The 57,671-nt window shown below is 41.2% G+C and carries 53 protein-coding genes (2 of these 53 cut by a window edge); 28 read left to right on the top strand and 25 right to left on the bottom strand.

Annotated features, from left to right (window positions below; translation table 11 throughout):
* A protein-coding gene (gene trxB / locus WAE57_RS02835) for a thioredoxin-disulfide reductase (RefSeq protein ID WP_337708023.1) crosses the window boundary here: on the bottom strand, positions 1-925 show its 5' portion. 32 nt of this gene lie to the left of the window's left edge; the window shows 925 of its 957 coding nt (coding positions 1-925); the start codon lies at positions 923-925; its stop codon lies beyond the left edge, outside the window.
* A 287-nt stretch (positions 926-1,212) separates the two neighbouring features.
* On the opposite strand from trxB, the gene WAE57_RS02830 reads away from it, so the two are divergent.
* Both WAE57_RS02830 and WAE57_RS02825 read left to right on the top strand, forming a co-directional pair.
* Positions 1,213-4,284 carry a DNA translocase FtsK 4TM domain-containing protein gene (locus WAE57_RS02830; protein ID WP_337708021.1) on the top strand — a complete coding sequence of 1,024 codons (3,072 nt, stop codon included), beginning with the start codon at positions 1,213-1,215 and terminating at the stop codon, positions 4,282-4,284.
* A 148-nt stretch (positions 4,285-4,432) separates the two neighbouring features.
* On the top strand, positions 4,433-5,338 hold the full coding sequence (locus WAE57_RS02825) for an AEC family transporter (protein ID WP_337708054.1): 906 nt from the start codon (positions 4,433-4,435) through the stop codon (positions 5,336-5,338).
* A gap of 73 nt (positions 5,339-5,411) precedes the next feature.
* Here WAE57_RS02825 and WAE57_RS02820 read toward each other — a convergent pair whose 3' ends face one another.
* The 7 genes from WAE57_RS02820 to WAE57_RS02790 form a co-directional block, all read right to left on the bottom strand.
* On the bottom strand, positions 5,412-6,092 hold the full coding sequence (locus tag WAE57_RS02820; protein ID WP_337708019.1) for a hypothetical protein: 681 nt from the start codon (positions 6,090-6,092) through the stop codon (positions 5,412-5,414).
* 79 nt (positions 6,093-6,171) lie between these two features.
* Positions 6,172-6,459 (bottom strand): PA4642 family protein, encoded by a 288-nt coding sequence (locus WAE57_RS02815; protein ID WP_337708017.1) that lies wholly within the window; start codon positions 6,457-6,459, stop codon positions 6,172-6,174.
* A gap of 131 nt (positions 6,460-6,590) precedes the next feature.
* Complete coding sequence (gene minE / locus WAE57_RS02810; protein ID WP_237786611.1) at positions 6,591-6,863, bottom strand: cell division topological specificity factor MinE; 273 nt, start codon at positions 6,861-6,863, stop codon at positions 6,591-6,593.
* Positions 6,864-6,866: 3 nt separating this feature from the next.
* Positions 6,867-7,679, bottom strand: a complete 813-nt coding sequence (gene minD, locus WAE57_RS02805) for a septum site-determining protein MinD (protein ID WP_086175179.1) — start codon at positions 7,677-7,679, stop codon at positions 6,867-6,869.
* A gap of 66 nt (positions 7,680-7,745) precedes the next feature.
* A complete protein-coding gene (gene minC / locus WAE57_RS02800; protein WP_337708014.1) occupies positions 7,746-8,477 on the bottom strand; it encodes a septum site-determining protein MinC in 732 nt (243 codons plus the stop codon).
* A 122-nt stretch (positions 8,478-8,599) separates the two neighbouring features.
* Positions 8,600-9,652, bottom strand: a complete 1,053-nt coding sequence (locus WAE57_RS02795) for a preprotein translocase subunit SecA (protein ID WP_337708012.1) — start codon at positions 9,650-9,652, stop codon at positions 8,600-8,602.
* Positions 9,653-9,670: 18 nt separating this feature from the next.
* A complete protein-coding gene (locus WAE57_RS02790; protein WP_337708010.1) occupies positions 9,671-10,594 on the bottom strand; it encodes an acyltransferase in 924 nt (307 codons plus the stop codon).
* Positions 10,595-10,844: 250 nt separating this feature from the next.
* Between WAE57_RS02790 and WAE57_RS02785 the strand changes: the two genes are divergently transcribed.
* The 9 genes from WAE57_RS02785 to WAE57_RS02745 all read left to right on the top strand — a co-directional run bounded on the left by WAE57_RS02785 (position 10,845) and on the right by WAE57_RS02745 (position 20,426).
* On the top strand, positions 10,845-11,498 hold the full coding sequence (locus tag WAE57_RS02785; RefSeq protein WP_086175183.1) for an OmpA family protein: 654 nt from the start codon (positions 10,845-10,847) through the stop codon (positions 11,496-11,498).
* A 127-nt stretch (positions 11,499-11,625) separates the two neighbouring features.
* Entirely contained in the window at positions 11,626-13,665 is a 2,040-nt protein-coding gene (locus tag WAE57_RS02780; RefSeq protein ID WP_337708005.1) for a UvrD-helicase domain-containing protein, read from the top strand.
* 51 nt (positions 13,666-13,716) lie between these two features.
* Entirely contained in the window at positions 13,717-14,169 is a 453-nt protein-coding gene (dut, locus tag WAE57_RS02775) for a dUTP diphosphatase (protein WP_237786616.1), read from the top strand.
* 445 nt (positions 14,170-14,614) lie between these two features.
* Positions 14,615-16,039: a phosphomannomutase/phosphoglucomutase gene (locus tag WAE57_RS02770; RefSeq protein ID WP_337708003.1), complete on the top strand. Its 1,425-nt coding sequence runs from the start codon at positions 14,615-14,617 to the stop codon at positions 16,037-16,039.
* Positions 16,040-16,049: 10 nt separating this feature from the next.
* Positions 16,050-16,949, top strand: a complete 900-nt coding sequence (gene argB / locus WAE57_RS02765; protein ID WP_237786618.1) for an acetylglutamate kinase — start codon at positions 16,050-16,052, stop codon at positions 16,947-16,949.
* Positions 16,950-17,153: 204 nt separating this feature from the next.
* The gene (locus tag WAE57_RS02760; protein WP_337708001.1) at positions 17,154-18,002 is read left to right on the top strand and encodes a class II glutamine amidotransferase; all 849 of its coding nucleotides are present in this window, start codon (positions 17,154-17,156) and stop codon (positions 18,000-18,002) included.
* Between the two features lie 423 nt (positions 18,003-18,425).
* Positions 18,426-18,881: a bacteriohemerythrin gene (locus WAE57_RS02755; RefSeq protein ID WP_237786620.1), complete on the top strand. Its 456-nt coding sequence runs from the start codon at positions 18,426-18,428 to the stop codon at positions 18,879-18,881.
* A gap of 139 nt (positions 18,882-19,020) precedes the next feature.
* Positions 19,021-20,103, top strand: coding sequence for a hypothetical protein (locus WAE57_RS02750; protein ID WP_337707998.1), 1,083 nt, complete (start codon positions 19,021-19,023; stop codon positions 20,101-20,103).
* Positions 20,103-20,426 carry an RnfH family protein gene (locus tag WAE57_RS02745; RefSeq protein WP_337707997.1) on the top strand — a complete coding sequence of 108 codons (324 nt, stop codon included), beginning with the start codon at positions 20,103-20,105 and terminating at the stop codon, positions 20,424-20,426. Before WAE57_RS02750 ends, WAE57_RS02745 begins: the two co-directional genes overlap by 1 nt.
* Positions 20,427-20,471: 45 nt before the next feature.
* On the opposite strand, the gene bamE is transcribed toward WAE57_RS02745, so the two are convergent.
* A complete protein-coding gene (bamE, locus tag WAE57_RS02740; RefSeq protein WP_166171149.1) occupies positions 20,472-20,870 on the bottom strand; it encodes an outer membrane protein assembly factor BamE in 399 nt (132 codons plus the stop codon).
* A gap of 112 nt (positions 20,871-20,982) precedes the next feature.
* Here bamE and fur point away from each other — a divergent pair, with 112 nt between their 5' ends.
* On the top strand, positions 20,983-21,420 hold the full coding sequence (fur, locus tag WAE57_RS02735; RefSeq protein WP_337707991.1) for a ferric iron uptake transcriptional regulator: 438 nt from the start codon (positions 20,983-20,985) through the stop codon (positions 21,418-21,420).
* A 69-nt stretch (positions 21,421-21,489) separates the two neighbouring features.
* Here fur and WAE57_RS02730 read toward each other — a convergent pair whose 3' ends face one another.
* Both WAE57_RS02730 and WAE57_RS02725 read right to left on the bottom strand, forming a co-directional pair.
* The gene (locus WAE57_RS02730; RefSeq protein ID WP_337707989.1) at positions 21,490-22,611 is read right to left on the bottom strand and encodes a PilT/PilU family type 4a pilus ATPase; all 1,122 of its coding nucleotides are present in this window, start codon (positions 22,609-22,611) and stop codon (positions 21,490-21,492) included.
* A 26-nt stretch (positions 22,612-22,637) separates the two neighbouring features.
* Entirely contained in the window at positions 22,638-23,675 is a 1,038-nt protein-coding gene (locus WAE57_RS02725; protein WP_237786626.1) for a type IV pilus twitching motility protein PilT, read from the bottom strand.
* 123 nt (positions 23,676-23,798) lie between these two features.
* Here WAE57_RS02725 and WAE57_RS02720 point away from each other — a divergent pair, with 123 nt between their 5' ends.
* Both WAE57_RS02720 and WAE57_RS02715 read left to right on the top strand, forming a co-directional pair.
* Complete coding sequence (locus tag WAE57_RS02720; RefSeq protein WP_237786627.1) at positions 23,799-24,485, top strand: YggS family pyridoxal phosphate-dependent enzyme; 687 nt, start codon at positions 23,799-23,801, stop codon at positions 24,483-24,485.
* A 162-nt stretch (positions 24,486-24,647) separates the two neighbouring features.
* Positions 24,648-25,445 (top strand): thioesterase family protein, encoded by a 798-nt coding sequence (locus WAE57_RS02715; RefSeq protein WP_337707986.1) that lies wholly within the window; start codon positions 24,648-24,650, stop codon positions 25,443-25,445.
* 74 nt (positions 25,446-25,519) lie between these two features.
* On the opposite strand, the gene WAE57_RS02710 is transcribed toward WAE57_RS02715, so the two are convergent.
* The 3 genes from WAE57_RS02710 to WAE57_RS02700 form a co-directional block, all read right to left on the bottom strand.
* On the bottom strand, positions 25,520-29,116 hold the full coding sequence (locus tag WAE57_RS02710; protein ID WP_337707984.1) for an SbcC/MukB-like Walker B domain-containing protein: 3,597 nt from the start codon (positions 29,114-29,116) through the stop codon (positions 25,520-25,522).
* A gap of 9 nt (positions 29,117-29,125) precedes the next feature.
* On the bottom strand, positions 29,126-30,379 hold the full coding sequence (locus tag WAE57_RS02705; RefSeq protein WP_337707982.1) for an exonuclease SbcCD subunit D C-terminal domain-containing protein: 1,254 nt from the start codon (positions 30,377-30,379) through the stop codon (positions 29,126-29,128).
* Positions 30,380-30,503: 124 nt separating this feature from the next.
* The gene (locus WAE57_RS02700; protein WP_237786808.1) at positions 30,504-30,881 is read right to left on the bottom strand and encodes a VOC family protein; all 378 of its coding nucleotides are present in this window, start codon (positions 30,879-30,881) and stop codon (positions 30,504-30,506) included.
* Between the two features lie 303 nt (positions 30,882-31,184).
* Here WAE57_RS02700 and WAE57_RS02695 point away from each other — a divergent pair, with 303 nt between their 5' ends.
* Positions 31,185-32,147, top strand: a complete 963-nt coding sequence (locus WAE57_RS02695; RefSeq protein ID WP_337707980.1) for a diguanylate cyclase — start codon at positions 31,185-31,187, stop codon at positions 32,145-32,147.
* A gap of 63 nt (positions 32,148-32,210) precedes the next feature.
* On the opposite strand, the gene WAE57_RS02690 is transcribed toward WAE57_RS02695, so the two are convergent.
* Positions 32,211-33,182: an MBL fold metallo-hydrolase gene (locus tag WAE57_RS02690; RefSeq protein ID WP_337707978.1), complete on the bottom strand. Its 972-nt coding sequence runs from the start codon at positions 33,180-33,182 to the stop codon at positions 32,211-32,213.
* Positions 33,183-33,299: 117 nt separating this feature from the next.
* Between WAE57_RS02690 and WAE57_RS02685 the strand changes: the two genes are divergently transcribed.
* Entirely contained in the window at positions 33,300-34,337 is a 1,038-nt protein-coding gene (locus WAE57_RS02685; RefSeq protein ID WP_237786633.1) for a hypothetical protein, read from the top strand.
* 272 nt (positions 34,338-34,609) lie between these two features.
* Here WAE57_RS02685 and metG read toward each other — a convergent pair whose 3' ends face one another.
* Positions 34,610-36,667, bottom strand: coding sequence for a methionine--tRNA ligase (gene metG, locus WAE57_RS02680; RefSeq protein WP_337707976.1), 2,058 nt, complete (start codon positions 36,665-36,667; stop codon positions 34,610-34,612).
* A 310-nt stretch (positions 36,668-36,977) separates the two neighbouring features.
* Here metG and WAE57_RS02675 point away from each other — a divergent pair, with 310 nt between their 5' ends.
* Together WAE57_RS02675 and WAE57_RS02670 are read left to right on the top strand one after the other, a co-directional pair.
* A complete protein-coding gene (locus tag WAE57_RS02675) occupies positions 36,978-37,784 on the top strand; it encodes a hypothetical protein (protein ID WP_337707973.1) in 807 nt (268 codons plus the stop codon).
* Between the two features lie 271 nt (positions 37,785-38,055).
* Positions 38,056-38,856: a hypothetical protein gene (locus WAE57_RS02670; RefSeq protein WP_337707971.1), complete on the top strand. Its 801-nt coding sequence runs from the start codon at positions 38,056-38,058 to the stop codon at positions 38,854-38,856.
* Between the two features lie 327 nt (positions 38,857-39,183).
* Here WAE57_RS02670 and WAE57_RS02665 read toward each other — a convergent pair whose 3' ends face one another.
* Positions 39,184-39,378, bottom strand: a complete 195-nt coding sequence (locus WAE57_RS02665; RefSeq protein ID WP_301435112.1) for a hypothetical protein — start codon at positions 39,376-39,378, stop codon at positions 39,184-39,186.
* A gap of 616 nt (positions 39,379-39,994) precedes the next feature.
* On the opposite strand from WAE57_RS02665, the gene sbmA reads away from it, so the two are divergent.
* Together sbmA and WAE57_RS02655 are read left to right on the top strand one after the other, a co-directional pair.
* A complete protein-coding gene (gene sbmA / locus WAE57_RS02660) occupies positions 39,995-41,191 on the top strand; it encodes a peptide antibiotic transporter SbmA (RefSeq protein ID WP_337707968.1) in 1,197 nt (398 codons plus the stop codon).
* 422 nt (positions 41,192-41,613) lie between these two features.
* On the top strand, positions 41,614-42,609 hold the full coding sequence (locus tag WAE57_RS02655) for a hypothetical protein (RefSeq protein WP_337707966.1): 996 nt from the start codon (positions 41,614-41,616) through the stop codon (positions 42,607-42,609).
* A 94-nt stretch (positions 42,610-42,703) separates the two neighbouring features.
* On the opposite strand, the gene WAE57_RS02650 is transcribed toward WAE57_RS02655, so the two are convergent.
* Entirely contained in the window at positions 42,704-43,282 is a 579-nt protein-coding gene (locus WAE57_RS02650; RefSeq protein ID WP_337707964.1) for a DJ-1/PfpI family protein, read from the bottom strand.
* Positions 43,283-43,515: 233 nt separating this feature from the next.
* On the opposite strand from WAE57_RS02650, the gene WAE57_RS02645 reads away from it, so the two are divergent.
* Complete coding sequence (locus WAE57_RS02645) at positions 43,516-44,034, top strand: hypothetical protein (RefSeq protein WP_337707962.1); 519 nt, start codon at positions 43,516-43,518, stop codon at positions 44,032-44,034.
* A 203-nt stretch (positions 44,035-44,237) separates the two neighbouring features.
* Here WAE57_RS02645 and WAE57_RS02640 read toward each other — a convergent pair whose 3' ends face one another.
* The 4 genes from WAE57_RS02640 to gatC form a co-directional block, all read right to left on the bottom strand.
* The gene (locus WAE57_RS02640; RefSeq protein ID WP_337707960.1) at positions 44,238-45,524 is read right to left on the bottom strand and encodes a hypothetical protein; all 1,287 of its coding nucleotides are present in this window, start codon (positions 45,522-45,524) and stop codon (positions 44,238-44,240) included.
* A 68-nt stretch (positions 45,525-45,592) separates the two neighbouring features.
* Positions 45,593-47,074, bottom strand: a complete 1,482-nt coding sequence (gene gatB, locus WAE57_RS02635; RefSeq protein WP_337707958.1) for an Asp-tRNA(Asn)/Glu-tRNA(Gln) amidotransferase subunit GatB — start codon at positions 47,072-47,074, stop codon at positions 45,593-45,595.
* Positions 47,074-48,552, bottom strand: coding sequence for an Asp-tRNA(Asn)/Glu-tRNA(Gln) amidotransferase subunit GatA (gene gatA, locus WAE57_RS02630; protein ID WP_337707956.1), 1,479 nt, complete (start codon positions 48,550-48,552; stop codon positions 47,074-47,076). Before gatA ends, gatB begins: the two co-directional genes overlap by 1 nt.
* A gap of 52 nt (positions 48,553-48,604) precedes the next feature.
* On the bottom strand, positions 48,605-48,919 hold the full coding sequence (gene gatC, locus WAE57_RS02625) for an Asp-tRNA(Asn)/Glu-tRNA(Gln) amidotransferase subunit GatC (RefSeq protein WP_086200346.1): 315 nt from the start codon (positions 48,917-48,919) through the stop codon (positions 48,605-48,607).
* Positions 48,920-49,051: 132 nt separating this feature from the next.
* Between gatC and WAE57_RS02620 the strand changes: the two genes are divergently transcribed.
* From WAE57_RS02620 to WAE57_RS02595, 6 genes are all read left to right on the top strand, one after another.
* Positions 49,052-50,098 (top strand): rod shape-determining protein, encoded by a 1,047-nt coding sequence (locus WAE57_RS02620; protein WP_086174771.1) that lies wholly within the window; start codon positions 49,052-49,054, stop codon positions 50,096-50,098.
* A gap of 15 nt (positions 50,099-50,113) precedes the next feature.
* Complete coding sequence (mreC, locus tag WAE57_RS02615; protein WP_086174770.1) at positions 50,114-50,971, top strand: rod shape-determining protein MreC; 858 nt, start codon at positions 50,114-50,116, stop codon at positions 50,969-50,971.
* Positions 50,958-51,449, top strand: a complete 492-nt coding sequence (gene mreD / locus WAE57_RS02610; RefSeq protein WP_337707949.1) for a rod shape-determining protein MreD — start codon at positions 50,958-50,960, stop codon at positions 51,447-51,449. The genes mreC and mreD overlap by 14 nt, the downstream gene beginning before the upstream one ends.
* Positions 51,437-52,003, top strand: coding sequence for a Maf-like protein (locus WAE57_RS02605; protein ID WP_337707947.1), 567 nt, complete (start codon positions 51,437-51,439; stop codon positions 52,001-52,003). The genes mreD and WAE57_RS02605 overlap by 13 nt, the downstream gene beginning before the upstream one ends.
* Positions 52,004-52,044: 41 nt before the next feature.
* Complete coding sequence (gene rng, locus WAE57_RS02600) at positions 52,045-53,499, top strand: ribonuclease G (protein ID WP_337707944.1); 1,455 nt, start codon at positions 52,045-52,047, stop codon at positions 53,497-53,499.
* A 134-nt stretch (positions 53,500-53,633) separates the two neighbouring features.
* A complete protein-coding gene (locus WAE57_RS02595; protein ID WP_337707942.1) occupies positions 53,634-53,804 on the top strand; it encodes a PA1571 family protein in 171 nt (56 codons plus the stop codon).
* A gap of 77 nt (positions 53,805-53,881) precedes the next feature.
* Here WAE57_RS02595 and WAE57_RS02590 read toward each other — a convergent pair whose 3' ends face one another.
* On the bottom strand, positions 53,882-55,267 hold the full coding sequence (locus WAE57_RS02590; protein WP_337707940.1) for a wax ester/triacylglycerol synthase family O-acyltransferase: 1,386 nt from the start codon (positions 55,265-55,267) through the stop codon (positions 53,882-53,884).
* Positions 55,268-55,431: 164 nt separating this feature from the next.
* A complete protein-coding gene (locus WAE57_RS02585; protein ID WP_086174764.1) occupies positions 55,432-56,163 on the bottom strand; it encodes a phosphoadenylyl-sulfate reductase in 732 nt (243 codons plus the stop codon).
* Between the two features lie 199 nt (positions 56,164-56,362).
* Here WAE57_RS02585 and thrH point away from each other — a divergent pair, with 199 nt between their 5' ends.
* Positions 56,363-56,980 carry a bifunctional phosphoserine phosphatase/homoserine phosphotransferase ThrH gene (gene thrH / locus WAE57_RS02580; protein WP_086174763.1) on the top strand — a complete coding sequence of 206 codons (618 nt, stop codon included), beginning with the start codon at positions 56,363-56,365 and terminating at the stop codon, positions 56,978-56,980.
* Positions 56,981-57,053: 73 nt separating this feature from the next.
* Here thrH and WAE57_RS02575 read toward each other — a convergent pair whose 3' ends face one another.
* Positions 57,054-57,671 carry the 3' portion of an outer membrane protein transport protein gene (locus tag WAE57_RS02575; protein WP_337707937.1) on the bottom strand. Its footprint extends 525 nt past the window's final position, so only the last 618 of its 1,143 coding nucleotides appear in the window; its start codon lies beyond the right edge, outside the window; its stop codon occupies positions 57,054-57,056.

The following is a 57,671-nucleotide window of genomic DNA, read 5'->3' as shown; positions in this document are numbered from 1 at the left end:
CATCCAGTGCAGCCATACAGCCTGAACCTGCCGAAGTAATGGCTTGACGGTAAACACTGTCAGCAATATCACCCGCAGCAAATACACCCGCTACAGAGGCAGCAGTGGCATTACCTGCAGTACCGCTTTGTACTTGAATATAACCATCACGCAGGTTCAATTGACCTTCGAACATGCTGCTATTGGGTTTATGACCAATGGCAACAAATAAGCCAGTAACTTCTACATCTTGTTTAGAGCCATCTTGAGTAGACTGCAGACGAACTGAAGTTACACCTGACTTGCTGTCACCCAGAACTTCATCGACCTGGTGATTCCAGATGATGCTGATTTTGCCTTCTTTCTCTTTTTCGAACAGATGATCTTGCAAGATTTTTTCTGAACGTAATGAATCACGACGGTGAACCAGAGTCACATGCGAAGCAATATTGGAAAGATACAGTGCTTCTTCAACCGCTGTGTTACCACCACCCACAACCATGACTTTCTGGTTTTTGTAGAAGAAACCATCACAGGTTGCACATGCACTTACGCCTTGGCCCATGAATGCAGCTTCGGATTCAAGACCTAAGTACTGAGCTGTTGCACCAGTTGCAATGATTAAAGCATCACAGGTGAACTCTTCCATATCGCCTTTCAGCACAAATGGGCGAATGCTTAAATCAACTTCGTTGATATGGTCATAGACAATGTCGGTGCCAAAACGTTCCGCATGCGCTTGCATACGTTCCATCAGGGCAGGGCCGGTTAGACCTTCCGGATCACCTGGCCAGTTATCAACTTCAGTTGTGGTGGTCAATTGACCACCGAGCTGTAAACCGGCAATCAGGGTTGGCTTCAAGTTGGCACGTGCAGCATAAACTGCTGCGCTATAACCCGCAGGGCCTGAACCTAGAATAATCAAGCGTGAGTGACGAGCGCTCATTCGCAGCATCCTTTTTTTATTTAGAAATTTGTGGAATTATACGTGAAACTCTATAACAGTTGTGTGAGTTCGATGTCGATATTATTGATCATTCAAATCGATTTGAGCTATATACAACAACGGCGCTGTACTAGATACTCAATCCAGCGGATTTGTTAGCAGCAGCCACTACATAATATTGCATCTTTTTTCTTTTAAGAGGTGCATAATACCGAGTTTATTGTGAAACTATTTTGTCTTAGTTTCTTACAAAAAACATGAATGAAAAATTGGTTACAGGACAGTATATGACTGCGGTGTCGAGTGTTTATGCACAGCGCTTAATAAAGACATTATTTTTAGTCTCATTTGGAATTTATTTATTCCTTGCAACAGTGACCTATACGCCTTTTGATCCGGGCTGGATGCACATTTCCAGTGATACCCAGCAGGTATCAAATGCCAGCGGAGTTGCAGGGGCGTGGATCGCAGATTTGCTGTTCGGTTTTCTAGGCTGGGCCAGCTTGCTCATCCCGATTTTTCTATTCGTGGAAGCCATTCAGGTATGGTGGCCTTATAGTTTTCTAAATAAGCCATTTCGCTATGCTGCACAATTCTTTATTTTGCTCGCGACAGCAAGTTTGCTGTATCTGTACTGGCAAGTGCCAGCAGATACCCTAGATAATTCATCTGGCGGTATTATTGGTTATGAATTGGGGCAAAGCCTTTCGCAAATTTTAACCATTTATGGTGCAACCATTTTTCTGCTACTGTTCTGGTTCGTTTTATTCACATTCGCGTTTGGCGTGAAGTGGAACAAAACCTGGGACACACTCAAAGCAACACCTGCTTATTTACAAGACTTATTTTATAAGAATGTGCCTGAAACCGAGTCTGCATTTGATCGCACCACGCCTGAAGTTAAAAAATCACTTGTCGGTAGCAAACTAAAACCAGCTGCAGAAAAACTCAGCCCGGTCTCCGAACATAAACAAGTAGAATTGTCGCCTATCGTTCGTGATCCGGCAGCAGAACGCCTGTTTGATGATATGGTTGAAAAAGAACTATATGCGCAGCAACAGTTGGTGGATGATCAAGACGAGGCAGAATTCGAACAGGTTTTAGAAAAAGCCCATCGTCTGGAACAGAATACCCAGCGTGTAGTGGCAACAGGTGAAGTCTGGCGTGCACTCAACTCAGATGACAATCAGAACCATAATCAAGATATTGATGCCTTGCTCAAAGCGGCTGAAGAGTCTGAAAAACAGACACCGCATGAACATTTTCAGGCATTTGTTGATGAGCAGCCACCAACATCGACTCCCCAGACGGCTAAACAAAATCTGGATTGGGATGATGATGAAATTTTTGATGAATTGCTTGCCGCTGTGCCGAGTGGAAAAATCGCCACGGATGTGCATACCCCATTTAATTATGTCGATCCGGAACCTGCTGTAGTAAGCATCCCTGAAGAAAAGATCGTGACGGCGGCATCTGCGAGTATGGCTGCATCACCGCTGCTCAACACTACACCCAAAAATACTGCGTTGGATGACGAGTTTGACGAGCTGGATGATTTGCTGGTAGATGAGTTATTGGTAGAGGACATTGAGCCTGCTGCACCAGTACGTAGCACCAGCAGTTATGCCCAATCCTCGGCATTTGTACGTGCAGAAATTAATAGCCAGTTGCAGCAACAACCCAGCATTTCAGACGATGAAAAGGCGTTGATCGCGTCAAATAAAGATGTATTCCGTGAAGTTTGGCAGGAAACAGCAGGCAAGCCAGTTGCTGAAGTTGAGCTTGATGAAGATGATTTTGATCTGGATGCGCCTTTAACCGATGCCATGGGACGACCGATGTCACGTGCCATGCAAGTGGTACAAAAACGCCGTGACTTACCTACTTTACCCGGACTGGAACTGCTGGATAAGGTGGATCCTAACAAGAAAGTGAATTTCACTGCTGAACAGCTGGCACGTTTATCCGAGTTACTTGAAATTAAGCTGCAAGAATTTAATGTCAAAGCGCAAGTGGTTGAAGCACAACCGGGGCCTGTGGTGACTCGTTTTGAACTTGATTTGGCGCCGGGTGTGAAAGCATCAAAGGTGACTAACATTTCCCGAGATTTGGCCCGTTCGATGTCGATGGCATCGGTACGTGTGGTTGAGGTTATTCCGGGCAAGCCCTATATCGGCATTGAAGTACCGAATAGTGCTCGTGAAATGGTGCGTCTGATCGAGTTATTGACCATTCCTGCTTTTACCGATCCAAACAGTATTCTCTCTATGGCAATGGGTAAGGATATTTCGGGGAATCCCGTGATTGCAGATTTGGGTAAAGCACCGCATATGCTGGTTGCAGGTACAACTGGTTCAGGTAAATCGGTTGCGGTAAACTCAATGATTCTATCGATGCTGTTGAAATATACTCCCGATCAATTGCGTTTAATCTTAATTGACCCGAAACAGCTGGAACTGGCCAATTATAATGATATTCCACATTTGCTTACCCCAGTCGTGACAGACATGAAAGATGCAGTCAATGCATTGAACTGGTGTGTAAATGAAATGGAACGCCGCTATAAGCTGATGTCTTATTTAAAGATTCGTAAACTCAGTGACTATAACCGCAAGGTCGAAGAAGCTATAGCCAATGGTGAGGACCTGATTGATCCAACCTGGAAAGCCAGCGATTCAGTGGTAGGAGAGCGTGCACCACGTTTAACGCCTTTACCATCCATTGTGATTGTGGCTGACGAATTTGCCGACATGATTATGCAGGTGGGTAAAAAAGCTGAAGAAATGATTACCCGTTTAGCACAAAAATCACGTGCTGCCGGTATTCACTTGTTGCTTGCGACCCAACGTCCATCGGTAGATGTGATTACCGGTTTGATTAAAGCCAATATTCCAACCCGTGTGGCTTTACGGGTTAACAGTAAAATTGACTCGCGTACCATTTTGGATGCAGGCGGGGCAGAAGACCTGTTGGGTCATGGTGATATGCTGTTCCTTGGGCCTGGCAAGATTGAGCCTGAACGTGTGCATGGCGCATTTATTTCCGATGATGAAGTAAACAATATCTGTGATGCTTGGCGCGAACGTGGTGAGCCTAACTACGTGGATGAAATCCTGACACCTTATGATGAAGAACCCACTTCGCGTGGCTTTGAAGATGGTGATGGCGGCTCAGACCGCGATGCGTTATATGACCAATGTGTGTCCTTTGTTCTGGAAACACGTAAGGCTTCAACCTCGTCGTTACAGCGTAAATTTAGCCTCGGTTATAATCGTGCTGCACGTATCATTGACCAGATGGAAGAAAATGGGATTGTCAGTGGCATGGGTGCCAACGGTAAACGTGACATTTTAGTCTAAATGTTCATACTGAGATCAAGGCCTGCTTATGCAGGCCTTTTTCTTGGAGTTAAAAAGTTATACTTTTAACGTTACATGAATATTCATTGAAAATGATAAAGATGATTCACATCATGCAGTGGAAATAAAATTTAGGGATGAAGGGTAAATAATGAATGTTGTGATGGCTTTGTTTCCATTAATTATTTTAATTGCCATGGGGTATATCTTTAAACGGACACAGTTTTTATCGGATGAATTTTGGCGTGGCGCGGAAAAACTGAATTATTTGATTTTATTTCCGGTATTACTTTTTAATAATCTTGCTTATATCAAGTTGGAACTTGCAACGATTACTCAGGTGTTATTGTCCCTATTTATCATCATAATAATAAGTGCTCTCACGCTGTGGGTGGCGAGGCTGTTTTTTCATATCCCGATCGCGCGTTTTGGCGTGTATGTACAAAGCCAAATTCGCTTTAATACCTATATTGGTTTATCCATTATGTCCTTGCTGTTTGGCGCTCAAGGCATGCAAATGTTTGCCATGATGATTGCACTGGCAATTCCTTTGGTGAATGTGATTTCAGTGCTGGCTTTTTCACAAGGGCAGGGTTTAAAACCTACCCAGATTCTATTTTCTTTGATAAAAAATCCGTTAATTTTGGGCTGTGTGGTTGGAATTATATTTAATTTTCTGCAACTTTCATTGTTTTCTGGGGTGGAACAACTGTTTAAAATTTTAGCCAGTATGAGTCTGCCATTGGGACTGATTTGTGTCGGAGCAGCTTTGCAGTTTGCAGAACTTAAACATGATTATTCAAGATTATTGTTGAATACTTTAGGGCGTTTAATCGTCATGCCAAGTTTGGCTTATTTGATTTGTTATGTGCTGAATTTGAATCAGTTTGAAAAGATTATTTTGGTGGTGTTCTTTGCTTTGCCAACGGCATCGGCATCCTATATTTTAACGCGCTATTTTAATGGCGATAGCCAACTGATGGCGGGAGTGATTAGTTTGCAAATGCTATGCTTTGCAGTGACTTTTCCTGTATTGATGATATTGCTTTCTTAATATACCGATATAATTTTGTCATAAAAAAAGCCTGACGAATGTCATGCTTTTTTTATTCAAGGGGGGAATAAAGTTATAGTTCAATTTTACTCAATTGTATTCGTGCATCATTCTCAAATGCTCTAAAAGTTTTATCGTCAATATCTAAATTTAGTTTTACTGATTGGATCGCTTTCTCTAATTTTTGATTCCCTAAAATATGTTCTTCAATAAAGCTATTATAGTCTTGAAGGTATATTTCAAATTTTTTAACTAGCAGTTCATTAAATATTTTTTTAAATTCGGTACTTGAGTCGCCTTGAGATTCGTGTCCTGTAAATGGATCTAAATACTTTGGTATATAAGCAATATTCCAAGGAGAAGTAAATAATAGAGGATTCTTTGTACGACCAAATAAATGTGAAACTTGGTAATTCATAATTCTGAGTTTTGGCCCATTTAAACGAGTAGTTTTCTTGCAATACGGTGTTAAGTCCTTAAGCAATTTTGTTGGGGTTTGATTATTCGTTTTGTCAATATGAATAGAATGATGATTAAAGAGAACCCTATAAAGTTCTTGAAAGAGTTTGGAATTACGTCCATTACGACCATAGCTACGAATTGTCATAGGATCATTATTGAGTAAATCTTTTTTCAACATTTCCCATTTTGATTCGATTTTTGAATCTTCAATATAAATAATATTTTCTATACTTTTTTTAAAGAATGTTTCTTTATCGATAAGCTCAAATAGTTTTTGATAAGCATCTAACATGTTGTGATTCTTAAATTTGGATTGAGGTAAGGAAATAAAAAGCCTGCAACAAGCAGGCTTTTTAATTAAATCGACTGCATTAAGCAAACTTGGCAAGAACGTCCAGGAAGCCTTCGCTTTGACGCGGGTACTGTGTAATCACGTCATGAATGCGTTGACCTTCAGGATTGGTTGCATTGACATCTCGGCCATCGGCAACAAATTGAGTCAATAAACGCTCATAATCATTGGGACGCATATGTTTGAATGCATGATAAAGCACGTGAAAATCAGCATTTACACCTGCAGGAGGAAGCTGGGTTAAGTAGGCAAATACACGCTCATCTGACCATTCTTCATTGAACGTTGCTGGCTGAGATAATGCCATCGCAATCTCCTTGATATACTGATTAAAAATAAAAAAGGCAAAATATTTTACGGCAGGGAAAAAGCAATGCTTTTCCTAAACTGCCGCATATTTTGCCTTGATTCAATTTGCTTGACTAATCAAAATTCAGATTATCGCTCTTCAGGCAAATTGATATTCATCTCTAACATTTCAATATTGGCTTCAGAACGTACCGACATTTGAATATGTTGTTCATCAACACCGCGGACATAACGGTTAACCACTTGCATGATTTCTTTTTTCATGAGGTCAATTTTGTCCTGGCTTAAGCGTTTACCTAAACCTTGTTCAGAAGCAACAATTACTTTTAAGCGGTCTTTAGCAGTTTGTGCGCTTGAAGGTTTATCCTCGTTGCTGAATAATTTACTCCAGAATCCTGCCATTTGTTACGCTCCAAATAATCGTGCTAACCAGCCCTTAGGTTTTACCGCGATGTGACGGTAAGGACGTTCTTCACCCAGGAAGCGCGCGACAAGGTCATCATAAGCCTGACCAGCTGACTCTTCAGTAAACAGAATCACAGGTTTACCTTCATTTGATGCTTGCAATACGCTTGGACACTCAGGAATAACACCTAGTGTAGGTACACGTAAAATATCTTTAGAAATATCGTCAATCGTTAACATTTCCTGTTTATCAGCACGTTCTGGATTGAAGCGTGTAATACACAAATGTTTACGGATACGACCTTCGTTTTGTTCTACTTTTTTGGTTTTGCTGTCGAGCATTCCAATAATACGGTCAGAGTCACGTACAGAAGAAATTTCCGGATTGGTCACAATGATTGCTTCATCTGCATGATACATCGCCATGATTGCACCACGTTCGATCCCCGCAGGCGAGTCACAAATAATGTAATCGAATTCTTGCGAAAGTTCATCCATTACACGTGCAACACCTTCATCGGTCAAGGCATCTTTATCACGGGTTTGTGAAGCAGGCAAAATATATAGGTTTTCAATATCTTTATCACGAATGAGCGCTTGTTGAAGACGCGCTTCGTTATTCAATACATTCACAAAATCATAAACAACGCGACGTTCACAACCCATAATTAAATCTAGGTTACGTAAACCCACGTCAAAATCGATCACAACAGTTTTGTGACCGCGAAGGGCTAAACCTGTTGCAAAAGATGCACTAGTCGTAGTTTTACCTACACCACCTTTGCCTGATGTTACGACAACAATTTTCGCCACCGAATCCACTCCTGTTATGGTTCAAACCCCTTTTTAAATATGGGGCTTTTGGTGTTTATTTATACATTAAAATTCGAGAACTTCAAAGACAAGTTCTTGATGATCATTCAAGTAAATATGGACAGCCTTCTTCAGGACATGCGGGGGAATGTCATCCGCCACACAATATGTACCTGCAATTGATACCAATTCTGCTTCCAGAGAATGGCAGAAAATACGTGCGGCACCGTTCCCGCCTGCGCCGGCGATGACTCTACCACGTGCGCTACCATAAATATGTATATTTCCTGAAGCAATAACTTCAGAACCGCTATTAATACCGGCATTGAGAATAATATCGCCATGATCCTGTACCAGACATTGGCCAGTGCGCAAAATTTCATCGTGATAAGAAGTCACATGACTGATAACCCGAGCCGGTTTTGCTACCACTTCTTCAGCATCTGGGGTTTGGGTGGAGTCAGTTTCAGGTTTGCTCTCAACCACTTGTTCTTTCGTGGCTTTAATGCGTTGTAAGGGTTTATTGTCTGCTGGCAGAACAGGAAATTGAATTGCACGGGCTTCAGCGGAAAGAATACCGTCAATCACACCCAGAGGCTGTAAATCCAGACTGATCAATAGCTGAATCAGTGCAATCAATTCTTGTTCTACAGTACTGTCAATAATGACCAGCGTGCCATGAGAAGCAGTTTCTTGAAGCATTTGAGTCAATTGCTGGCGGATTGCGTTGTGATCATTGGTGTCAAAGGTTAATCGGGTAAAATTAACCATTCTGCCTGTAATCCGTATATCAGCCATAATTATTCCTTAAGACTTCTGACTCATTCATTTTATGTCGAAGTTATGTTGTAAATAGAGCAAATCCTAGAACAAATTGCAGCTTTTCTCTAGCAGCGATTTCAATATTTTAAATCTTATGTTCATTCTTTAACTTGATCATGCTGTTCCAGAATTTGTTGCCATTGTTTTATTTTCACTTGCTGGTGAATGGCTTCTAAACTTTCAAAAACTGCCGACTCAACCAGTTTTTCCACATGCGTATTATTTTCAAATTGTATTTGGCTGATTTTATTTGAAATTTCTAAATATGCCAGATTTTTTTCATTTTTATGATCGTGTGCAAAAGGTTCAATCAGTCCCAGAGTGATATTTTCTCCCAAGCGTTGGCCAATACTCTGGATCTGTTGCTCTATGCGGCTACCCACAATTGGAATCAGGCGTAACAACTGGGTCAGTTCAGGCGTATCTTCAATGGCGCGATTGACAATATCACCGACATTTTCGGCAATCATGATTTTTTGCGCTTGCAGCTCTTTGCCTAAAGATTCTTGCAAAATATCCGCCAGGGCAGTGGCAAACATTTCACGGTGGTGGGCAACCAGATCTTCAATCAGTTTTTTATGTGTGGTACTGGTGGATAGTTCATGTTTTATGCTGTCTAAAACCGTAATCACAATACGGCTGGTAAGTTCCTCTAATACCAGATGGTAATAAAAGTTCGCCCGTTGATACCAACTGGATGGAATGACTTTATAACCATGCTGATGCAGGTTGTAGGCAATGGAACCGGCACGTAATAGGCGTAAGAAACGCAGTTGCGGAATAATCGATAGAATTTCATACCAGTGAATAAAGGGGAAGAAAAACCAGCGCTTATGATGTTGTCCAAGGATCGCAATGGCCCAGCGGACCAGCAATTCAATCACCAGAAAACTGGTAAACCAGCTTTCGGTAATGATGACCCAAGGGCGTAATGCGGTACGGTAAAACTGCAACAGTTCCGGAAGATGAATGAAGTTAAATAGCCAGCCACCAAAATCACTCATCAGGAGTGCATTGCCACTTAAGCAGATTAAATTGATGATGATCAGAACCATCATGAAAATGTCATAGCCCAGTGCAACTTTCCATCCCCAAGTGCCTTTTTTTACAAAAGAAAAGGTCGGAGGTGTGATCTGGTCATTTTGCTTCATTTTTTTCCTTGCGTATTTTTAAGCTTTTGAAGCCAAGTCTTGCTGCATGCGTTCAATCAGTTGGTCTTTTTCAGTCCACAGCTCATGAACCCATTGCTGGAATTTTTCACGATATTCGGCATCATCTTCATAATTACCGTCTAATACCCAGCTTGGAATTTCAATTTTACGCAAATTCACCGCAATGCGATTGACCTCACCTAGCCAGAAATCGCCATAACCGGGTGCACCATCCGGATAAACAATGGTCATATCGACCAGGGCATCAATTTTGTCGCCTAAAATATTTAAGGCTAAAGCTAAACCGCCTGCTTTAGGTTTTAATAAATGCTTATAAGGTGACTTCTGTTGGTCGTGTTTTTCTGGGGTAAAGCGCGTGCCTTCTAGATAGTTTAGCAAGGTAAAAGGTTGACTCAGCAGCTGTTCACAGGCTTTACGCGATTCTTCCATGTCACGGGTTTTCAATTCCGGATTTTTGGCAATCTGTTCCTTGCTATGACGTTTCATCATCGGGAAACCTAAAATTTTAAAGGCTTGTCCCACGAAAGGAATAAAGATCAGTTCCCACTTGGTAAAGAAACGGGTCAGGGGCATGCGGGTTAAACCAAAATATTGATTTACCGTAGTATCTACCCAACTTTGATGGTTGCAGGTCATCAAGTAACGACCTTGCATACTGAGATCTAAACCTTCCTCAATACTGATATCCCACTTTAAGTTGGGCAATACATGGTCAATCAGCCAATTATTGACACTGAGCCAGCTGTTGGTAATCTGAATGTTGGTTTCATCTACTTTACGTGATTTTTTAATCAGTTTAGTCAATCCCAAGGCAAGTACAGGTGGACCATGAAAAAAAGTACTTCCGGTAATCACCGATCCGACAGTAAGCCCGCGAGATATTTTTTTTAATATCGGTTGCTTGGTATTTTGAGATGACATAATAAAAAACGGCCCTAAAAAGAAAATCATTAAATGTTTTTTTTCAGTATTTAATATAATTGCAGAATTTGAAATAAAAAAGTCTATTCGTACAACTATGAAGAAATTGTGCTTAAGTTATTCTTCACACTCATATAAAATATTACAAAATGTAACTAATGATTGGATTATTTACAAAAAATCAATGGTATGCCCATTTTTTTTAATTCATTATTCCACCATACGATAAAACACAACAAGGAGGCATGCAATGCGTGCATTAGTAATTTCAGCAGCTGTAGCAGGGGCATTGGCACTATCAGGCTGTCAAACAAGTGGCAACAATCTTGGCGGTATGGAATACGATAAAACAGCAATTGGCGCATTGGTTGGCGCAGCTGCTGGTTATGGTATTTCTAAGGGTAGTGCAAACTCAAGTGCACAAAATAACCGCGCAGCAGCAATTGGCGCTGTATTAGGCGGTGCAACTGGTGTGTATCTTGATAATAAAGAGAAAAAATTACGTCAACAAATGGCGGGTACTGGTGTAGACGTTACTCGTAATCCAGATGGTTCTGTTGGTTTGATTATGCCGGGTAACATTACATTTGATACCAACAAATCAAATATCAAACCTAACTTCTACACTACTTTGAATAAAGTTGCGCAAACTTTAACTGAAGATAACAAGAGCGGTATTCTTGTAACTGGTTATACAGACAGCACTGGTAATGACTCTATCAACATTCCATTGTCTCAAGCGCGTGCTCAGTCAGTAGCAAGCTACTTGGCTTCTAAAGGCGTTTCAACTTCACGTATTAATGCTCAAGGTCAAGGCGCTGCTAACCCAATCGCTGACAACAATACAGCATCGGGTCGTGAACAAAACCGCCGTGTAGAAATCAGCATCTACGCAATTCAATAATTCAGTTATTGAATCAGAGAAAACCACCTTCGGGTGGTTTTTTTTTGAATGTCAAATCTGTATTTTAGGTTATGCAAGTTTGGCACAGATGACTATAATCGAGCTCCAATCAATACGAGGAAATACTATGTCGTCGGCAAGTCAACTCAATGACAAGCAACTTGAAGCCATGAAATACACTCAAGGGCCCTTGTTAGTACTTGCAGGGGCAGGTTCAGGTAAAACCTCGGTAATTACTCGAAAAGTCGCACATCTGGTTAAGAATTGTGGTATTCCGGCACATCGTATTACCGCTATGACCTTTACCAATAAGGCCGCACGTGAGATGAAAGAGCGTGTGGGCAAATTATTATCTCGTGAAGAAGCGAAAGGCTTGTCTGTTTCAACATTCCATACTTTTGGTTTGAATTTGCTGCGACTGGAACTGAAACATACACCGTTAAAGAATAATTTTTCTATTTTGGATGCCGATGATTGTAAGCGCATTCTGATGGATTTAATGCACCGCGATAATTTGTCGGGTGCGGAAAGTAAAGAGCTCATTGCCAAAGCAATGAAAATGATTTCGGACTGGAAAAATGACCTGATTCCACCGGAACAGGCTCACACCACCTGTGAAACCGCCGAAGATGTACAGTTTGCGCATTTATATCAACTCTATGAGCGCAACTTGCGTGCCTATAATGCGGTGGACTTTGATGACCTGATTGTGATGCCAACCCGTTTACTACAAGAAAATGCCGAAGTCCGGGATAAGTGGCAAAATCGTGTTCGTTATCTGTTGGTCGACGAATATCAAGACACCAATACGGCACAGTATATTTTGGTGAAACTGCTGGTGGGCGTGATGGGACAATTTACGGCCGTAGGTGATGATGACCAATCCATTTATGCATGGCGTGGTGCAAAACCAGAAAACATGGCGCTGTTGAAAGAGGATTTTCCTAATTTAAAAGTGATTAAATTAGAGCAAAATTACCGTTCGACCAGTCGTATTTTGAAAGCTGCAAATACGGTCATTGGCAATAACCCGCATATTTTTGATAAAAAGCTCTGGTCCGATAAAGGCCACGGTGAGGTAATTCGGGTGATTACCTGCCGTAATGATGATGATGAATCAGAACGCGTGGTGAAGGATTTAATTACCCATAAGCTGATGAATGGTAAAAACTGGAAAGATTACGCGATTTTGTACCGCGGTAATTTTCAGGCCCGTATTTTAGAAACACAGCTGCGTCAAATGCAGATTCCCTACAAGCTTTCTGGTGGCCAGTCTTTCTTTGCTCGCGCAGAAATTAAAGACATCATGAGTTATTTGCGTTTAATTATTAACCCTGAAGATGACAGTGCATTTTTACGGATTATTAATACCCCTAAACGTGCAATTGGTCCGGTGACACTGGAAAAATTGGGATTGTTCGCTCAAGAAAATCATTTGTCGCTACTATCGGCAGCTGGTGATCAGCGCTTGACCATGGTGATTCCTAAAAAAGCCACCACACAATTGGCTGAATTTGCCGATTTTATTGCCAACTTTACCCGTAATCTACTCGATGATGATGAGCCTGTGCCGATTATTCGCCAGATGATGCATGAAGCGGGCTATATTGATTATCTTAAAGAGAATGCAGCAACACCGGCACAGGAAAAAACCAAGCTGGATAATATTGAAGTGCTGTATAGCAGTATTCAAAGCCTGATTAACCGTGCTGAAGATGTTGATGACAAAAATATTGAAAGCGTAATTCGTAAAATGGTGCTGCTGGATATGCTCGAGCAGCAGCAGGAAGCAGAAGATACCGACAAAGTCAATTTATTGACTTTACATGCGTCTAAAGGTCTTGAATTTCCCTATGTGTATTTGATTGGCCTGGAAGAAGAAATGCTTCCCCATAAAAACTCGATTGCAGCTGATACCGTCGAAGAAGAACGCCGTCTGATGTACGTGGGTATTACCCGGGCACGTCAAGGGTTGACCATTACTTTAGCCGAGCAGCGTAAAGCGGGGGGACAGATGAAACAGATGACCCCAAGCCGCTTCCTGGATGAATTGCCGCAAGATGAACTGGAATGGTTGGGGCGCAAGAAGAAATTAGCGGGCAATATTGATCCAAAACTGCAAGCTCAGCATTATCTGGAAAATTTACGTGCGCTGATTAAGCGTTAATTTACGATTTAAACCATGCAACATTTAAACCATGCAATTAGGAAAAAACAAATGAAAGTTCAGGTGAAAGTACTCGATACACGTTTAGGCAGCGAATGGCCTATGCCAACCTATGCGACTTCGGGTTCAGCAGGTTTGGACTTGCGTGCTTGTGTAGATGAAGCGACTGTCATTGAACCAGGACAAACTGTATTGGTTAAAACAGGTTTGGCCATTTATATTGAAGACACAAATTTTGCCGGTTTAATTTTACCGCGTTCAGGTCTGGGGCATAAACATGGGATTGTTCTAGGCAATCTGGTGGGCCTCATTGATTCAGATTATCAAGGTGAATTGATGGTATCGGTTTGGAACCGTAGCCAAACAGCATTTACTTTACAACCGGGTGAACGTTTAGCGCAGTATGTGCTGGTTCCTGTTGTTCAAGCGCAGTTTGATATTGTGAATGAATTCGAAGCGACTGAACGTGGTGCAGGTGGTTTTGGCCATACCGGTAAAGGTTAAGCCCTGATTTAGTTTTAAGATGGAGTACCTGATGAACAAGCAGCTATATTTTGTTGATCAGGTTTCATTTTAGAAATAATCTTATTTAAAATATTAATCACATTTATAATAAAATGAACTGCTTAGAATATTTTTTAATATTGTATTGATGGGGGTATTTCTTATACTTAATGTTATTTTTTCTATGTTTACTTAGGTAATTGGTTTTTAAATAGAATTTATTTTCATTCCTTTCTTTTAATTAATAATATATTTATATTTCAAATATATAGTTTATATTTGTATACGTATTTACTATATTTTTATCATTGATTAAAAAGATGAAATGCTTTTAGAATGTGAATGAACAATCTCCTCCCTGACATGATGGACTGGCAAATTTGGATCCACTTAAACCTTTCATAAATTTTTATTTCATAAATTATTGTAAATAGAAGAAATAATTATGAATTTACAAAATAAAAAATTCCCATCACAAATTTTTCGTGCCTATGATATTCGTGGACACATATCACTTTTGACGCCTGAACTTGTCAAAGCCATTGCCTATGGATTGGTGATGCAATATCAAAAGTTAGGGCAAACTCAACTGGCTATTGGTTACGATGCGCGCTTAACTAGTCCCCAATATGCAGAAATTATCAGACAAGTGTGTGAAGAAAAAGGGCTGTATGCCATAATTATTGGCTGTTGTTCGACTCCCTTGCTGTATTTTATTGCACGTCAATTTGAGGGTAATGGCATTATGCTGACTGCCAGTCATAATGCCAAAACAGATAATGGCGTGAAATGGATTATTCAAGGCGAACCGCCGTGTCCGGATCAGATTCAACAGGTAGCTTTAGCGGCTTGCTCGATTTTTGCTCCAGAAGAAAAAATTCTGATTGAACCCATGCAGCATGAAATTGGGGTTAAATATTGTCTTGAATATCAACATGCGCTATTGAAGGACATTCAGTTAAAAAGACCTTTTAAGGTGGTACTGGATGGTTTGAATGGTTCAGCAGGGCGCTGTGCCGTTTTAGTGCTAAAAAAAATGGGCTGCGACCTGACACTGATTCGTTGTGAAGCCAATGGTCATTTTCCCGATCATGCACCCGATCCTTCACAAGAAAAACATCTTGTTGAATTACGAAAAACCGTACTTGAACAACAAGCCGATATCGGGATTGCTCTGGATGGTGATGGTGATCGTCTGGTATTAATAAACGAAAATGGTACGACAATCTCCGCAGATCGGTTGCTGTCTTTATTTTCAGAAATATGCTTGAAGACCCATCCCGGTCATGAAGTGGTTTTTGATGTCAAATGTTCGACCATGGTGGCTAATACGGTTCGTCATTTAGGTGGACAGGCCAAAATGATCCGTACCGGAAGCTCTTTTTTACGCAGCTATATGGCGAAGTCACAAGGCAAAGCGGTGTTTGGCGGAGAATACGCCGGTCATTATGTGTTTAATGATGGGCGCGGTTTTGGCTATGATGATGGTTTGTATGCAGCCTTACGTGTTCTCGAATATTTAAGTCAACAACCAGATTTAACTCTATCAAAAGCATTGCTGGCTTATCCTGAACGCAGTTGTACTGAAGATCTCTACATTAGTACCCATAGTGAAGAACCAACAGCGGTATTACATGATGTTGAAGTTAAAAGTCATGATTTTGATGCGCAATTAAGTAAAATTGATGGTGTACGACTTGATTTTGAAGATGGATTTGGCATTATTCGGGCATCGAATACCGGTGAATATTTTACAGTGCGTTTTGATGCGGATAATCCTGTAAGATTAAACGATATTCGACACACATTTGTTTCCATGTTAAGTGACCGATATCCTCAAATCGCTCAAGACATTTTAGATGCTCAATAAGGAGAGGCGAATGCCACATCAGCATACTGGCATCGACAAAGCACAAATTTTGACAGAAGCTTTGCCGTATATTCAACGTTTTGCAGGTAAGACGCTAGTAGTCAAGTATGGTGGCAACGCAATGACCGATCCGGAGCTTGAAAGCTCGTTCGCACGTGACATTGTATTGTTAAAAACTGTAGGTTTAAATCCAATCGTGGTGCATGGCGGTGGGCCTCAAGTCGATTCATTCTTGAAACAATTGGGACGTGAATCTGACCGTATTGATGGCATGCGCGTGACTGACCCTGCAACCATGGAAGTGGTTGAAATGGTGTTAGGTGGTAGCGTGAATAAATCCATCGTGAATCTGATTAACCAGCATGGTGGTCGTGCTATCGGTTTGACCGGTAAAGATGGCAACTTGCTACGTGCACAAAAGCTATTGATGGAAAAAACAGCTGCAGATGGTACTGTGCAACAGATTGATCTGGGTCTGGTTGGTGAAGTCGTTGGCGTAAAAACCGATGTTCTTGAAATGTTCACCCAAGGTGATTTTATTCCTGTGATTGCACCTCTGGGTGTAGATGAAGAAGGCAATACTTATAACATCAACGCCGATTTGGTGGCAGGTAAAGTCGCTGAAGCTTTAGGCGCAGAAAAACTGATTCTTCTGACCAATATTACCGGTGTACTGGATGAAAATAAAAATCTGCTGACAGGTTTAAGCACCCAGGAAGTCGACCGTTTAATTGAAACCGGTGTGATTTACGGTGGCATGATTCCTAAAGTCGGTTGTGCACTGGATGCAGTCAAAGGTGGCGTAGTCAGTGCGCATATTGTGGATGGCCGTGTGCCTCATGCAACTTTGCTGGAAATCTTTACTGATCATGGTGTAGGTACCTTAATTACCAACCGTGCCAAGCATTAAAGCGTGATTTTAAAAAAGCCTCCTTGTGAGGCTTTTTTTGTGGTTGATATTTAGGGGGATTAAGGAATTCAATAAAAAGGTGATAAGAATATTGTTTTTCAGCCTAATACATAAAATCGTGATAGCTATCGTGAATTGAGATTTACAATGCGCTATTGAGTATGCAAAATAGAAAAATCATGTATTTGTTGTTTGATTAAGATTATGTGCCAGTTGCTCGGAATGAATTGCGCTACGCCCACGGATGTGACTTTTTCGTTTCGGGGTTTTTCTCAACGTGCCGGCATTACCTCCGACCATTGTGATGGTTTTGGCATTGCTTTTTTTGAAGATAAAGCCTGCCGACTTTTTGTCGATAATCAGTCTGCAGTCGAATCACCTATTGCTGAACTGATTCGTAATTATCCGATTAAATCACGCAATGTGATTGCACATATTCGTAAAGCCACGCAAGGCAAAATTAATCTGGAAAATTCACATCCCTTTAGCCGTGAACTTTGGGGACGTCAGTGGATTTTTGCCCATAATGGCGATTTACATGACTTTAACCCGACTTTGTCGGGTCGTTTTACCCCGGTAGGCAATACCGATAGCGAACGTGCTTTTTGTTACTTGCTGGACCAACTGGTACTTAAGTTTGGTTACCATGAACCAAAGCTGGATCAAATTTTTGATTTGTTGGCAGACATTTCTCCAAAAATTGCAGAACACGGTACATTCAATTTCTGTCTGTCGAATGGTCAGGCACTCTTTAGCTATGCCATCACCAAATTACATTGGCTGGTACGCGAATATCCTTTTAAACCTGCGCAATTGATTGATCTGGATGTAGAGGTTGATTTTAGTCAGGTGACCACGCCGGAAGACCGCGTCGCCGTTATTACCACCGAGCCTTTAACGCAAAATGAAACCTGGACAGCTTTTGTACCGGGAGAGATGATTTTATTTCAGGATGGCCGACCTGTGCGTAAACAGCAGACCCATGTCGAACGTTTAGAACGTGAACGCTTAAATCCGGCATTAAAAAGAATCACCAAAGCTGATCAATATTGACTGCACAGTGCTTCAGATGAAACTTTAGTGTCAGATATTTATTAGATAAATATCTGACTTTATTATTTATGATCAGTTGAAATATTTTAAAATTTTATCATCAGATTTTAATTTTCGGGGATTTTTGATATTTTTATATCATCGTACTATATTTATTTAATATAATTAAAAAACGACTTCTAAAAAATATAGTTTATAAAATCATATTAACTCTTGAATAAAGCATGTTTTTTTAATGGGTCTGGTTAAAAAATACTTTATCTTTTTAGTAGGTATTTTATTATAATTAAATATATATCAATAAGTTATATCTATTTTATAAAAAAAACTGAAAGCCGACCGTTTTGGTTTATTTTTATTTGTTTAGAATCAATATATTATGAATTTATGTGATTAATCGTTTATATCTGATAGGTGGTCGTAATGAAAATGAAATGGATTCCAGAATATAATACTGGCATCGATGTGATTGACGATCAGCATAAACGGATTCTTGATTATATTAATGAAATTAATGACTTTTCTGAACATACTGATCGTGCCCGTATTAAACAGATTCTGGATAATATCATTGATTACACCCAGTCGCATTTTACTTTTGAAGAGTCATTGCAGGAAGAAGCAGGTTATAAATATCGGGTGCCGCATAAGCGTGTGCATGATTTATTTATTAAAAAGATTGAATCGTATCGTAGCCGCTTTGAAATGGGACAGACGATTGAAGCGGAATTACATGAAGTGCTTTCAAAATGGCTGATCAATCATATTCAGCATGATGACGCTGATTATGTGGGTGCGGTAAAAGAAAACATGATGGGCATCATTAAAGAGAAAGAACAGAAAAAAGGTAAAAACTGGTTTGCTCGTTTTTTCTCATAAAAGTTAAACGAGATAACAACAATTAAAAAAGATAATAATCTTGCGCGGCAAATCATCAGTTATGATGGTTTGCTTTTTCTTTTTGATTTTCACCTATGACAAAGGCAAAATAGCGACAGACTTTTTTTAGGAACGCATCATGCAGGACAATGCTATGACACGATGGCTATCACCGCTGATGGCATTTTGCTTATCTTTTATCATCATTGCCACCTTGGCACCGATTGTAGGGATTCAGCTTGATCGCCAACTTGATTTTTGGTTGTTGTGGATAGGTACTATGCTTATTTTGGCATTACCGATTTGCTACTTAGAAATTGCTTTGGCAAAACGCTCTAAAACGACAGCCTTAAATGCATTGTCCAGTTTGACACGTGATGCAGATGCTTCACAGAAATGGCGTATTGTCGGCTGGTTGGCAGTGGTCTTTATACCTTTCTTGGCAGGCGGCATGTTGTCTAATGCCAGTCAATTATTGGGACAGTTTGCCTTAAATGGCATTGCGCCCAACCTGCTCTTTATGGGGCTGGCAATTGTTGCTGTTTTACTTTCATTTGCACCGCGAAAAATTATTCTTGCTTTAAGCGTAGTGGGTGTTTTTGCTTCGTTGATCCTTTCAAATATCATGGGCGCAGCTTTACCGACTTGGCACGTGACCCCTGTAGAGTTTAGTGAGTGGGGCAGTGCAACCGTATTAGCACTGGTTGCAAGTGGTTTAGGTATGGGCTTGTATTGGCAAAGTAACTTAGCTGTGGTGAAACAGCAAGATATTGCAACTAAAACCGTATTGCCGATCTGGATTGCACAGTTACTCGCCGTAATTGCTTTTGGTTTCTTTGCTGCCAATGCTCAAATCCCGAGTTTGGCTTTTGTGGTTGCAGTGGTGAGTGCTGCGGCATTGTTATTGCAAATGGCGCGTGAACAGCTGTTACACCGTCAGTTGAATATCGTGATTCAATGGCTGCTTATTTTAGCTGCCGTATTTGTTTGGGTAATTCCAGCCATCACTCCAGTTTTCAATAGCCTGCTGATGCTTTGGGGTTTAGCAATCTGCCTGATCTATGCCATTTTTGCCGGATGGATCATGAAAATTAGCCATCTGCGTAAAGCGATGAGTTTCAGCAATGAGTTATTTTATAACCTGTGGCGTATTGCCGTTCGTGTAGTGTTACCTGTTTCGATTATTTTGGCAATAATCGCAATTATTGGGCAATTGTTCTAATGAGTGAGTTACAACAGGTTTGGGTCGCTTACGCTGGCCCGGATCAACAGTTTCATATTGCGGTGCCTTTTCAGCAAGGCATGACCGCTTTAGAGGCGATTGAACAATGTGGTATTCGGGTACAGGTTGATTTGGCAGAACCGCTTGCTCTGGGAATTTTTGGCGTGCGCCTGAAAGATTTGCACCATATTTTACAAGTGGGTGACCGTGTCGAGATTTATCGACCGCTAACTATTAATCCGAAGGATATTCGACGCAAACGTGCAGCAGCCAACCCGGTTGGGCGATATTGTCGTGGAAATCGCTTTAAACAATTGAAGTGATAAGAAAAACCCCTCAATGAGGGGTTTATTTTTATTTTAAAGCGTCTATAGTGGGGGCGCAGTTAAAATCGCTTCTTTTGAACCTGGTAAGCCGGGTTGAGATTCTGGAATAGTTTCTAGACCTTCAATCTTTTGCACCGTACCGGTTTGATCGAAGTAAATTTTTAAATGTTGACCATGTGCTGCAGGAATCTTGGCTTTTTTAGCATAAGTTCCTGGGATGTAGTTGTAGATATAGTCCCAACGTAAAGGATTCATTGGATCTGTGACCGTTGGACTGCCTAGCAAAAAGCGAACTTGTTGGTGGCTCATACCGACTTGAATTTTTGATGCTTGTGCTTGAGTTAATGGTGTTCCTTGAGGAATATCAACTTTATAAACGCCCAAGGTCGAACAGCCTGCGAGCAGTGAAGTGACGAATAACGTCAACATGATTTTTTGCATTTTGCTACACTATCCCAAATTAATTATGATGCATTTGATCCACGGATAGATCATACTGCATCTTAACTTTGTTGCATATTCCAACTTTAAATTTGTTGAGAGACCCTTTTAGATGCCTATTTCAAATCAAGATTTACGCAAAGCTGGACTTAAAGTTACGCTTCCACGAATAAAAATATTAGAATTATTAGAAAATTCAAGACAACATCATTTAAGCGCAGAAGATATTTATAAGACTTTACTTGAACAGGGTGAAGATGTCGGTTTAGCAACTGTGTATCGCGTGTTAACACAGTTTGAAGCTGCAGGTATTATCCAGCGTCATCATTTTGAAAATAATCATTCAGTTTTCGAAATTATGCAAGAAGATCATCACGATCATATTGTCTGCCAAAATTGCAATAAAGTAGTTGAATTTACCAACGACGTGATTGAGCATGAACAACATGAAGTTGCCGAAAAATTTGGCTTTACTTTAACCGGTCACTCTTTGAATCTGTATGGTTATTGTGATGCAGTTGAATGCCAAGACGCATTACGTAAAAAATAATACTGACCTGGAATCAGTTAAAAAAAACAGGCTTTATTTGAAGCCTGTTTTTTTATTTCAATCTAAGCATTAAGCCTGACCATCGAAGGTAATATTTGCACTCGCATGTAATAAGCGGTCGCCACCTTCTTCCGACAACTTGATTTGCAAACGAAGATCGTTAGGGGAATCCGCATGTTTCAATGCGTCTTTATAAGTAATCTGTTTGGCTTTGTAGAGGTCAAACAGGGCCTGGTCAAAGGTTTGCATTCCCAGCTCACGTGAACGTTTCATCAGGTCTTTAATTTCATGAACATCACCTTTACGGATCAGGTCTGAAATTAAAGGTGAGTTGATCAGGATTTCAATAGCGGCACGACGTGATTTACCATCTACGGTTGGAATCAGCTGCTGCGCCACGATCGCTCTTAAATTGAGGGACAAGTCCATAAACAGTTGATTGTGACGGTCTGCTTCAAAGAAGTGAATAATACGGTCAATGGCTTGGTTGGCATTGTTGGCGTGTAGGGTAGCAAATACCAGATGGCCCGTTTCGGCAAAAGCAATGGCATAATCCATGGTTTCGCGGGAACGGATCTCACCAATCAAAATGACATCGGGTGCCTGACGCAAGGTGTTTTTTAACGCGACTTCAAAGGTATCCGTATCAATCCCGACTTCACGCTGGGTAATGATACAGCCTGCATGTTCATGAATAAATTCAATCGGGTCTTCAATGGTAATGATATGACCCTTTGAATTTTGATTACGGTAACCAATAATTGATGCCAAAGAGGTAGATTTACCGGTACCAGTCGCGCCGACAAAAATGATGATGCCGCGCTTGGTCATCGCCAATTCTTTTAAAATTGGCGGTAACTTGAGGTCATCCATGGTTGGAATCACGGTTTCAATACGACGTAAAACCATACCTGGTTGATCGCGCTGTTGAAATGCGCTGACACGGAAACGTGCGGTTTTGTCTCGGTTGTTGATGGCGAAGTTACATTCGCGTGTTTCGGCAAATTCTTTACGCTGTTTATCACTCATAATCGAGTTTAAAAGCTGTCCCACCACTTCGCCGGTTAGCTTGGTTTTTGCGATGGGCAGAATCTGGCCATTAATTTTCATGGATGGTTCAACATCAGCCGTAATAAACAAGTCAGATGCCTGTTGTTGAATCATCAAATTGAGTAAATCATTAAAATCCATAATAAGAACCCCAATCCGTTTTAAACTTATAGGAATGCTTCTGGCTGTTTCGCCATGGTGCGCGCAGTTTGCGGACTGATGATGCCTTTAGAGACCAAGGTTTTTAAACTTTGATCAAGCGTAGTCATGCCGTAGTTGGCACCGGTTTGAATGGCAGAATACATTTGTGCCACTTTGTTTTCACGGATCAGGTTACGAATTGCAGGAATACCAATCATGATTTCGTGTGCAGCGACACGGCCACCACCATTTTTCTTGAGTAGGGTTTGTGAAATTACAGCCTGTAAGGATTCAGACAACATGGCACGTACCATGTCTTTTTCTTCAGCCGGGAAGACGTCAATCACACGGTCAATGGTTTTTGCTGCAGAGGTGGTATGCAGTGTACCGAATACCAAGTGACCGGTTTCAGCGGCAGTCAATGCCAAACGGATGGTTTCAAGGTCACGCATCTCACCGACCAAAATAATATCCGGGTCTTCACGCAGGGCAGAACGTAATGCTTCGTTAAAGCCATGGGTATCACGATGCACTTCACGCTGGTTGACCAGACATTTTTTAGATTCGTGTACAAATTCGATCGGGTCTTCTACCGTCAGGATATGGTCATAACGCTGGTCGTTAATATAGTCGATCATCGCGGCAAGTGTGGTTGATTTACCTGAACCTGTAGGTCCGGTCACCAGTACAATACCGCGCGGGTAATTACAAATATCTTTAAAGATTTGACCCATGCCCAAATCTTCAATAGTGAGTACTTTTGAAGGAATGGTACGGAACACGGCACCTGCACCACGGTTCTGGTTAAATGCGTTCACACGGAAACGGGCTACGCCTGGCACTTCAAATGAAAAGTCAGTCTCTAATTTTTCTTCAAAATCACGACGCTGTTTATCATTCATAATGTCATACACAAGTTTGTGTACTTCTTTATGTTCCAAAGCCGGCAAGTTAATACGGCGAACTTCACCATCGACACGGATAAGTGGCGGCATCCCTGCAGATAAGTGTAAATCTGATGCCCCGTTTTTAGCTGAAAATGCTAAAAGTTCAGTGATATCCATAATTTCCCCGAGTTCATTTAAATGTTATTTATTTTGATAGAATAATAAGGCTTTCCCCGAGCTTAACCAACAGTTAGTTGCAGGGGAAGGCAAAAAAAGATGAATGAAATGAGAACCTCGTCAATGAATAGTCTTCAACACCCACGAAATCAAGTTATACAGCAAATTGAAGAGGCCTGTAAACAAGCCCGGTGCAATGCGGGAAGCGTACAGTTACTGGCTGTTTCGAAGACACATCCTAGTGAGTCTTTACGGGAGATGTACCAGACCGGACAACGTGCATTTGGAGAAAATTATTTACAAGAGGCATTGGATAAAATTGAATCTTTAAGTGATCTGGATATTGAGTGGCATTTCATTGGTCATGTGCAACGCAACAAGACTAAACATTTGGCTGAAAAATTTGATTGGGTGCATGGCGTAGACCGTCTGATTATTGCCGAGCGTTTATCCAACCAGCGTGAAACAACACAAGCGCCGTTGAATATCTGTTTGCAAGTGAATATCGATGGACAGGATACTAAAGATGGTTGTCAGCCGAGTGAGGTTGCAGACCTGGTCAGACAAATCAGCCGGCTGCCCAATTTAAAGTTACGTGGTTTGATGGTGATTCCCGCACCGAATAATCATCAGGCATTTTTAGATGCTCGTGCATTATTTGAAAGTGTAAAAGCTGAGCATGCACAGCCTGAAGATTGGGATACCTTAAGTATGGGAATGTCGGGTGATATGCAGCAAGCCATTGCCGCAGGTTCAACCATGGTTCGTGTAGGAACGGCACTGTTTGGTGCACGGGATTATTCAAAATAAATCGCGAAAACATCAATGCTGATGATTTTGAAAACTGAACTTTAGGGTTCAGTTTTTGTTTTAAAAATTGAACTTTCCACTAAATTTGGGTACAAAAATAACAATCTAAAGGAATAATCTCAATAAGAAACCATTTATTCGACAGGAAAAATAGGGAAGTGTATGGCAGCATATTATCAACTGATTGAGCGAAATACGGATGCAACCGGGGAAGTCACCGCCCATTATCGCTCAACAATACTGGCTCAAGGGGCATGGAATGAACATGAACAGCATATGGCACCTGCAACAGGTATTCTCTGCGCGGAATTAGACCGCTTTGCTCCCCGAAATGATATGCGTATCGGCAGGATCAGTTTAGATATTTTAGGTCTGATTCCTGCCGGAGTGTTCAGTGTCAGCACCAAAGTAATTCGTCCCGGAAAAACCATTGAGTTGATTGAGTCGGAAATGAAGTCTCAGGGTAAAACCTGTATTGTGGCACGGACTTGGCGCATGATGACGCAACAAAGCCGGTCAGTGAAAGGTCTGGAAGATGCACATGCAACCGGGCCTGAAGCTGCACCGATCTGGGAAGGAATCCGCCAGTGGCCGGGTGGCTATATCCAGTCGATAGAAGCAAGAAGCCATGAACGTCGTGCAGGCAAGGGCATCGTTTGGTTACGAACTCAGCATGATATGGTTGAGGATGAGTCCACGAGCGATTTTGTGCGTTTAATGGGGATGGTGGATACCGCCAATGGCATTGTACCGCGCCAGGATTGGCCATTTAGCTGGGGTTTTCCTAATCTGGATTTGCAAATCCATATGCACCGTTTGCCACAGGGCCAGTGGCTGGGTCTGGAAACCATGCAGCAATATGGAGAAGATGGTATTGGCCTGAGCAGTTCTGTACTGCATGATGTGCATGGCCCCTTTGGGCGCAGTGAACAGATTTTGACATTGCGTCCCATCGCCTGACCGATGCTTGCCGGTTAAAAAAGCCTAGACGATGATCTAGGCTTTTTTATGCTTTTTTGGATGAGTTTTTAAATTTATCCCACAATCTCAATGGTACTTGCCCCAGCACCCAAAGGTTTAACCTGAATCTGCACGGGGATTCGTTCATGCATTTCCTGAATATGTGAGATCAGCACCACTTTACGGCCCTGATTTTGCAATTGATCCAGTGCATTCATGACCATGTGTAAAGAAGATGCATCCAGCGTGCCGAAGCCTTCATCAATAAATAAAGATTCAATTTTCATTGAACCTGAGGCCATATTGGCAATGGCAAGTGACAAGGCAAGGGCAGTCAGGAAGGATTCTCCACCTGAAAGTGAAGCAACCGAACGGGTTTCTCCATCCATGTCGTGATCAATAATGGCCAGACTTAATGAGTGCTCCAGGCGCTTGAGCGTATAGCGCTGTGACAGCAGGGCCAGTTGCTGGTTGGCATGTTCAATCAAGATATCCAGATTGTATTGCTGGGCATAATCACGGAATTTTTTGCCACTGGCATCTCCCATCAGTCCTGAAATTTTGCCCCAACGGTGTTCTTCGGTTTGAATTTGCTGAATACGCTCGGCGAACTGCTGTTGCTTGGCTAAATTGCGCTGATGCAGTTCTAGTTTGATATTGTGTGCATCACGTAAAGCCTGGGCATCTTTCAGTTGTTGCACCAGTTCATTAAGTTTTTGCTGTAATTGCTCAAAGTCAATTTCAGGTTGCTGAACAAGATGTTGCTGTTGTTGCTGCTGTAAGGTGTTGACTGCCGATTGCGCATCAGTCAGGTTGCGTTCAGCGGCCTGAACAACCTGACGGATATGTTGTTCTTGTTCATTGGAAATCTGTTTAAGCTGTTCCAGTACAGTCAGATTAAAATCGCTATGCTGAGCAAGCCAATGCTGGATTTCTAAATTTACAGTGGACTGTTGAGCTTCAAGTTGTGCCAGTTGCGTTTTGAATTGATCGAGCTGGCGTTGTTGTTCAATGAACTGCTGACGCACTTGATCATAACTTTGGCGGACTTGGTTAAATTGCAGCTGTAAATTTTTTTTCTGTGCATCGTATTCACTGAGCCAGTCATGAGGTTTTTCAACCTGTGTATGCGACATGTTGAAAATCAGTTGTAGTGCTTGTTCGGTATTTTCCTGTCCTTTGCGTTGCAAATCTGCTTTTAATGTTTCAGTTGCAGCAATTTGCTCAACACTAAAATTGACTTTTTGATCGAGTGCATTGAGATGCTGTTGTTGTTCAGTTATCTGTTTAGCCAAACTTTCCAAGGCCTGTAGCAAATCTGCCCGTTGGCTTAATTGCTGTGCCAGTGCAGAAGCAGTGGCTAGGGTTTGAACTGACCAGGCCCGTTTTTGTTCTGCTGACAGCAAATCAATAATGTACTGAATATTTTGCTCAGCCTGATGCACACTCGAAAGTTGTTGCTGGATGTGCTGAATGTTTTGGATTAAAGCACGCTGCTCTTGTTGAGTGCGTTCTAATAGCAGCAGTTGTTGTTCAATCTTATCCACATTGACTTGTAGCGATTGTGCAGACTGATCAAGCTGTTGCTCAATCAGCTCCGATGATTGAGCAAAATTAAGTGTGATTTTTGCATCTTCAGCTAAGGATTGTAATTGTTGCTGAACATGAAGGGTTTCATGCGCTAATTGTTTTAATCGCTGCTGATGCTGTTCTAAAGCTGAACTTTGCTGCGTCAAACTGTGTTGCACTTTTTGCCATGCCTTAAAGCTTTCCTTTTCCAGCTGTATGGCTTGCTGTTCTTGTTGTTGCTGTAACTGCATTAATTCATCAGACAGGGTTTTATGGTCTTGTTTGTAAGGATGTGCCGTACTGCCACAAACCAGACAAGCTTCGCCGTCAATCAACTGTTCACGCAGCTTCTCGATATTTTCTGCATGCAATAAACGCTGTTGTTGTAGAACGCATTGTAAAGTTTCGCGTTCTTGCTGTTGAGATTGATACTTCAGTTCAGCTTGCGTTACTTGTGTTTTTAAATCTGCAACTGATTGCGTAAGTTCCGTGCATCTTGCTTGGACTTGTTGCTGTTCCAGGTTGATCTGAACATATTGCTTAAACTGGCTTTGAACGAGACTGAGCTGATGACTCTGTTTGAGCTGGTTTTCACGACTTTGGCGTTGTGCCGAAAGCTGCGCACTGATCTGTTCATCCTGCCCAAATTGTTGTTGCAAGGAAGAGAGTTGTTGCTGCTTTTGCTCAAGTTGAGTGGCCGCAGACTGGACTGAACCATAGGCTTGTTCAAAATTTTGATATTGCTGGATAAAGCGTTGCAATGGATTTAAATGCGCTTTTAAACCATCATCCAGAGTTTTGAATTGCTCGGTTTGAATCAGTACATGGGCTTGCTGTTTCTGCTGTTGCTTGAGCTGTTCAAGCTGTTGCTTGAGCTGATTTTGCTGGTCGAATAAAGGTTGTTGTCCCTGTTTGAGCTGCAAAATTTTGCCATGTGCATCTTTGAACTGCTGACCAATATATTCACGTTCCTGAATGCATTGGCGAACCTGGTCTATGGTTTGCTGATGGGTCTGTTCAAAAGTTTGCTGTGCTTTGAGCTTCTCATCTACAGTTTGAAATTGCGCTTTTTCTATTTCATAACGCTGTTGAATAGCAGCAAAGTGTTGTTCTGTAGTTTGCAGCTGTGGATGCAGTTTTTGCAGATCAGATTGAACCTTATGCTGTTGAATCACACTCGGGCGAATTGAAGCAAATACTTCAAGTTGTTTGAGTTGTTCGCGTTCACTCGCCAATTGCTGATATTGCTGTTGTTGTGCTGCAAGTTGCTGTTGGCGGGCCTGAATATCTTTTTCAAGTTGCAGCTTACGTTCAAACCATTGCTGTTGCTGATTCAGCTTGTGCTTTTCAGTTTCCAGTTGCGTGAGCTGTTGCTGTGCTGCGGCTAACTGTGTTTGATGATCAGAGACTTGCTCCTCGGAAAGCAGCTCAATATGTCCTAAGATATTTTCCAGTTCTCTACGCTGATTGGCAATTTGCTTGGTTTTTTCATAAGCCAGCTGGCCAATTTTGCCAAAGATATTGGAATTGGTCAGATATTCCAGTAATTCACCGCGTTCATTATCGCGGGCTTTTAAAAATGCCGTGACTTCGGATTGAGCCAGCAGCACTGCGCGAGTAAATTGTTCAAAACTGAGCTGGCTGATTTTGTGGATACTGGCATCGACAGATTTGGCTTTATCGGCTATCACAACGCCGTCCGTCAGGCATGTTAAATAACGCTGTACACTTTGCAGTTTTCCATCTGCTTTTTCACGTGAACGTTTCAGCTCCCAGCGTGCCAGATAGCGTTTCTGGTCCTGTGCGACAAAGCAGACTTCGGCAAAGCCATGCGCGGTGCCCCGGCGCAAAACCGTCAAAGGTGAGTTAGTCAATAACTCTGAACCATCTACATCGACCAGTTTTCCGTCGCTGTCTTTTAAACGTGGAATTTTATTAAAGAGTGCCAAACACATGGCATCTAAAATCGTGGATTTTCCGGCACCGGTTTTTCCTACCACGGCAATCAAACCTGCACTGGCCAAAGGTTCACTTTCAAAATCAATAAAATGTTCACCTGAAAGGGAGGCCAAATTTTTTATACGAATGGATAAAACTTTCATGAATTGCCCTTAACGGATCTGTTGTTCTTCTAGTGACTTTTGTGCTTCGTGAAGCAGGCTCATAAAATCTTTAAAAACATCTTCATCGTTGCTGTAGCCTTGCTTTTCCCAGATCTGCTGGAATAGTTTTTCCGGTGTTGGCGGTTCTAGGCAAATTTTGGCAATTGTGGAGCTGCCATTTTCTGCAGACAAATATTGCCGTGAAATGCGCACCAGACGATAACGGTTTTTAGGCAGCGCTTCTTCAAATTGTTGTCTTAAATTGGGCAGTGGGGGCGTCAGGGTATGATATTCGATATCAACATATTCACGCTGATCAATATTTTCAATTTCACCTTCGGGCAAGGCTTTGAGCTTTTGTATCACCTCATTCAATTCACCGCGAATTTTATGTAGCTGAATACTGCGCGGAATAGCAACGGCCTGGAACTGAAAGCGTGACTCATCTTCTAGTGCAGGATCAATATTCACTTCAACAATTTGATGTTTATAGTTGATTTCACTAAAAGAGAGGGGAATCGGGGAGCCACTGTAACGGATATGGGCATGCTGGACTTTTTGCGGTTTATGCAAATGTCCCAGTGCGACATAATCAATGCTGTCATCAAATAATGCCGTCGATAAGGCTTCTTCATTACCAATAATAATCGGCCGTTCCGAATCAGACGTTTCACCGCCTTGCATATGTGCATGTGACATTAAAATCAGTGCCTGATCCGATGTTTTGCGTTTTTTTGCTTCGGCAATCAGTTGCTGGTGTAAATAGGCAATCGCATTGTGACTATTGGTGGTGTGTTCATTAAAACCGGTAATTTCTGCCGGACGTAAAAAGGGCAGCGCCAAACACCAGGCCACAACGTGTTTCTGTTGATCATAAATTGGAACCAGCAATCGGTCTAAATCAATCAGACCTTCCTCATTTTTATGAATCACCCCGACGGTTCTGGCATTGTATTTTTCCAGTAAGGGTTCAACCTGTTCAATACGGTAACCGGAGTCATGGTTCCCTGCAATCATCAGCGTTTGCATATGCGGGGCAATGGCATGTGCATCAGCTAAAAATTGATAGAGCTGCTTTTGCGCACTGGATGCAGGATTGATGACATCAAAAATATCGCCTGAAATTAGTAGGGCATGTGGTTGTTTTTCTTTAATTTGTTCAATTAACCAGCTTAAAAACTGTTCATGTTCATACTGGCGTGAATGGTTATAAAAAAATTGTCCCAGATGCCAGTCTGATGTATGCAGAAAATGAACAGCCACGAATGCCCCAAATCACATTGGATAAAATGAGCCTATAAATTACCATAAATAATGCAGCCTATTCTGCATTTCATCACAGGTGTAGTCGCTTAATTTATGATAATTCATTTAATTTTAAAGTTTTTTATTGGGCATTTTCATCCGCTTCTACCAGACCAAAGGTATTGTGATCGAGGTCGAGAAAATATCCCTGCCAGCAACGTCCCGGGATGGCAAATTTGTCCATGGCAATTTGACCACCTGCGTTCAGAATTTTCTGTGCAACTTCATCGAAATTTTCAACCAGAACAGAGCAGGTATAAGCATTGGTACCATAATGTGTCGGCGGTATTTCAGCAGGGCGTTTAAGTAAGCCGCCAGACATGTTTTCAGTTTTGATCTGGTAATATTCAATAGGCAGATCTGCAACTTTGCTAAATTCCCAGCCAAAAACAGACTGGTAAAAATTAATGTCTCTGGTTGGATTGGAAGACTGGATTTCAAAGTAAACGATATTATTCATCATGTTATCTCAAGTGTTGTTTTGAAAATTTTAGAAAAATAGAGGGGTGTTGTTCCAAGTGCAGAACATACGGATTACTTCGAAAATAAATCAAATAGCTAGAAATATATGTTTCTTCTTTGAGAGAAATTGTAGAATAAATAATCATCTTGAAATGTAAAAATGTTCAGTGGTGAAAAAGCAGTTTTTATTGGGAAACCTGTTTCAAGCAGGTTAGTCATCAAGCGCGTATTGAAATGTCGTGTATGCTAAAACCAGAACATGCGAAGACATTTTTTTGCCCATTCAAATTAGAGTAGTCCTATGCCGAAAAATCCGTTTGATGAGCAGCAATTGTCGAATGACATGTTTTATAAAACATTATTAGAGTCGACTTTGGCCATACCCTGGAGCATAGACTGGGCCACCAAACAGTTTAGTTATATTGGTCCTCAAATTGAAAAGTTACTGGGCTGGGAACAGAGTTCCTGGAAGTCGGTGCAGGACTGGGCAGACCGTATGCACCGGGATGATCGTGATCATGTCCTGAATTATTGTGTGTCGCAATCCATTGCCGGTATAGATCATGAAGCGGATTATCGTGCCTTAAAGGCAAGCGGTGGATATTGCTGGATTCGTGATGTGGTTCATGTGGTACGTAAGGAAAATGGTGAAGTTGAACGTTTAGTCGGCTTTATGTTTGATATTTCTGAACGTAAGAAAAAGGAAGAGGAATTAAAAGCGTTGCACCGCAAGCTGGAAGAATTTTCCTATAAAGACGGTTTAACTGAAATTGCCAACCGACGCTTATTTGATGATTTTTATTCACGTGAATGGCACAACGCAATACGTGAACAAAAGCCCCTGTCGGTCATTTTGATCGATATCGATTTCTTTAAACAATACAATGATTTTAATGGGCACATTATTGGCGATGCCTGTATCAAGCAGATTGCACAGATGCTGGAAAGTTGCTGTGTACGTCCACGTGACCTGGTGGCACGTTATGGGGGCGAGGAATTTGCGATCGTGTTGCCAGATACCCCTTTAGAGGGGGCGGTTCAAATTGCAGACAATATACTTTACATGATTGAGCAGGCGAACCTGCCGCATCGGGCCTCTCCCATTTCAGAAAATGTCAGTTTAAGTCTGGGGGTAAAATGTATTTGTCCGACAGAGCAAGATGACAAAATACACTTTTTAAATATGGTTGATAAAAACCTGTTTAAAGCCAAACAAACCGGACGTAAACGTTTTGTTGCCGATGAAGCGAAAATCACGGTTTAGGTCACAGCAGTTCATTAAAAAATAATCCCCTGTATTGAGGGGATTATTTTTATACATCTTTTATCAATCCTTAAAATGCACTGGAATCCACTGATAACTCTTTCCATCTTGAGAGTAAATATGTCCAAGGCCCGGGAAAGGTAAATGCGGGGCGGCAATGAGCTGACCGTCTTTGGCATATTCGGCAAAGTGTTTTAAACGTGTCTGTACCGCTGCTTTGGGATCAGTATCAAACTCGATTGCAGTTTCAGGACGGTCAAACTGCAATGTATGGGAATGCACGATATCGCCAATAAACACGACTTCCTGACCATCAGCTTTGAGTTTAAAGCTGTAATGTCCCGGAGTATGACCAAAGGATGGCTTAAATTCGATGTTACCCAATGCCAATGATTTGTCCGAGAATACCTTCACTTTTTTGGCTTTTTCATATGGGGCTAAAGCCGCTTTAATTTTCTCAACCGTACCCAGGAAACCGGCCTGTTTATCCTTTGGTAATTTCTTCACGGTATTTGGACTGAGCCAGTAGTCATATTCGGTCTTGGCAATGTGCAGCGTGGCATTTGGATAATTGGCCACGCCCTTGTTGGAAATACCGCAGACATGATCCGGGTGTAAGTGAGTAAGAAAAATCTCGTTCACTTGCGTAGGTTGATAACCTGAAGCTTTGAGGTTGTTATAGATTGAACCCAGATGTGAGCCAAAGCAGCTGGCTGCACCACTGTCCACCATCAATAGTTGCTTGCCTGTATTAATCAAAAATGCATTCACAGAAGTTTGAATGCCTTGGGCTTGGTCGGCATAGTATTTTTTGAGAATGTCCATTTTTTCTGCATCACTTAAGCTTTTAAACATGGAAGGATTGAGGTAAAGCGTGCCATCAAGTAGGGCAGTGATTTGGGTATTGCCGAATTGGTGGTGGTAATAGCCTGCGACTTGTTTTTGAGCTGGAATGGTAGTGGGTTCAGCAGCTTGGGTGGTGATGGCTGCAGTGCTTAGAGTTAAAGCTAGGAAAAGTGGTTTTAAAGTCTTCATAGGTTTCTTATAAGTTTTAAAAGGATAGAATGTTTTTAGCATGTTTTAGGTGGTTTTGCATGTGCATAGATTATCGTTTAATGTTGTATTAAATAATTATTTTAAAAGTAGGTGCTTATGCCCGAAGAAGAATATTCAGGTAAAGATTTAGCTTATTTGGATCAAAATATTTTAGATAGCTTTTTAGATTGTATTGAAACTGATCCAAATTTTATTGAAGGATTTTTAGATCATGTACAAGTTGTTTATTCAGATGTTTCTTTTCAGGAAATTTATAGAGCCGGTCTGAAAAATAAAAAATATTCTGCTGCATTCTTAGATTTATTAGATAAGCTTAACGCAATTTATATAAAGCCGATTATGGATGAAAATTTTAAATTTACGGGGCAAATGAGGCTTATATCAGGTTCAGCCACTGAACTTTATGAAGAATATATTAGTGAAAGTTTGAAATATGATGAATTTCTAAATCCATTTCAGAAAACTATTTTTGCCATGTATGGCGGTATTAAAGACTATGAAAGTATGGCAGATTTACAAATTGAGGCACAATATAAGTTGTTAGAATTTCTTGAGCAGCAAATAAATATTTTAAAAAATGAGAAAATTAAACATTCACTCTTTGATATGCTTATTAAACAGAAAGAAAATCAACTAGATGGCTTGAGAATGCAAATGCCTGAGTTTGAGGGAACTGTACGAAAAAATGCTGATTTTATGAAGCAAGCTAACAGTGGAACTGATGCTCATTTAGCTTACAGAAAAGAATTAAAACTTAATATTGATGAGATTAATCAACTTCAATTTCCAAATGTTCTAATGAAAATTTGGAACATCCTTAAAGAAAATAATCCTTCATTAGATGAATTGGAGTTAGAGGATTTTTTACGAATTAGGAATGTGGAGCATAAGTTTGAAAAGATACATGCGATTTATAGTAATTTAAATTTAAGTGGATTTAGACCAGAAAAGAAAGTTAAAAATGAAAAAAAATTTGTAAGTGCACAAGCTGATATTTCACATGTAGCTTATGCGAGTTATTGCAATTACTTTATTACGAATGATGAACGGTTAGTAGATAAAAGTAATGTTATTTATGAATATTTAAAAATTAATACTGAGATATTAAGTATTCCACAATTTTTAACAAAGTAGAAATTAGAAAGATGTTTTGGCGACATGGATGTCGCCGTTCGCTTGTGATACATGGACGTATCATCAAGCGGACAAAAGATTTTTGTTACTTTTGATCTTTCAAAAGTAAGGCAATGCCTACGTAAAGAAACAATTTTTTATAAAGTCAAAATGGGGCTGTGATTCAATAAATCCTCTCCCTAACCCTCTCCTTTACAAAAGGAGAGGGAACTTATAAGCATAAAAAAGCCCCTACATCAGTAGAGGCTTTTTTTGATCTTAGATTTTAAATCTTAAGACACTTTATCACCCGGTTTAGCACCAGTTTCAGGTGAAATCACCCAAACACCTTCGCCATTACCCGCCGCAAGTACCATACCATTCGAGATACCAAAACGCATCTTACGTGGTGCAAGGTTCGCAACCATCACTACCAGTTTTCCTTTTAAGTCTTCAGGTTGATAAAACTCACGAATACCGCTAAATACGTTACGTGGCTCAGCTTCACCGACATTTAAAGTCAATTGAAGCAGCTTGTCAGAACCTTCAACCGTAGCCGCTTCAAGAACTTCAGCCACACGTAGGTCAACTTTCATAAAGTCTTCGATACCGATGATTTCAGCTTCACCGACTTTAGGTTCAGCTTTCTTCTCTTTGGCTTTCTCTTTTTTCTTCTCAGCTTTGGCTGGAGTAGCAGGCGCAGCTAAAGAATCTTTAGATTCGTCAACCATAGTCGCAACAGCTTTAGGGTCTACACGCTGCATGAGTGGTTGGAACAATGCAATTTCATGAGCAGTTAAAATTTCTGTACGAGAAGCAAAGTCGAAAGATGCCAATTTCAAGAAGTCTTGAACTTGTGCAGCCAATGTTGGCAGCACTGGAGCCAGGTACACTGCCAATTGACGGAACAGGTTGATACCTACAGAACATACGTCATGAACTTGTTGTTCTTCGCCTTCAACTTTCGCCAGTGCCCAAGGCTTTTTCTCATCAATGTACTGGTTGGCTTTGTCTGCAAGCGCCATGATTTCACGAATCGCAGCAGAGAATTCACGCGCTTCATATTGAGACGCAATTGAAGCACCCGCATCAATAAAGCTTTGCACCAGTTCAGGCTCTGCACACGTTGCACTTAACTTGTTGTCAAATTTGGTATTGATAAATTTTGCACAACGACTTGCGATGTTGACCACTTTACCCACAAGGTCTGAATTCACTTTTTGTACAAAGTCATCCAGGTTCAAGTCTGAATCTTCAACTTTGTCAGAAAGTTTAGACGCGAAGTAGTAACGTAGGTATTCAGGGTTCAAATGCTGTAGGTAAGTTTCAGCTTTAATGAAGGTACCGCGAGATTTCGACATCTTCTGACCATTTACAGTCAGGAAACCATTCACAAATAAGCCTGATGGCGTGCGGTAATTTGCACCTTCGAGCATTGCGGGCCAGAACAATGCGTGGAAATAAACGATGTCTTTACCAATGAAGTGATAGACCTCATTTTTAGAATCTTTTTTCCAGTAATCATCAAAGCTTAGGTCAGGACGTTTGGTCTTGATGTAATTTTCAAAACTCGACATATAGCCAATTGGCGCATCAACCCAAACGTAGAAATATTTGTTCGGTGCATCTGGAATTTCAAAACCAAAATATGGCGCATCACGTGAAATATCCCAATCGTTTAAGCCATTGTCGAACCATTCATCTAACTTGTTCGCAATAGAAACTGGTAAACGACCTTCGTCACGGGTCCATTTTTGCAAGTATTCAGCAAAGTTAGGCAGTTTAAAGAAGTAATGATCTGAAGATTTTTCTACAGGCGCTGCACCGCTTAAAGTCGATTTTGGATTTAATAATTCAGTTGCGTTATAGGTTGTACCGCAAACTTCGCATGAATCGCCGTATTGATCTTCCGCTTTACATTTCGGGCATGTGCCTTTAATGAAACGGTCAGACAGGAACATACCTTTTTCCGGGTCGAACAATTGAGTCACAGGGCGAACTGCAATATTGCCTGCTTCACGGTTTTTAATGTAGATCTCTTCCGAGCGTGCCTTGTTGGCATCGCTGTTGGTCGAGTCATAATGGTCAAAATGCACGCCGAAACCATCGAAGTCACGGATATGTTCTTTTTGCACATTGGCAATCTGTTGTTCCGGTGCAATACCGTTGGCTTCAGCACGCAGCATGATTGCTGTACCGTGAGCATCATCCGCACATACATAAGTCACACTATGACCCATTGCACGCATGGCACGAACCCAGATATCTGCCTGGATATAACCGAGTAGGTGACCCATATGGATCGGGCCATTGGCGTAAGGAAGGGCATTGGTGACTAGGATTTTACGCACGGATTCACTCTCTCATTCGTATTCATTATGCAATGGGCCATAATTTTACATGATGCAGAGGGGATTACAAAGAAATGCTTTAGCTGAAGCGCAACCAATAAAGCGGCCTGAATATTCAAATACAAAATTCGATATCATCTGATGAGCGACGATTAAACAATTGATCGAGTTACGTTAGCGCTACTTCCTGCACTCAATAGCAACAACATGTACAGCCTTTGTTGCAGTTTACTTAATTCACCTACTTCGTTGCATGCTTTGTGCTAAAAAAATTGTCTGATAATTTCCATGACACCTCAGGAGGGTACGCATGACTCAGAATAACCAGACAAGTATTTCGAAGCAGAACCAAGATAAAGAACAACATGCACGAGAACAGAATGATCAAATCGAAAAAGAGCAAAAGCAGAACCAGATCGATAAACAGCATAATCAAGCCTATCAGGAAGATCTAGAAGCCCAGAACAGCAATACTGATGAACAGTCTGAAGCTAAGCAAAGTGCTCAGCCAAATGATCAACATACAGACCAAAAAGATCATTCTGATAATTCTAAAGAAGCTCAGTCAGGCAACTCAGATAAAAAAACTGAAACCATTAAGATGGATGACTTAAAAGCGAAGGCAATCGCCATTGGTGAGGAACTACTGAAAAAAGGCGAAAAGATTCTGAATGAGCTAAAAAATGGCAAGTCAGACAGTCAGCAAAATGGTGCACAAGGTTCTGGTGACACTAAACAGGCTAAAACCGATCATAAATCTGAAGATAGATCGGCAAATCAGTCAGATCAGCAGGATCGTATGGCACATTTAAAAGATGAGGCTCTGCATAAGTTTGAAGACACCAAACAGAAGATTACCGAGTTAGTGAGTGAAGCCAGTGTCAAACTGGGTGAGCTGAGACAGATGGCGACTGACACAATGAGTAAAATGAAAGGAGAAGATCAATCTCAGTCAAGTGAGTCGAAAAAGCACGATCAGGATTCTTCGTCCAAGGACAATAAGGACAAAGGCCAGAACTCAGATCAGAGCAATGACAAAGATGCCTCCAAAAAGGATCAAGATAAAACCGATCAATCTGAGCCAAACAAGTCTGACCAAAATAAAAATCATAAATAATGCTTTCAACTTAAAAGCTCCTTCAATCAGAGCATGATTGAAGGGGCTAGAAAGTCCGAAAAATTTAAGATCGTCCCGATACCCTCAAAACATGGGCCATCTGCATTTTGCAATGTCTAAATCAGGCGAACTATTATTCAGTGTTTATGACATCAAGTGAATCTCGATTGGGATTCAGTCATTTGTCATAGTATTTATCTTCTAGCGCTATATGCTGTATTGAATACCTGTGATAATAGCCACTTAAAGCAATGTGCCAAGAGTAAAGACCATGATTGACGAAGATGATTTTGATTATGACCAACCTGTAACGCGTATTCAGCAAAATCAGCATAATAAACCGCAACTTGGTAATCAAATCTTGAAGGAAGCGGAGCAGTATCTGGACGGGATTTCGGCAGGCGAACATGGTTTTCTAATTAAGACCTTACGTAAATTGGCGCAGTCAGAACCGTATTTTGATGTGCTTGCCGATGAGCTGGATCAGCCGGTAGAAGTCAAGGTTGCCAACGATGCTTTAAACCTGATCTATTTCTGGCAAGCAGTACATCAATTTGAAGATAGGTCCGAGTTCAATTTGCTTGATGTGATTAATAGCGAAGATTTTCAAACCCAAATGCTAAAAGCCTTTGATGCACTTGAAATTGGTGAACATAAAACGCAGCATCGTCTCGTGCTTCTGGAAGCATTCAAGTTATATAAATTAGGTTTTTATGCGGGTTGTATCCCGATGTTGTATGCACAACTTGAAGGGATCTTGACCGATGTACTGATAGAGGCTGGCTTTTTAAAGCACAGTGGAACCAAGTTTGTTGATGTTTATAAAATTGTTCCGGGTTTAAAGGGAAATGAAATTAAAAGCTTATGGCATAAAGCAAAAATTGCAGCAGAATTGAATCGCTATTTTGCCGAGCTTGCAGCTTATAAGATGGACAGCAGTTCAACCGTGAGCATGACCCGGCATAACATTCTGCATGGTACGGACCTGAATCATTTCAATCAGGAACGCAGCTTTGTGCTGTTTATCTGGCTGTTTTCAGCGTTAAGTTTTATGAGTACGCTTAAATACTAATAAAATTCATTCATCATCATAGGGTTAAATGGATTTTATTTAAGTTGGCTTAATCGTGAATAGACGAGAAATAGATGGAATTTTTACATTTAAAATGAATAAAGAATCTATCTATTTTTTATCGCTTTGATCAGCAGCAGAGGCTTTAAAAGGAATTTTTAATTTCATGCAGGTTATTTAAATGCTTTGATGTGAGCCAAATGTTATTTTTATTTTATCTATTATTGCGGGCGCATCAGAATTCTCAAACTTGAGTTTGCGGGGAAGTCATACTCAAGTTGAGGTCTCTAAATTACGCGTTTTAATCACTAGAAAAATCTAATGAAATTAGAGTTCACGCCAAACTTTATTTTCATCTTGCAAAGAAACAGTGAAATTGAAGTCTGAATCGTCTGATACAAGCAGACTAGTCGGTGTGTGCATAACGACTTTTAAAATAGTCCCTTGTTCAAAAACGAGAGGATCGCAGTTCTCTTTTTGCAAGGTTACTGGTTTTAATAATTCGATGACTAATTTTTCCATGTTACTTCCCCTGTACGTTAGAAATTAGGTTAATAATATCATAAATTGCTAGATATTTAACCAATTTTATCATTTTTGCGAATTAAATCAAAAACAAACGAATCAAATTTATCGTGTAATTTATATACTGAATAAAAAATGAGAGGAGATTAAAATTTATATTTTGATTTATCTTTTGTTTTTTAATATTTCCCTAAAATTTATACGGATTTCACTGTTTGGTCATTTTTAAGAACATTTTAATTTATCCGATCTAAGCTGGGTCAAGATTTGACTAAAAGTCATTTGAGCATAACATTTTCGATTGTGGCAAATGCTGTAATGTTCAGAATAACGATTACAAAAGTGCTGTGTTGAATGAGAGTTCTCCAGAACTTTAAGCCAAATTGAAATGACAAAAACTTCATCAAAGGCTGAATAAACAATACAACTGGCTTATTGAAGGGTTACTCAAGGAAAATGATTTCACCTGAAAAAACATTTCACAAACAGTGTATAAGTTGCTACAAAGATGAAAAGACTAGAATAATAGCCGCTTCATCCATCCAGCTTAAATGGGCTGGGTTGTGGTGGATCGGCAAGTTTGAAACTAAAAATAAAGGAATAGCTCTAGCTAATGTTTAAATCTTTTTTTCCGAACCCGAAGTGGTTCTTTTCGTCATTGGTGCTGTGGTTTGTCATCAATATTGCCTTGTGGTATTCCGGTGGCAATACTTGGGGAACCTTTTTGGGCTTTGCACCTGGCTATGCCTCGGCGGAATTACCTATTGGCGTAAGTCGCTTTTGGGCACCTTCATTTTTATGGTTTTATCTGTGGTTCCTGATCTCAACCGTTATTTTTGCCCTGTTCTGGCGGTTTAAATCCAGCAATCCATGGCAAGGCTGGTCGGTCTGGGGCTCGGCTTTTATTCTGTTTAATATCTGGTTTGCCGTACAGGTAAATGTGGTGGTCAATGCCTGGTACAGCCCGTTTTATGACCTGATTCAGAAAATGCTGAGCAGTGGTGGCGGCGATGTCAATTTACTTTACAACGAAACCTTAACTTTCCTGTATGTGGCAATGGTGTATGTGACCATTGCCGTGTTTAACCTGTTTTTTGTCAGTCATTATGTATTCCGCTGGCGTACTGCCATGAATGACTATTACACGGCTCATTGGGAACAGTTACGTTATATTGAAGGGGCATCGCAGCGTATTCAGGAAGATACCATGCGTTTTGCCAAAACCACCGAGAGTTTGGGGGTGAGTTTTATTCAAGCCTTAATGACGCTGATGGCATTTTTGCCAGTGTTACTCCAGTTGTCATCGCATGTGAAACAGCTGCCTGTGGTGGGTGAAATTCCTTATGCGCTGGTTTGGGCGGCGATCAGTTGGGCGGTATTGGGTACCGTGGTGTTGATGGTCGTCGGTTATAAATTGCCGGGTCTGGAATTTAATAACCAGAAGGTTGAAGCTGCTTACCGTAAAGAATTGGTCTATGGTGAAGATTATGCTGACCGTGCCGATCCGCTGACCTTAAAAGAGTTATTTAGTCGGGTTCGTTTTAACTATTTCCGACTGTATTTCCATTATGCCTATTTCAACATGGTACGGATCTGGTACATGCAGCTGGATAATCTGTATGGTTTATTTGTGCTGTTCCCAAGTATTGCCGCAGGGGCGATTACACTGGGCCTCATGATGCAGATCGCGAATGTATTTGGTAAGGTGCGCGAGTCATTCCAGTATTTAATCGAATCTTGGCCGACTATTATCGAATTGCTTTCGATTTATAAGCGTTTAAGAGCATTTGAATCGACTTTGCATAAGTAATGAAGATTTAAATTCAGCAATCAAACCCGCATCATGCGGGTTTTTTATGGCGTTTTATTTTAGGTTTATAAAAAATATCGAGATGTACGCGACCAGATGAATCTAAGCATATTTGAATGAACTAGCGATCTACGCATGAAAGCTAGGATAAATTTTCATCGGTTCGTGATAGAAATTGTCGAATAGCTTCATGAATTACTGAAGCTTCACCAATCATAAAAAGTTTTAATATGGTTAAAAAATGTTATCCGGTTCAGATTTTAAGGTTAAAACTTTTAAGAAATTGGCAGTTATTTACCATTTTTTATGCAAAAACACCTCATTTTCGTTTAAGAGAATTAATAATAAAATCAAAGTACTGTATTTGTGATTTTCCCAATTTTCATATATTTTTCAGTTACAACATCAGTGAGCATTAATACGTGAATTTCAAAACATTCATCTTGATTGGTGGGGTAGGCATCGCTTTACACGGCTGTACGAGTTTTAATGGTTCAAGCTCAGACAATTCTGTTAAAAATTTTGCCTCACCACAGGAAATGATTGCTCAAAAAAATATCAACCAACCCAATGGGCAGGCGAAAGAATATGTCTATTCGTGGGGATCAAATCAGAATGACCAAGAACCTCAATCTTTATATCCAAGAAAATATTTAAACAATTACTGTTCTGCCAAAAATGGCAAGTTTAGTCTGTTATATAAAAGTAGCCTATCACTGGTGAAGAATCAGTTGGATAAAAAGCTGCTTTTGGCATCTGGCAATGTCAAACAGGGCATAGGCGCCTATAAGTGTGTGCAAAGTAATGGACACAGCTGGATTGTTTCGATTGAGCCGGTTTCAGAACATAAATCAGGTGATGGAAGCAATGCACGGGTGGTCAGTTTGCAAACCAGACTGATGTCGGCTGATGAAGCAAAACGCTTCTATAAAAATATGGTTGTTACTTCGAATACAGCTGAAAAAAAATCTACTGCCAGTGAGCAGAACAATAAAAAAGTGCTGAATAAATCGACCTCTCAAAAAGAGCAGGAGCTTAAAAAAGACACTGAGGTGAAAAAAGAGCCCAAGCCTACAGCTGAATTGCCAACAGCACAGCCAGTAAAAGTGGTGGAAAGCCCGCAACAGCAACAGATGAAATTTTACGTCGCTGCACGTCGTGATTTAAATAGTGGTAAAAATCAGATCTCTGCCTGTAATAATGCCCAGCGGGCTTATAACTATGGCAAGTTGCAAGGAACTGAGGGAACCCGGGTCTATACTGAATCTGGGATGCTGGTCGCACGCTGCTTAACCAGTGTACCCAGCTATAGCAACCGCTTTTCTAATTCTAAAGCCCAAGCAACGCGAGTCTTGCAAAATTTAGCCGTGAACTATAATCACAGTGGGGCAAAAAATATGCTTAGGCAGATGAAGTAAAAAGCTATTTTGCTCATCTTCATCAGCGTCATGTTCCATCATCATCATGGATGGAACATGAATGTCGAAATTTTCAAATTTTAACGTGTCAGTATTACAGGTTAATCGTTGCGCCTAATGCTTTCACAAACTGTGCCATCCAAGCAGGGTGTGCAGGCCAAGCCGGTGCAGTCACCAGATGTCCGTCGGTGACTGCTTCAGTGACTGCGATATCGGCATATAAACCACCTGCAAGCTTAACTTCCGCTGCACATGCAGGGTAAGCAGAACAGGTTTTACCTTTTAGCACATCGGCTGCTGCAAGCAGTTGTGCACCGTGACATACGGCTGCAATCGGTTTTTGAACAGCATCAAATTCACGCACAATTTCCACTACACGTTCATTCATGCGCAAGTATTCAGGTGCACGTCCACCCGGAATGACCAGACCCACATAATCCCCAGTATTGACCGAGTCGAAGTCATAATTGATGGCAAAGTTATGACCACGCTTTTCACTATAGGTTTGTTCGCCTTCAAAGTCATGAATCGCGGTGGCGATGCTGTCACCGGCTTTTTTATCCGGACAGACTGCATGTACGGTATAGCCCAGACCAGTTAAAAACTGGAATGGCACCATGGTTTCGTAGTCTTCGGCATAGTCGCCCACCAGCATCAAGATTTGTTTAGCCATGATTTTTCCCTCTGTTTGGATATGATTTATATAAAGTTTTATTTTCATTCACCATAGCATAAGCAGATGTCATTTTTAAAGATGGGGTGGCTTTCTTTAGTCGAAGCCACAAACCGTTCAAATCATCAGGTGGATAGACAAGCTGAAAAGAAGTTCGATTTTACACAGCTATAACAGGCTGTATCCGGTAATTTATGATAAAAAGACAGCAGTTCAGAATGGAAGTTCGCTTTATGTTTTACTCTATTTTTGCCACCTTGAGTCATCGCTTTAATCGAATAGGGTGTTCTATTTTGATGGCAACTGCGGTCATGGGAACAACACAAGTCGTAATGGCGGGGCCAACGGTAGAACAGTTGAGTAACTGTCTGCTGAAATCCACCACGGCAGCAGATAAAACAACGGTGTTGCAGTGGACCTTTGTGGCGTTATCTGCACATCCGGAATTGAAGAAATTTAGTAATGTGAATGAAGAGCAGAGAACCCAGCTGGATAAAAATCTGGCACAAGTGTTACAGCGCATACTGGTGGAGCAATGCTCGAGCCAGACCAAAGCTGTGATTCAGGCCGAAGGTTTGCAGGCGGTGGGGGACAGTTTTCAGGAGTTAGGCAGCATCACAGGAGAAGAGATCATTAACAATCCAGAAGTGAATAACCAATTGAAAGGTGTGCTGCGTTATGTCGATTTAAATAAATTGGTGATGACGTTTTTGACGCCGGATGTATGGAATAAGTTGGGTCTGATTCGTTAGTTTAAATCCTCTCCCTAGCCCTCTCCTTTAATAAAGGAGAGGGAACCACGCGTATCAAATTAATCACATGACAAAGTCTCCCTTTTTTAAAGGGAGATTTAGAGGGATTCTAAAAGTCACGCATAAAGAAAGACTTTGAAAGCTGAATGCGCCCTAAGTCTTCGAGTTTGGTAATAGAGGATACTTTTTTGATGGTCATATATTTATCCAAATTTCTGTTCTTCTAAGAAATTAGAAAAATCTTGAAATGAATAGAAGTCATCTTTCTGAATTTTTCTAATTATTGTGATAATAGAATAGGATAGATAATAACGGATTTGTGTTAAGTCAGTTTCTTCAATATTTGCGTTGTCCCCATGCGCAATACCAGATCTTTTTTTATATAATTCTTTCATTTTTTGAAATATATATTTCCTACTCTTAACATCTTTTTTCGCGATTAAAAAAGCAGTGTTTTCAGATAAGTTTTTAGAAATAGTATCCTTTTCTTTTGAAAAAAGAACTTCCATGCCTATTGCACAAAAAAGAAAACTCTCTCTACTATCATTCGACTTGTATGATGATGCATACCAATCAATTGCTAAGCGTATTTTATCTAGTAGATCATCTTTATCAAATTTTGATGATAATAGTGGGAAACTTAGATCTCTAAATGGAATAGCTATATTTAGTTGTGGGTCATTTTTGCATGTAAAATCTAAGAGACTATCGAAAGTAAATTCTTTGCTTGGAATGGTTAAGGATAAATTTTCATAATTTAGATGAAGTGGTCTAAGTTCTTTTTCGGGTAATGCTGTGTTTAATCCAATTTGGAATTTTAAATTGCTACAAAGGCTTCTTAAAAAAATAAGTTCGTTAATAAAATGGTCTGCATCCTTTATACTTTTTTCTTTTGAAATATATTGATCACCGAAATTTTCGACTTCTAATACAATTTGATCTTCAAACTTTTTAAGTTCTTTATTTATTTCATTGTCGTAAATTTTTAAATTTCTAATTAATCCTTTGGAGGTGTTGTACTCTAAAATTTGTTTATATGTATTTTTAATTTTCTCAGAAAATGAAATTTTTTCTAATTTACATGTATCTTCAAATTTTCCTATCTTAATATTTGCAAACCTATATATTCCAATAGGAATTAAACCCGAAACTATAAAGTAATGATGATTCTTACGAGATTTATATTTGAGTAGGTCTGCTATATTTTGATTTAGCTCTTCTATGTTGATCGATTGATTTACTAAAAAAACTTCTAAATGTGGTTTTAATAATTCATCTATCTTTTTTAAAGAAACATAATTGATGAGTTCTTTTTTATTAAGTATTTCTATTAAAAAGCTTTCCCATTCTGTTTTAGCTTCACTTGTGAAAACATATGATGCGATACCTCCTAATATGAGTTGACCACTTACCTTTCCATACATTTCAGGGTCATGTATCAGATTTCTTAATCGACTAAACTTTTTTCTTATGTATTTCTCTGATTGCATATTTTGTCCAATAAAAACCCCGCACTAAGCGAGGTTTTATCTCATGAAAACAACTAATTAGTCAATTATCAACCAATCAATTTCTTCATCAATTCATTTACTTGTGCAGGGTTAGCCTTACCCTTAGACGCTTTCATCACTTGACCAACCAAACCGTTGAAAGCTTTCTCTTTACCAGATTTATACTCTTCAACCATCTTCTCGTTGGCAGCAAGCACTTCCTTAATAATTGCTTCAATTGCGCCTGTATCAGTTTCCTGTTTCAAGCCTTTTTCAGCAATAATCTCGTCAGCAGTTTTGCCTTCTTCCCACATAAAGCCAAACACCTGTTTCGCAATCTTACCGCTAATGGTGTTGTCCACAATACGCGCGATCATGCCGCCAAGTTTCTCAGCAGATACAGGAGAATCAGCCAAATCTAAGCCGGCTTTGTTTAAAGCGCCTGAGAATTCGCCCATCACCCAGTTTGCCGCAATTTTACCTTGCGCAGCACCGCCCGCAGCAGCCACAACAGCCTCATAGAAGTCTGACAATTCACGTGTAAGCGTCAATACGTGAGCATCGTATTCAGTTACACCAAAGTCCGCCACAAAACGCTCACGACGCGCTTTAGGCAACTCAGGAAGTGCAGCACGAGCCGCTTCAATCTGTTCATCTGCGATAATTACAGGCAACAAGTCAGGATCTGGGAAGTAGCGGTAATCGTTCGCTTCTTCTTTAGAACGCATTGAACGGGTTTCCATTTTCACAGGGTCGAACAAACGGGTTTCCTGGTCGATGGTGCCGTCCCATTCCAGGATTTCCATTTGACGTTCAATTTCAACATTGATCGCTTGTTCAATGAAACGGAATGAGTTGAGGTTTTTAAGTTCACAACGTGTACCGAACGGTTGACCTGGACGACGTAACGATACGTTACAGTCACAGCGGAATGAACCTTCCGCCATGTTACCGTCAGAAATGCCTAACCAACGCACAAGGGTGTGAATCGCTTTAATATAGGCAACTGCTTCTTCAACCGAACGCATATCCGGTTCAGATACGATTTCAAGCAGCGGTGTGCCAGCACGGTTCAAGTCGATACCTGACATGCCTTCGAACTGGTCATGAATCGATTTACCTGCATCTTCCTCAAGATGCGCACGGGTCACGCCAATGCGTTTTACAGTGCCATCTTCAAGCTGAATGTCGATATGACCCAAGCCCACAATCGGGTTATCCATCTGACTAATCTGGTAGCCTTTTGGAGAATCCGGGTAGAAATAGTTTTTACGTGCAAATACAGAAGCCTGGTCGATGTACGCATCGATACCCAAACCAAAACGAATTGCAAGATCAACCACTTCCTTGTTCAATACAGGCAATACGCCCGGCATTGCGAGGTCAACTAAGCTTGCTTGTGTATTTGGATCATTACCAAAAACTGTCGATGAACCCGAGAAAATTTTGGTATTGGTTGCAAGCTGAGTGTGAATCTCGATACCAATAACAATTTCCCAACCATCAATCAGGTTAGATTTTGGTTTAGCAGATTTTTGAGCTTGAGCCATTATGCATTCTCCTCAGCAATTGCAGCGCGTTTCGTATGCCAATCAGTCGCTTGTTGATACTGATGGATCACAGACAACAATTGAGATTCTGACCAGTAGTTACCAATCAGCTGTAAGCCAACCGGTAAATTGTCTTTGTCAAAACCAACAGGCGCGTTAATCGCAGGAAGACCTGCCAAGTTCACCGCGATGGTGTAGATGTCACCTAAGTACATTTCAACAGGCGAAAGATTCGCACCGATTCTATATGCAGTCGTCGGCGCAGAAGGCGCAGCAATCACATCGACATTTTCGAATGCTTTCAAGAAGTCTTGCTGGATCAGACGACGCACTTTCTGTGCTTTCACATAGTAGGCATCGTAGTATCCAGCGGATAACGCATATGTGCCAATCAGGATACGACGCTGCACTTCAGGGCCGAAACCTTCTGAACGTGAACGTTTGTATAAGTCCATCAAGTCCACTGGGTTTTCACAGCGGTAGCCATAACGTACACCGTCAAAACGTGACAGGTTAGAAGATGCTTCAGCAGGGGCAATCAGGTAATACGTTGGAACGTAGCTTGCCGTCATGTTGAGGTCAATCTCAACCAACGTTGCACCCATTTCTTCCAGTTTTTTCAATGATTCTTCAACGCGTGCTTTTACGTCGGCATCTAAACCTTGAACATTGAAGTACTGTTTAGGAATACCAATGCGTAAACCTTTTACCGAAGTCCCGTTCAGGTTTGCAACATAGTCATCAACATCTTTTTGAACAGAGGTTGAGTCTTTTGCATCATGACCTGCCATCACGTTCATCAAGTAAGCACAGTCTTCAGCCGAACGTGCCATCGGGCCACCTTGGTCCAGTGACGATGCGTACGCGATCATACCAAAACGCGATACACGACCGTAGGTCGGTTTAAGACCTGTAAGGCCACAGAATGAAGCAGGTTGGCGAATTGAACCGCCAGTGTCAGTACCGGTTGCAAAGGGAGCCAAGTCAGCAGCTACAGCGGCAGCAGAACCGCCTGAAGAACCGCCCGGAACGTGATCTAGTGCCCAAGGGTTTTTGGTTGCACCAAAGTAAGATGACTCGGAAGTAGAACCCATGGCGAATTCGTCCATGTTCACTTTACCAAGAGTGACTAAGCCCGCAGCTTTAGCTTTCGCTACAACGGTGGCGTCGTAAGGAGAGATAAAATTGTCCAGCATTTTAGAACCGGCAGTGGTTTTGATGCCTTGGGTACAGAAAATATCTTTATGCGCAATTGGCACACCGGTTAAAGCGGTTGCATGACCTGCTTTAATGGCTGCATCAGCCGCATCGGCTTGAGCCAGCGCTTGTTCAGGCGTGACAGTGACATAAGATTGTACTTGAGCATCGATTTTTTCAATGCGTTTTAAATAATGTTCTGTTAATTCGCGAGACGAAAATTTAGCCTCAGCCAAACCCTCGGAAAGTTCACGAATCGATAAGCGATGTAAATCTGTCATGAGAAATATTTCTTTACGTTTAATTTAATAAAATGATTTAACTGAATAAAAATTACTCAATCACGCGAGGAACAAGGTACAAGCCATCTTGGGTTGCAGGTGCAACAGCTTGATATTCTTCACGATGATTTTCTTCAGAAACCACGTCTTCACGTAAGGGCTGTGGATTGTCAAATGGACTTTTAAGCGGCTCAACACCTTCAGTGTTAATGCCTTTTAAGGTTTCCATCATGCCTAAAATTTTATTTAGACTTTGAGCATATTCAGCAGATTGCGTATCATTTAGCGACAATCGAGCCAGATGTGCGATTGCTGAAACTGTTTTTGCATTTAAATCTGCAGAATGCTGAGCATCCGATGTAGACATAATATTACCTAATCAGTATTAAAAAAATTCAAAATATCGTGCGTTATAATAAGCGATTGACTTGTTCAAATCATCACATTTAGTTAAAGTTGCCACCTTGCGTCCACATAAAGTTTAATCGAGAACGTCTCCGTGATTCTAAAAAGACTAATTGGCTTGTTTTCGCCCGATCTAGCCATTGATTTAGGTACAGCAAATACACTTATTTATGCACCAGGACGAGGCATTATATTAAATGAGCCGACGGTTGTGGCAATTCGTCACAGTGGTTCACAAAAAATCGTTGCCGCTGTTGGTCTTGATGCTAAACAAATGCTTGGTCGTACTCCTGCAAATATCTCTGCAATTCGCCCGATGAAAGATGGCGTGATTGCCGATTTCGAAGTGACCGAAACCATGTTGAACCAATTTATTGGTAAAGTACATGAAAAGCGTTTGTTCCCGCCTGCACCGCGTGTTGTGGTATGTGTACCGTGTAAATCAACGCTGGTTGAGCGCCGTGCCATTCGTGAAGCCGTGTTTAATGCTGGCGCACGCGATGTCCGCTTAATTGAAGAGCCGATGGCTGCTGCAATTGGTGCCGGTATGCCGGTAGAACAGGCATGTGGATCGATGGTGGTCGATGTAGGTGGTGGTACCACTGAAATCGCAATCATTTCATTACAGGGTTGCGTATACGCAGACTCGCTACGTATTGGCGGTGATGTATTTGATGAACAGATCATTAACTACGTACGTAAAGCGCATGGCTGTGTGATTGGTGAAACCACGGCTGAAGTGATTAAAAAAGAAGTGGGTATGGCATTGCCGGATGAAGGTGCTCCAATACTCGAAATCGAAGTTCGTGGTCGTAACCTTGCTGAAGGTGTGCCTCGTGCAATTACCGTAACTTCGGTTGAAATTGCCCAAGCGATTTCTGATCCATTACAAAATATTGTATCTGCGGTGAAATCTGCCCTTGAACAAACTCCACCTGAACTATCTTCCGACATTGCAGAACGTGGCATTGTGCTGACCGGTGGTGGTGCATTACTTCGCAACCTTGACAAGCTACTTGCACAAGAGACGGGTTTACCTGTGGTTGTGGCTGAAGATCCGTTGACTTGCGTCACTCGTGGCGGTGGTAAAGTTCTGGAATTCTTCGACAATCCAAATCACGACATGCTCTTTGTAGGTTAAGTTAAGGACCGGGCGGTGCAAACACAACTGTTTTCTCGACAACCGCCATCTTTTCGCTCATTTATCATTGCGGTCATCACATGTCTGGTTGTGCTGTTTTTTAACTGGCGCATGCCCCATGTGATTCAGCCCGCACGTGATGTCTTGTATGCGGCATATAATCCGATTTATGCGGCTGCAAGTTATCCGGTGTTATCGCGAGAATGGCTCAATCAACAAACCAAGTCTGAAGCCCAGTTACGTCGTGAAAATACCGCGATGCAAGCCGAGCTGTTACAGGCTCAGGTTCGTCTGCAAAAATTATCTGAACTTTCTGCTGAAAATACCCGTCTAAGAGGGCTGCTGGATACGCCTTTGATTATTGATGGACGCATGGAAATTGCAGAAGTGATCGGTACCGATGCAGATCCTTTAAGACATATTATTGTGATTAACCGTGGTTCCAGCAGTCAGCTCAAGGTCGGTCAGACCGTGCTGGACGATAAGGGGATTATGGGGCAGATCATTAATGTCAATTCGCATAGTAGCCGGATTATGTTGTTGTCCGACAAAGAACACTCTCTCTCTGTACGTCTAGAATATACCGGGATGCGTGCCATTGTATCGGGGACAGGTGATTTAGGTCATTTGAAGATGGAATATGTTCCGACCAGTGCCAATGTCAAGGTCGGCGAAAAAGTGTATAGCTCAGGTTTAGGCGCACATTTCCCAGCGGGTTATCTGGTTGGCACAGTGTCCAAAGTCAACCGGCATAATACAGGTGAATTTGCCCAGATTGAGGTGGTTCCAGCCGCGCAATTGGCAGGTGGACATCATGTGGTCGTGCTTTTTTCTGATTCATTAGCGATGGAGCAGCCGCATGCCACTCGCTAAATTACGTGCTGAACAAAAACGTGATCCTCTCATTGCCATTATTGTTTCAGTCATTCTCTGTTCCGTGCTGATGGTTTATCCATTGTCTTATGCTATCTCAGGTGCACGTCCCTTATTCATGTTGCTGCTCATGCTGTTTTGGGTGATGTGTCAGCCAACATGGTGCGGAATCTGGTTTGCTTTTGCCACCGGAATTTTTACCGATCTGCTGGTTGATGCCCCTTTAGGCATGAATGCGCTAAGTTTTGTGTTGATCACCTTTATTGTCAGGTTTTTAACCCGTGAACGACGCATCTTGACCTTTGGTAATCTTTGGGTGATTAGTTTCTTGGCGGTGCTGGCACATCTATTTTTGACCTGGGTTTTGCAAATTATGGGTGGCTTGCAGTTCTCTATTGCCAGACACTGGCAGCCTTTATTGACTAGTCTGCTGGTTTTCCCGATCATGTATTTTATGCTGAAAAAATGGCGCATTTAATTCTGGCTTCGAGTTCTCCGCGCCGTCGGGAACTCCTGCAACAGTTGGGTTTGGATTTCGAGATCTTTAGTCCGGATGTCGATGAATCTATTCTTGCAGGGGAAGATGTTGCCGCTTATGTCGAGCGTTTAGCCTGTAGCAAGGCACAAGTGGTTCTGGAGCAATTTCCAGATGCCATCGTCATCGCCGCTGACACCAGTTTAGGGGTGGATGGTCAGATTTTAGGTAAACCTGAATCTAAACAACATGCCTTTGAAATGTGGCAACGTATTTCAGGTCGTAAACATGATGTATTTTCAGGTGTTTGCGTACGTACAAGTACAGAAAAATCAAGTATAGTGGTACGAACGCAGGTTGAGTTTCAAAAATTAAGTCTCAATGATATGGAAGATTATTGGGCCACAGGGGAACCGATAGGCAAAGCGGGTGGTTATGCCATTCAAGGTATCGCATCGCGTTATATTCCCCGTATAGAAGGCAGTTATAGCAATGTCGTGGGCTTGCCTTTACATGAAACCGTACAGTTATTACAGGCAGTTAAGGCACTAAATTAACTGGCCCCAAAAAGAATTTTTATAATGTTTTGAGTTTTATTATGTCTGACGAGTTGTTGATTAACGTCACACCTATGGAATGTCGTGTGGCCTTAATCCAGAACGGCACGGTCAATGAATTATTTGTTGAGCGTACAGTTAAGCGTGGATTGGTAGGCAATATTTATAAAGGCAAAGTGGTGCGTGTACTGCCGGGCATGCAGGCTGCTTTTGTCGATATCGGGCTTTCTCGCACTGCTTTTCTGCATATCAACGATATGGTCTGGCCACGCAATCAACCCACTCCCAATGTTTTTGAACTGCTGCAACCCGGTCAGATTCTCACCGTGCAAGTGATGAAAGATATGCTGGGGACCAAAGGGGCGCGTCTTAGTACCGATCTTTCCATTCCTTCACGTTATCTGGTACTGATGCCTTATGGTCATCATATCGGTGTATCACAACGCATAGAATCTGAACAGGAACGTGATCGACTACGTTCAATGATCGAACGGATTCAAACTGAACATAAATTACCCGGCAGCGTTATTGTTCGTACTGCAGCAGAGGGGATTCCTGAATCTGAAATTGCACAAGATATGGCGTATTTGGCCAAGCTGTGGGAATTTATTCAGCGCAAGCAACAAAGCATTGCCGTGCCGTCTCTGATTTTTGAAGAATTGCCGCTGCCTCAGCGGGTCATTCGTGACTTGGCCAATGAAGATACCGCCAAAATCTCCGTAGATTCACGTGAAATACATGCCAAGTTACAAGAATTTGTGCTTGAGTTTGTACCGAGTATGCAAGACCGGTTGGTTCACTATCCGGGTGAACGTCCAATTTTCGATTTATATAATGTCGAAGAAGATATTCAGAAGGCGCTGCAAACACGGGTAGCGTTGAAGTCAGGCGGCTATCTGATGATCGACCAGACTGAAGCGATGACCACCATTGATGTGAATACCGGTTCCTATGTCGGCGGTCGAACCTTAGAAGACACCGTATTTAAAACCAATATGGAAGCGACTCAGGTCATTGCCCGTCAGCTGCGCTTACGTAATTTGGGCGGCATTATCATTATTGACTTCATTGATATGCAGGAAGCCCAGCATCGTGAAGAAGTGATGAGTCAGTTTGAGCGTATGCTGGAACGTGATCATGCCAAAACCAAAATCACCCAGGTTTCGGAGTTGGGGCTGGTTGAAATGACCCGAAAACGTACCCGTGAATCTTTAGAGCACTTATTATGTGAATCGTGCCCTACTTGTCAGGGGCGGGGCTATGTGAAAACGGCAGAGACGGTGTGTTACGAAATTTTTCGCGAAATTTTAAGATATGCACGTGCTTTTGAAAGTAAAAGTGGTTTTACCGTGGTTGCACATCCTTTGGTGATTGACCGATTGTTAACAGCGGAAGCACCTGCAGTGGCCGATTTAGAGCACTTTATAGGGCGTGTCATCAAATTTCAGGTGGAAAATCTGTATACGCAAGAGCAATACGATATCATTCTGAGTTGAAATTGTAACAGAATATCGTTAAACACTTGTTACATCTGAAATTTTACTTTTTAAGTGTAATTTTGAATACTAGTCATACACAGTAGCCAAAGCCAAAATCTCCCAGTTTTGGCTTAGCAAAAAAGAGGTATGACATGAGTATGAGCAAAGCAATTATTAAAAAAAGTTTGAATGTTTTAGAAAATAAACCAGCTCACAGTGCTTATATTGTGAATGAGCAGGGTAAAGAAGTTCAAATTACAGCTGCCATGATTCATTCAGTTTGCCATCAACTATTAAATCAATGTCGTGCAATCAAGAATTAATCTCGTATAAGTAAAAAATAAAGGAGCCTTTGAAAGGCTCCTTTATTAATTTACTCTTCACTCTTTTGAAGCTGCGGTTAACTCACCGCTTTTAACTTTTTTGGCGGAGTATCTTGCCCCACAATCTCTTCAAAGCACTGAATTTCATCTTCCAGATGTGTGAGCAAGTTTTGCATCTTCGGTAAGGCATTGCGACAACCGGTTAAACCCACTTCCAGTTTATCCAGATAGCTAGTCATGGTAATATTCAGCGCCTGTCCATCCAGTACAATTGAAGCCGGGTAGAGTGCATCCAGTTTCGCACCATTCCAGTATAGCGGTTCGCGTGGCCCCGGCACATTAGAAATCACAATATTGAACGCTTGGCGTTTTGGCATCATTCCCGAGACAATATTTAAACCCGCTGCACCGTAAACCAGCGCGCTATAGTTTAAAATTTGATTTGAATTCATGCGTTTGAACCGCTGCTTGGCATTTAATACACTACGGCGAATAATTTGCAGGCGTTCTAATGGGGTATCTTTATGCGTACCCAGATTAGCCAAAATCATGGTAATACGATTTGAAACTTCAGAATCATCATCACGAATTGAAGCAGGAACCATAGCAATCAGCGGTTTTTTCGGCAATGCGTCATGACTGAGCAAATATTCACGCAGCGCGCCAGAACAGATGGCCAAGACTACATCATTGATGGTGACACCGAGTGCTTTTGCGATTTTACTTAAACGGCCCAATTCAAAGGATTGTGCGGCAAAACGGCGTGATGAACTGACTCGCTGATTTAAAATACTGCTGGGTGCCTGGAAGCTGGAAACATAGTCCGGATTGCGCCCCATATCTTTGCAGATGGTTTGCGATAGTTCATACATAACTTTAGGGGTAGCTTCAAATTGTGATTTTACTGCTCCCATGATTTTCTTTATACGGCTTGCTTTTGGTTCTTTTAATCGTTTAGCACGAGGACCTTCGACACACCAGAGAGGAACAATACTCTTGGCTTCAGGATCATAGGATAGTGATTTTTCGACTAAACGCATGCCGGCAATACCATCAACCATCGCATGGTGAATTTTAAAGTACATGGCAAAGCGATTGCCTTCAATACCTTCAATAATATTACAGGTCCACAGTGGTTTAGCACGATCAAGCAGTGCGCTATGCTCTTGTGAAATATAAGTGAGTAATTCACGGATTCGACCTGGATGCGGAAGCGCGATGTGACGGAAATGATGGTCTAAATCAAATTCCTGGTCTTCGTCCCAAAATAGGCCATTGAGTTTATTATTAAAAGGCGCAACAGGAAGACACTTGGATTTACGAATATCAGCAACGAGATCTTGAATGAATGTGTCAGGTGCATTGTCAGGAATTTGAAATAGAAACAGTCCACCGACATGCATCGGTTGTTGCCGTTTTTCTAGCGACAAAAAAATAAAATCAATTGGGTGTAATGGACGCATAGCGCGGAATGCCTCACTGCAATTTTTGGCTGTTCTTATATGAACAGGCTTGTTAGAATTATAAAAACCGTTTTTTAGTATATCTTTTTTCAAAAAGAAAAGAACTGCTTTCTGTGTAATGATAAGTTAAAAAAACCACTGAATAACAGTGGTTTTTTTTAAAATTATTTTAAATTTCCTGCGTGCAATCCGCATTCTTTATGGGTAGCTTCTTCCCACCACCAGCGACCTTCACGTTCATGCTGATTTGGCAATACAGGGCGGGTGCAAGGTTCACAGCCAATCGAAATAAAACCACGTTCATGCAAAGGATTATATGGAATTTCCATCATGCGGATATAGTTCCACACGTCGGCGCTTGACCAGTTAGCTAAGGGGTTATATTTAATGAGTTGTTTTCCTGGACCTGAAAAACCGGCATCTGCCTGAACTACGGGAATTTCATTCCGAGTACCCGGACTTTGATCTTTACGCTGACCGGTAATCCAACCATCCAGCGTAGCCAGTTTTTTACGTAAGGGCTGAACTTTACGAATTCCGCAACATTCTTTATGCCCATCTTGATAGAAGCTAAAGAAACCTTTTTCAGTGACCAGTTTTTGCATTGTTTCTGTTTCTGGGAAGCAAATTTCGATCTCAATATTGTAGTGTTTACGGACAGTATCGATAAATTGGTAAGTTTCTGCATGTAAGCGGCCGGTATCTAAACTAAAGACACGGAAGGGCTTACCCAGATGGGAGGCCATATCAATCAAAACGACATCTTCAGCACCTGAAAATGAAATGGCAATTTCGCCTTGCTGGCTTAATGCAAGTTCCAGAATCTCACTGGGAGATTTATCGGCATATTCAGATGCAAGTGCATCCACAAGGTCAATGGTAGGGATGGTAGTCATGACAGTTCCTGGCTATAGGCTTGGATACTTAAAAACCTATATTAATTTATTTCACAACGATTTTAATAGAATTGAAATAATCTGCTTAGCACTAAAAAATAAATACTTATGAATAAAATAGATTTGAAAAACAGCACCTGAAATATCAGTTTTTAAGCTATGATAGCACAAAATTTTTTCACTCACATTGGGAGAACCCATGGAAATCGTATGTCTTGATCTTGAGGGTGTGTTAGTTCCAGAAATTTGGATTAACTTTGCCAAAAAAACTGGAATTAAAGCATTGGAAGCCACTACACGTGACATTCCAGACTACGATGTGTTGATGACGCAGCGCCTGAATATTTTAAAAGAGCACGGTTTAGGCTTGAATGATATTCAGGATGTGATTGCAGATATGGGACCTTTCCCGGGTGCTAAAGAATTTGTGAAATGGGTGAGTACGCATTTCCAGTTGATTATTCTTTCAGATACCTTCTATGAATTTGCTCATCCGTTAATGAAGCAATTGGACTGGCCAACCATTTTCTGTCACAAGTTAGAAACGGATGAAAATGGCATGATCTCTGCGTATAAACTGCGCCAGCCAGATCAAAAGCGTCAGGCAGTTAAAGCCCTGCATGGTTTGAACTTCCGTGTGATTGCTGCAGGTGATTCATATAATGACACCACCATGTTGGGCGAAGCAGATCATGGCTTCTTGTTTGATGCGCCTGAAAATGTGATTGCTGAGTTCCCGCAATTTCCAGCTATTCACGGTTATGAAGCATTGAAAGAGGCGATTCGTAATGCTTCTGTACGTGATATTCCAGCTTAAGATCCTAAATCTTTGAAATAAGAAAAGGGCGCTAATGGCGCCCTTTCTTGTTTAGTCCTAATGTTTAACGCAATTAGAAGCGGTAACCGATTTTCATACCATAGGCAAGTGCTGTGTTGTCTTCAAAATCACCGACCACATTGCCGCCAGTTTGTGCTTTCGCATCACCTAACCAAAGATATTTTACGCCAGCTGCGATAAAGTAGCTTTCTGCTGGACTATACTGAGCACCTAGACCCACATTCCAGTTTCCTTCAACAGGACCTAAAGTGGTTACAGGGTTGCCTGCGCCAGAATCCCAGCCTACAGAAGCTGTGCCAGCCCATTTGTCATTGATTTTTCGAGAAATACCCGTAGTAATAGACCATTGGTCATCCGAGTAATCAATTAAATTCTTGCCACCAGATTTTGCATGTAAATTTTTAGGCGCTACCGCAAATTGATCCCATTGCACCCAGCGAATATTTGCAAATGCTAAAGTATTTTTAGCAATACCTGACTGCAAATCCAAATTTACAGATTGCGGTGTGACCACTTCTGTTTCACTTTGCAAGCCACTTAGTTTGCCAAAAGCAAAGCTTTCGGTTGTATTTAATTCATGTTTGATTTCGGAACGATATGTTACTGCAGCTTTTAATGCGATTTCAGGAATGGAGTAAGCTGCACCCGCAAGCCAACCATAGGCTTCCGC

It is taken from the genome of Acinetobacter sp. NS-4, from assembly GCF_037402435.1.
In the GTDB taxonomy this organism is placed as follows: domain Bacteria; phylum Pseudomonadota; class Gammaproteobacteria; order Pseudomonadales; family Moraxellaceae; genus Acinetobacter.
The sequence above is the reverse complement of the archived record's forward strand: the minus strand, read 5'-3'. Positions and strand labels throughout refer to the sequence as shown.

Coding starts and splice junctions, on each gene's coding strand:
- WAE57_RS02830 (WP_337708021.1), top strand. CDS start 1,213: ATGACTGCGGTGTCGAGTGTTTATGCACAGCGCTTAATAAAGACATTA.
- WAE57_RS02820 (WP_337708019.1), bottom strand. CDS start 6,092: ATGTTAGATGCTTATCAAAAACTATTTGAGCTTATCGATAAAGAAACA.
- WAE57_RS02815 (WP_337708017.1), bottom strand. CDS start 6,459: ATGGCATTATCTCAGCCAGCAACGTTCAATGAAGAATGGTCAGATGAG.
- minE (WP_237786611.1), bottom strand. CDS start 6,863: ATGGCAGGATTCTGGAGTAAATTATTCAGCAACGAGGATAAACCTTCA.
- minC (WP_337708014.1), bottom strand. CDS start 8,477: ATGGCTGATATACGGATTACAGGCAGAATGGTTAATTTTACCCGATTA.
- WAE57_RS02795 (WP_337708012.1), bottom strand. CDS start 9,652: ATGAAGCAAAATGACCAGATCACACCTCCGACCTTTTCTTTTGTAAAA.
- WAE57_RS02790 (WP_337708010.1), bottom strand. CDS start 10,594: ATGTCATCTCAAAATACCAAGCAACCGATATTAAAAAAAATATCTCGC.
- WAE57_RS02785 (WP_086175183.1), top strand. CDS start 10,845: ATGCGTGCATTAGTAATTTCAGCAGCTGTAGCAGGGGCATTGGCACTA.
- WAE57_RS02780 (WP_337708005.1), top strand. CDS start 11,626: ATGTCGTCGGCAAGTCAACTCAATGACAAGCAACTTGAAGCCATGAAA.
- dut (WP_237786616.1), top strand. CDS start 13,717: ATGAAAGTTCAGGTGAAAGTACTCGATACACGTTTAGGCAGCGAATGG.
- WAE57_RS02770 (WP_337708003.1), top strand. CDS start 14,615: ATGAATTTACAAAATAAAAAATTCCCATCACAAATTTTTCGTGCCTAT.
- argB (WP_237786618.1), top strand. CDS start 16,050: ATGCCACATCAGCATACTGGCATCGACAAAGCACAAATTTTGACAGAA.
- WAE57_RS02760 (WP_337708001.1), top strand. CDS start 17,154: ATGTGCCAGTTGCTCGGAATGAATTGCGCTACGCCCACGGATGTGACT.
- WAE57_RS02755 (WP_237786620.1), top strand. CDS start 18,426: ATGAAAATGAAATGGATTCCAGAATATAATACTGGCATCGATGTGATT.
- WAE57_RS02750 (WP_337707998.1), top strand. CDS start 19,021: ATGCAGGACAATGCTATGACACGATGGCTATCACCGCTGATGGCATTT.
- WAE57_RS02745 (WP_337707997.1), top strand. CDS start 20,103: ATGAGTGAGTTACAACAGGTTTGGGTCGCTTACGCTGGCCCGGATCAA.
- bamE (WP_166171149.1), bottom strand. CDS start 20,870: ATGCAAAAAATCATGTTGACGTTATTCGTCACTTCACTGCTCGCAGGC.
- fur (WP_337707991.1), top strand. CDS start 20,983: ATGCCTATTTCAAATCAAGATTTACGCAAAGCTGGACTTAAAGTTACG.
- WAE57_RS02730 (WP_337707989.1), bottom strand. CDS start 22,611: ATGGATTTTAATGATTTACTCAATTTGATGATTCAACAACAGGCATCT.
- WAE57_RS02725 (WP_237786626.1), bottom strand. CDS start 23,675: ATGGATATCACTGAACTTTTAGCATTTTCAGCTAAAAACGGGGCATCA.
- WAE57_RS02720 (WP_237786627.1), top strand. CDS start 23,799: ATGAATAGTCTTCAACACCCACGAAATCAAGTTATACAGCAAATTGAA.
- WAE57_RS02715 (WP_337707986.1), top strand. CDS start 24,648: ATGGCAGCATATTATCAACTGATTGAGCGAAATACGGATGCAACCGGG.
- WAE57_RS02710 (WP_337707984.1), bottom strand. CDS start 29,116: ATGAAAGTTTTATCCATTCGTATAAAAAATTTGGCCTCCCTTTCAGGT.
- WAE57_RS02700 (WP_237786808.1), bottom strand. CDS start 30,881: ATGAATAATATCGTTTACTTTGAAATCCAGTCTTCCAATCCAACCAGA.
- WAE57_RS02695 (WP_337707980.1), top strand. CDS start 31,185: ATGCCGAAAAATCCGTTTGATGAGCAGCAATTGTCGAATGACATGTTT.
- WAE57_RS02690 (WP_337707978.1), bottom strand. CDS start 33,182: ATGAAGACTTTAAAACCACTTTTCCTAGCTTTAACTCTAAGCACTGCA.
- WAE57_RS02685 (WP_237786633.1), top strand. CDS start 33,300: ATGCCCGAAGAAGAATATTCAGGTAAAGATTTAGCTTATTTGGATCAA.
- WAE57_RS02675 (WP_337707973.1), top strand. CDS start 36,978: ATGACTCAGAATAACCAGACAAGTATTTCGAAGCAGAACCAAGATAAA.
- WAE57_RS02670 (WP_337707971.1), top strand. CDS start 38,056: ATGATTGACGAAGATGATTTTGATTATGACCAACCTGTAACGCGTATT.
- WAE57_RS02665 (WP_301435112.1), bottom strand. CDS start 39,378: ATGGAAAAATTAGTCATCGAATTATTAAAACCAGTAACCTTGCAAAAA.
- sbmA (WP_337707968.1), top strand. CDS start 39,995: ATGTTTAAATCTTTTTTTCCGAACCCGAAGTGGTTCTTTTCGTCATTG.
- WAE57_RS02650 (WP_337707964.1), bottom strand. CDS start 43,282: ATGGCTAAACAAATCTTGATGCTGGTGGGCGACTATGCCGAAGACTAC.
- WAE57_RS02645 (WP_337707962.1), top strand. CDS start 43,516: ATGTTTTACTCTATTTTTGCCACCTTGAGTCATCGCTTTAATCGAATA.
- WAE57_RS02640 (WP_337707960.1), bottom strand. CDS start 45,524: ATGCAATCAGAGAAATACATAAGAAAAAAGTTTAGTCGATTAAGAAAT.
- gatB (WP_337707958.1), bottom strand. CDS start 47,074: ATGGCTCAAGCTCAAAAATCTGCTAAACCAAAATCTAACCTGATTGAT.
- gatA (WP_337707956.1), bottom strand. CDS start 48,552: ATGACAGATTTACATCGCTTATCGATTCGTGAACTTTCCGAGGGTTTG.
- gatC (WP_086200346.1), bottom strand. CDS start 48,919: ATGTCTACATCGGATGCTCAGCATTCTGCAGATTTAAATGCAAAAACA.
- mreD (WP_337707949.1), top strand. CDS start 50,958: ATGCCACTCGCTAAATTACGTGCTGAACAAAAACGTGATCCTCTCATT.
- WAE57_RS02605 (WP_337707947.1), top strand. CDS start 51,437: ATGGCGCATTTAATTCTGGCTTCGAGTTCTCCGCGCCGTCGGGAACTC.
- rng (WP_337707944.1), top strand. CDS start 52,045: ATGTCTGACGAGTTGTTGATTAACGTCACACCTATGGAATGTCGTGTG.
- WAE57_RS02595 (WP_337707942.1), top strand. CDS start 53,634: ATGAGTATGAGCAAAGCAATTATTAAAAAAAGTTTGAATGTTTTAGAA.
- WAE57_RS02590 (WP_337707940.1), bottom strand. CDS start 55,267: ATGCGTCCATTACACCCAATTGATTTTATTTTTTTGTCGCTAGAAAAA.
- WAE57_RS02585 (WP_086174764.1), bottom strand. CDS start 56,163: ATGACTACCATCCCTACCATTGACCTTGTGGATGCACTTGCATCTGAA.
- thrH (WP_086174763.1), top strand. CDS start 56,363: ATGGAAATCGTATGTCTTGATCTTGAGGGTGTGTTAGTTCCAGAAATT.